Below are 53,926 nucleotides of genomic sequence, written 5' to 3'. Positions count from 1 at the left end.
CGGATGCCACCCCGCTGATCCTGACGCACGGCTGGCCGGGCAGCATCGCCGAATTCGTCGATGTAATAGACGATTTGGCGAATCCGGAAGATTCGGACGCGCCGGCGTTCCACGTCGTGGCTCCGTCCCTACCGGGCTTCGGCTACAGCGATAAGCCCGCCACCACCGGGTGGGGAACCGAAAAGATCGCTGCCGCATGGGTACAACTCATGGGAAGGCTCGGCTACGACAGGTTCGCCGCGCACGGTGGCGACTGGGGTGGCAATATCACCACGGTTCTCGCCGGTAGATTCCCGGACCACGTGCTCGGTATCCACACCACCTTCGCCGAAGCGCCGCCGGGGCTGACGACCGACGGGCTGACAGCGATCGAGCGCGAATGGACCGAGGAAACCCACGACTTCTGGCATCACCGTGCGGCGTACGCGAAGCAGCAGGCCACCAGGCCGCAGACCATCGGCTATTCGCTCGTCGACTCACCGGTCGGACTTCTCGCCTGGATCCTGGACAAGTTCGCCGAGTGGTCCGACACCTCGGACAGCCCGTTCGAGACGATCTCCCGGGACAGAATTCTCGACGATGTCACCCTGTACTGGCTGACGCGAACCGGTGCGTCCGCGGCCCGCATCTACTACGAGAGCCATAACTCCCTCGACCCCGACCTGCGGGTCGACGTTCCGTCCGCGATCACCATCTACCCCCGCGACATCGAGAAGTATCCACGTCCCTGGGCGCAGCAGCGGTATCGCCGGATAGTCCGATGGGGATCCCCCGAAACCGGTGGGCATTTCCCGTCATTGGAGGTCCCCGACTACTTTGTCCAGGATCTGCGAGAAGGCCTCTCGGCGGTATTGGCCGCCGACTGATGAACCTGGCGATCGAGCTGGCGCCGATCAATCGGAGCGGGCTAGTAGCGCCAGTGCTTCACGACGGTGCGATGGCATCAGCATGGCCAGCTGCTCACGCAGTTCCCGCGGCCAATTCGGATCCGTGATCTGTGCGAGCAGCCAGGCCGGGTCGTGGACATCCAATCTGGATACGGCGAGCATCAGCATGTCATCTCGGAAGACTGCGGGATCATCGACCGGCGTGACATTTTCTCTGAGAAAGTCGAGCGCCAAATCACGATCCTGCTGGGAATGGTCCATCTTCAGGTTCCTCCTCGGGGTATTCCATGTTCAGTTAGTACCTGTTCCGATGCGGCTGAGAAGAATCGACGCCATTTCGATGGAAGGCACGTTCGACCGCTGCTTTGAAATCGTCGAAATTCCGAGCGGAACCGAGTTGTTCCTCGATTATGCTTGCCCGGACCGAGCCGAAACTTTGCCCGCGGCCCATATTTCTTTGCGGCTCGGCGCCGATGGAAATACCTGCGGCTTCCTGATTGGTCATTGCCGGGACGGTCCATTGGAACGCTTCGGGATTGGATCGCTGGTAGGCCTTCAGCCAATCGACCACGCGGCCTGCCGCTTCCACGTCGCTCACGTATACGACGATGCCATCGGTGCGCATTCTGCCCGGACCTGCCACTTTGGCGGAAGAGACACCGGGAAACCGGTCGGCGTCATGCAAGACCTCGTTCACCAACCCGCGCATCAATCCGGGCGCCGACATGTGCTCCGCGTTCACGTAGACACGATACTGGACGTCTATCGAATCGCGGCCTGCTCGTTCATAGTGAACGAATCCGACGGAGTCCGGATCGACACTGTGCCAGTTATTTTCATCCAACAGGATATATCCCTTGCGGGACTGCACGAGTGCACTCCGCGGGAGTCCGTCGGCGCGTTCGGGCATCAAGTCCACCAGCTCGCGAATATATCCCCGCGGATCCGGCACAGACCCGCTGTCTGCGCCGCTGTACATGCGATAGATATGGAGATCCGGATCATTGCGCCGGTTCCACACCTCGCCGAGGAAAGAATCCAGATTCTCTTTGGACAATGCCGGCGGTTCCATCCCGTTACGGCGATAGGACTGCTCGCGAACAGCCATCAAATCGTCGAAGCTGACGTCCGGAGGCAGCCTGCGGCGCAAGGTCTCCAGAGTTCTGGGCTGGTCGAATACCGAGGGGAAGTCCTCGACCGCGCGGGCGACCGGGTACTCGACACCGTGGTGCTCGGGTTCCACCCGTGTACCGGTCTTCAGCGAGTCGCCGAAATTGATCCGATCACCGTGATCGAAGGGCACCTTCTCGCCAGGGCGGACCTTTCGATCGCCGACCGAAAGTCCGTTCGTGGAGCCGTCGTCTCGAATCCACAACCTTCCATGCTCATCCATGCCGATCGTGGCGTGGTTGCGCGAAATCTTGCCGATCACTTTCGGATCGGAGACCAGTGCACCGAGATTGCTGCGGCCGACTCCGATCTCCTGGCCCGGTGCCAGCCGAAGTGGCAATGAGCCGTCCGGGCCGGATAGGTGCACAACGGCCGGATGCGCTGCGGGGGCGGAAATCGGTGTGGGCGGAGGTGCGGGCTTGGGCGCGGTGTGTGCGATGTCGACTCTCGACTCATAGTCCACGCCGAGACGTACCCGATCGCCCGGATTCAGCCTGACCTGCTCGCCCGGATCGATGCGCTTGCCGTTGACGTATGTCCCGTATGTCGATCCATCATCCCGGATCCACACCCGCCCGTGTTCGTCTGTGCCGAGTGTCGCATGCCTGCGAGAGACCGAGGGATGCGCCGAGAAGTGTTCGGACAGTGGCGAATTGCTGCGGCCGAGGCGCACCTCGCCGCCCGGGGGCACGTGTACCGAGGCGTTCCCGAATCGGACGTCGGCGCCATGACCGTGGCCACCCCCGGCGCCCGGCCCGTCGAAGCCGCGACCGCCGCGGTGGAAGTCATCACCCGCACCGCCTCGACCGGGCGGACCACCGGCAGGGGGCTGAGCCGGCGGCCGATGGCCACCTTCCGCGGCTATCGGCCGATTGTGATCGGGCGGTCGCCCAGCGGCCATCTCGGGCGCCAGTCCCGGACCACGCTCGCCCCGACCGCGGTTGAACACCGACTCCACGCGTCCCGTCGGCGCGATATCGCCCGGCCGGTGCGGACCACCCGGGCGCCGGGTATCGCCGATCGGTGATTGCCGGCGCAGACCGCGAGTGCCAGGTGCGACATCAGGACTGCGGACGGGTTCACCGCCGTGCTCGATATGCCGAATCGGTTGTGCGGGCCTGACTGCGGGCTTCCAGTCGTCACCAGGTGCTGATCGCGGGGTGATCGGATCCGAGGGCCGTTCGGCTGCGGCCGGTGGGTGCTCGACCGCCCCTGGGGGCCGTTCGGAGAGCGGCACATGCTCGGGGCGATGCGGTGCGGGCGGCGGTTCGGCTGCGGCCGCGGGCCGATTGGGCGTCGGCGGGGTGTCGCTGGGCCCGCGCGGAGCGGGCTGATCGCGCGCGGCATCGACGGACACCCGTCGTTCGGGTGGCTCAACCGGGCTCCGATTCGCACGTCCGGGGGACTCGACCGGGCTCCGATCAGCCCGCGGGCGCACGGGTTCGGGTCGCCTGGCCTCGGGCTGAGCTGTCGGCTCGGGAGTCGCTGCGCGGGGCTGCCTGGCTGCGGCTTCCGGCGCGGCGGAACCCGGTCGCGGAACCTGATCTGCGGAGCGCGACCCTGGCTCGGCCGGTCGCGGAGACGCTTCGGGGTGAACCGGTCCGGCCGCGCGCGCGGGTGCCGGATCGACCGGGCGCGCGGCCGCCGGCACATCCCGGTCCATGGGTGCTTGGCTGCGGGGTGCAGGCTCCTGGACTCGAACCGGTCGATTATCGGAGGGCGCCACGACCGGATGCCTCGATCCGGGCGCCTCGTCGCGCCGCGGCGGTCCCGCTTCCAGATCTCTGCTCGACGGCTCCGCATGCTTACCCGATCCCGGCGTCGGGTCCGCTTCAATTCGATTCCGGTCGTTCGACACTCGCACATCGGTGTCCCGGATCGCGGATCGCCGCGGCGGTTGCCCGGGGGGCTCTGCGGGCATTGCACGCATACCCCCGCGCCCGGGTCGGCTGGTGCGCAATGCCGCGGAGGCGCCGCCGAGCAATCCGCCGCCCAGACCCGCAGTTGCGCCCTGAATGAGGGTATTCCGGCCCAGTCCGTCGAACAGATTCACCGATTCGCCGTGTGCGGCGGCGATTGCGTTCTGCGCGACAACCGACACCGCACCGCCCGCCAGACCACCGCCGATGCCGCCGCCGACAGCGCCGAGCACACCGACTCCGAGGTGCTTGAAGTATTGGCTGGATCGGGACCCACCGCCGCCCACCACCCGGCCGAGTCCCTGCCCGACTTTGATGCCGATGAAGGCACCGACGACACCGCCCGCGATACCGGCCAGTGTCGCCACCCCGACGTCGGTCCAGTTGATTCCGTCCCCGTGATGGTCCGCGGCCATCCACACACCCGCCGCGAGCACCGGCGCGCCACCCCAAATCGCTCCCATGCCAACGGTATTCACGATTGTGCGAATGGCTGATCGCTCCGCCACGCCGGCGACGGCACGTTCGGCGACCGCTGTGGTCGCCGCGCGAGCGGCTGCCCTGATCTCGACTTCCGCGGCCACCCGTTCGACCGGGGCCGCGGCGGCGCCCCCGACGAAGAATGTCAGTGCGTCCCAAGCTAGTTGGGCGGTGAGCATCACGAGGGTCACGATGATCACCTTCTTGGCGTACTCGATCGAGTTCGCGGCATCGTCGCACTGTTTCGCCAGACTGGTGCAGTACTCGGCCAAGCTGTGCAGGTTCGCGGTATTGGTTGTACCCAGCTCCGCCAGCGTCGCACCGGCCTTGCCGGTCGCCACGCTCCCGAGTTCCGAGACCGCCACAGCATGCCGGTCCGCCAGTTCCGAGCACACTTTCGCGACGTCGCGCAGGGCCGCCGCACGCCGCCGCAACGCATCTTCGTCACCGACCGGAAAGGGCCCGGCCAGCAGCGTTACCAGCGAGCGTGGCACCTCCGGCGGAATCGTCAGCGTCATCGGCGCCACCCGATTCCGATTGACGAAGCGCGCACCGTCAACGGGGTTCTATCGACCGTCGAGCACTGTCGGCGGCGTCCAGCAGGACTCGATACAGCGCTCTCGACCGCGGTCCGGCCGCGGCTGCGGTCAACTCGACCTCGGCGAATGCAGCCGCCACCACTGCGGCCGGATCACCGGGCACCCCTGACTGGTCGGGAATCTCCATCTCGCGCACGGCAACACGTGCCCGGTAGCCGCCGACGGCATCCATGGCGTATCCGAGTTCACGGATCACCAGTGCGTACACGGGTGGCAAATCCACTGTGCCAGGCCATTGCCCCGCTGAACGTTCCGCCGCGATCCGTTCGTCGGCTGGGCCTAGGCTGCGGGCCGCAATCGGGCTCAGCACCAAATGACTTCCCGATACGCCGTCCGCGGACTCGTCGGTGGAACTCCGGATCAGTTCTCCCTCCGGCAGTTCGGCGATCGACAGCGTGATCAGTACGAGGGGCGGATGCCGGGTGAGGGTGTCGTCGATCGCGGCGGCGAACTGGGTCACCACCGCATCGTCGATTCCCGGGCTGTCGAAGCCGTACGTTTCCAGGCCGTATTCTTCCGCCAGCTGTCGAGCCAGACGCATTGCCAGCGTCTCCTCGGATATCGGATCCGGTTGCGCAATAACTTTTTTCGTCGATTTCGGAGTGTTCGGCCGGGCCGCCGGTCGCGGCGGGGCGCCTCGGCCGGCGCCGTGCGGTGCGGAGACCCCGCGTCCACTGGGACGTTGGCCTGACCAAGGCGTAGTCCCTGAGCTGGAACCGGATTGCCCACCCGCGCGGTTCGCGCGCGTGTTTTCGCGACCGTTGCCGGTGACAGCCGCGGGAGTCGGTCGTCCGGTTTGCGATGTATTCGTGGCTGCGGTTCCGGGTGCCGCCGCTGTCGCGTCGGGCAGTGCTCGATTCGGGGACCCGACCGGACCCGATGGCTGAAAGGGATTCTCCGACCGGGCCAGGTTCGATGGCTGATCGGCGGGTTGAACCGGCGCGGCGGGCTGGGCCGAATTGGAAAGCGTGCTCGCCGGCACCGACTGCGGCATCGGATCGACTGCGGGGTTGCCCACGCCGGGGCCGCCGGGCGTGACGCGGGACGCAGAACCGCCGTCGTTCGCCGCACCCGAATCGGTTCGCGCGGTTGGCGGGGCCGCCTGCGTCGCCGGCGAATCAGGTTGAGCCGGGGCAATGTTGGACTGCGCACCGGCGGGAACAACAGCCGAAGGTGAAACCGGAGCGACCGGGAGAGGATTGGTCGGCCGTGCCGCCGCCAGCATTCGGCTCGCGATCTGATCGTGCTGCTGCAGGGATTCGAGCAGTCCGAGAAGATTGGCGCCTTCGGTTCCCAAGCCTTTGGCAACTCGCTCGGAGTTGCTCAGTGTCTGCTGTTCATCGGGCACATACGTTTTCGCGAACGACTTGCCGATGTCGTCATTTCCCCAGGGCTGACCGTTCTCCATGAGCACGGATCGCAGTTGTGCCAGTGCGGCGTCCGCATCGGCGGCGATGGCCCTGAATTTGGACGCCAGCGCGCGCAGTGGATCCTCGTCTACCCTAAGCGAATCGCCCACGGCACCCCCAGATGTCGGATCTCGCTCAGCTCCCGGGGGCCGACGGATGGATCAGTTCAATGATCGTCAGTATGGCGTCCAGGACCAATTTCCCACGGTTGGGAATAGCCGAGAATCCTGCGTGCAGGTAATCGACCGCGGCGCGGGTCAGTGCAGGATCAATGCCGATAGGACGCGGTGGGCGCGAGCGCTCATTTGGGCGGCGGTTTGGTCGGGGTTGTCGAGCCACCAGGAGACGATGGCGGTGACGCTGTTCATCCAGACTCGGGTCAGAACGGCCAGGTCGCCGGGGTCCGATAGGGAAGCGGTGGAGAAGGCGGCGACTACGCCGGAGGCGGCTTGGGTGGCGATGAGCGCGCGGAAACGGTTTGCGGTGGTGGCGGTTTCGGTGTCCGGCGGGGCAGTGCGGTCGTAGAGGACGTGCCAGTCGTGGGGGCGGGGTTCCAAGGCGGTGAAGATCGCGTCCAGGACTGTCGAGGCGGCGGTGACGAAGGTGGGGCCGGGTGATTTCATGGCTTCGGCGATGCCGGTGGACAGGGCTGTGCCCGCGCGTTCCACGCAGGCGGCGCAGAGGCCGTCTTTGGATGAGAAGTATTGGTAGATCAGTGGTTTGGAGACTCCGGCGCGGGTGGCGACGTCTGTGACCAGGACGGCGGCGTAGCCGTGGGTGCCGAACTCTATCGCGGCCGCGTCCAGGATCTGGGCCTCGCGTTCGCCGCGGGGCATGCCCCGGCTGCCTGATCGATGCGCCATCGCCTCTACCTCCCGATTCTTAATGATGATACATCAAGTGACTCGAAGGTCATATCTGTCTGATACCGTCAGTTACGCATACATTGACGTTTGCGAGAGGACAGTCAGGTGAGCTTGAAAGATGTCGTATTCCATGCCGCCCAGCGCGGGGTGTCTGGTTCATATGCGTTGCGCGGCAAGCCGTTCGATCCTGCGACCGCGTTCCATCCGCCGCAGGGACGTTATGGGACAGTGCATTATGGGCTGATGCTGCCCGGGCTTCCCGCGCCGTTGAACTTCATCGACGTGATCGCCGTCATCGGCCAGCCTCGAATCACGCTGTGGCGCAACGATCACCTCATCGAAACCACGGCCGCCGATACCGCCAATCTGCTCATCGGTGCGGGCGTCGAGTTTCCCGGTCAGTTCCGCGGGTATCAGGTCGATCGCGATCTGGAGATGGCGGCGGACTCCAGCATGGTCCGGTTCGGTGACGAATTCCTTTTCGAGGGAACCTATCCCGACTTCACCGTCGCCTACCGCAATCCCGCCTTCGACCTCTATCTGCGCGTACGCGCCACCGATAAGGTCTCGCATTTCGCCAAGGTGCGCGGCGGGCTCTACGACCATTGGTCGCTGCTGTGCCAGTACGAGGGAGCCGTCACCTATGACGGGCGGACCACCGAGCTGTCCGGGCTCAACACCCTCGAGTACGCGCGCGGAGCCGATGTGGCACTGCCGTTTTCGTTCTTCACCTATCAGATCATCAATATCGATGACACCACCCAGGTGCTGATGACCGAGGTGCTCGGGCCACTCGGCGTCCCCGTGCAGCAGGCGGTGTACGTGCGCTCACTGCATGATCACGGCGGCACCTACGAGGACAACTTCGCGTTCGATGTCCGCCGTCTCGAGCCCGCGGCTCGCCGCACACCCAATGGGCTGTCGATGCGGCTGGCGACGGAGTTCACCTGGCGCGTCGATGATGAGCACGGCAATGAACTCATCGAGATCCAGGCCGTCACCAATGACGATTACGTGTACGGCATGGCGGGCGGCTATGTCGGCAGCTACCGGTACACCGGGCGCTTCCGTGGCGCGCCGATCGACGGGACCGGTTATATCGAGTACATCGGCACGCGCTGACTTACCCGAGCCGTTTCGCTTCGAGACCGCCCGGTACGGGATTACGCTGGCAAACACTTCGTAACCACAATCCAGCGGACCCGGAGACAGCCATGGGATACCGACGGGGTTTAGGGGTGTTAGTCGCGACCGTGGGGTTGACGGTCGCGGTGGGGTGCGGATCCTCCACCGATTCCAGCGGATCGGCCGAACCCGCGTATGCCGCGACATTGCGGCCGATCATCGAGAAGTTGATGCGGGACAACGTTATTCCCGGCGCGGTCGTGGTGGTTCGATCACCCAAGGACGGTGATTGGACCGCCACCTTCGGGACCGGAACCATCGGCAAGGACGTCCCGATGACGGTGGACGATCACTTCCGGATCGGTAGCAATACCAAGACCATGACGGTCACGGTGCTGCTGCAACTGGCGCAGGAGGGCAAACTCTCGCTCGACGATCCGATCGCCAAGTATTGGCCGGGTGTACCGAACGGGGATCGAATCACGCTGGCTCAGCTCGCCGAAATGCGCAGCGGCCTGTTCAGCTACACCTTCGACGAGCAGTTCAACGCCTACCTGGACAATGAGCCGCAGAAGATCTGGACGCCGGAACAACTGCTCGATATCGCCTTCGCGCATCCGGTGAACTTCGCCCCGGGCGAGAAGTTCGAGTACTCGAACACCAACACCATCCTGCTCGGCCTGGTCATCGAGAAGGTCACCGGAAAATCGGTCGCCACCACCTTCCAGGACCGCATCTTCACTCCGCTCGGCTTGAAGCACACCTCTTTCCCCGCCCCTGCGGACTCGTCCATCCCGGATCCGCACCCGCAGGGCTACGCCTTCGGCACCAACGTCTCCACCATCGAAACCTTCGCGCTCCCACCGGATCAGCAGGCCGCGGCTCTCGCGGGCACCCTGCAACCGAGCAACCAGACCACCTCCAGTCCATCGTGGACCTGGACCGCGGGCGCGGTGATCTCGACGGTCGACGATATGACCACCTACGTCAAAGCCCTCGCCGACGGTGGCCTGCTCGATAAGCAGATGCAGCAGCAGCGAATAGCAAGCATCCAGCCTATCGATCCGGCTAACCCAGCCATGGCCGGATATGGCCTGGGCATCGTGCGTTTCGGCACTCACCTGCTCGGTCACGACGGCCAAATCCCCGGCTATATGACCTTCATGGGATCGGACCCCGACTCTGGCCTCACCATCGTCGTCGCTACCAACCTGGCCACCGTCCCCTCCGGCGAAGGCTCCGCGCTGGTTCTGGTCAAAGGGATGCTGCCAACGTTCTACGGCGCCAACGCAATCCCTGACCACGACCCGGCACAACCCGCGCCGACCTCGAATTCACCCGCCCCGACCGGCTGAACGATGGTGTGGCACAGCATCGGCGAAGTCATGGCGCGGCAATTCCGGGCGCCGCGATCATCTCGGGGAAGGGTTTGTCCCGGACTTCGCCGGTGGATGTGCCCGCGAGCAGGCGTTGGCGCGAGATCTGGGAATCGATGACCGCTCCCAGTAGCAGCGCGAAATTCGACAGCCACATCCACACGAGCACTATGACCGCGGCCGCGAGCGATCCGTACAGTCGATTGAACGAATCGAAATGATCGGCGTAGAAGGCCAGGCCCGCCGAACTCGCGATCCATATCGCCACCGCGAGCAGACTGCCCGGGGTCACCCACCGTATCCGCTGACCGGCGACATTCGGAGCGATCCAATACAGCAGTGCCAGAGCCACGCTGGCGATGAGCGCCAGCACCGGCCATCGCAGGATTCGCCAGGTGGTGAGCACGGTGGTCGTGAGATGGAGTGAACCGTCGATTCGAGTGGCCACACCCCCGGTGAGGGCCAGCCCTACGACAATGCCGACGATCGAACTGACCAGCAGCACACTCAAGAGCAGTCGGAGCCCGATTGTTCTTGCCACCGAACGATTTTCGGAAACGCCGTAGAGCGAATTGGCCGCGCGTATGAAGGCGCCGATATAGCTCGAGACCGTCCAGATCGCGGAAACGAAGCCGATGATAGCGACCGGACCCGACCAGTTGGCGGACGGTTGCAGGTGCTGGATGGACTCGACCAATGCCGCGCGGCCGTCGCCCGGGCCGAGGTGGCGGGCCGCGTCGGCGATCGAATCGGCGGATCGCGGTTCGAGCAACCCCAAGACCGCCATGGCTATCAGCAGGGCGGGAAACAGCGACAGCATGCTGTGATAGGTGAGTGTCGCGGCTCTGTCCGACAACTCATCCGACCACGCGGCCCTGATCGTGTGAATACCCACGCGGATCGATGGAATGCGCATGATCGAATAGCGTCGCGCCCACGGCGATTTCAAGCTCATACCCGCACCTCCCCGAAGGTCATTGACACCGCCGTCTGTCTTCAAACCTGGGCGGGAGACGCGTCGGATCAATTGGAGTGGATCTCGGTGAGTTCCGATCCGGCGGGGAAGGGCAGCACGAACTCCTCGCCGACGTCGCCGATGGCGTCGGTGATCGCGGTGGTGACGATGATGCGGTCGTCGTAGAGATGGCGGATGCGGACGGTGTGGCCGCGGTAGTCGAATCGGTTCATCAGAAAGCGCAGGCCGTGCTCCTCGAGTGCCTCCTCGGCGGCCACCCAGTTCGAGACCGCGGTGAGGGATCGGCCCAGGCGATCGATCGGGATCAGCTCGGGGGCGTGGGATTCCAGATCGATCCAGCCGATGACTTCACCGTCCTCGCGACGGTGCGGAATCCAGTGGGCGGGAATGGCGCTCATGATCAACAGGCTAGCGGTGCCTACCCGGTGCTCTGCGCGCGTATTGCCTGCTCGGTCCGTCCATAGGGGTCGTGATCAGCCCCTCGGAGTGTTCGCTAGTGTCGTGTTGCAGGGTCCGATCGGGTTCGTTCTATCCGTGGAGGTATCCCATGTGGACAAAGTGTGTGGCCGCCGCCGCAACGGCGGTGTACATCGTCAGCGCGATCGCTCTCGGCGGTATCGCCGCCGCCGATCCGGACGATCCGGGCACAGATCCCAATTCGCAGCTGTGCCCATACCCGGACGTCAGCAATCCGTACTGCACCCAATACCCCGATGACCACGATCAAGAGGGCGACCTCGGGAACAACCACGACGGCGGGCACGGCCGGCGCTGAACCGACCTCCCTACATCGGGGTGACCGCCCGGACCACGAGCATGCGCTGCGGGCTCGGGCAGATCAGGCTGTCCCAGGGCAGCCACTGGGATTCGGTGTTATCGGGCGGATAGACGCGCAGGGTATTGGTGCGCAGCGCGTCGCAGTCGTTGACCTGCTTGGGATAGGTGATGAATTGGAATTGGGCTGCGGCACCCGGGGCCAGGACGACCGGGGCGGGTTTGGGGGTGTCCGCGCCCTGATCTCGTTCGGCGGGCTCGCCCACGGGGTCACCGCTGGGGCCGTTGGTCTGTGAGATGCCCGGGAAGCCTTGCATGACACAGGTTTTGGAGCTGGTGTTGTAGAACCGCAGATACCATTGGCCGCCGATCGGGGCCCCTACGCCCTTGTCCAGGCGGAGTTGGGCGGTCACGCATTTCGGGATCGCGTTATCGGCGGTGGTCGTCGGGTCCGAGACCGGGCTCCCGGTCGGCGGCGCGGTGACGGTTTCGGTGACCGTGCCGCCGGGATCGGTCGCGGTGCCCGGTTGCGTGGGCTGGCCGGGGCGGGTGGTTTGTGCCGGTGGCGCGGTGGTTTGGGCTCCCGGGGTCGTGGGCTGGGCTCCGGTCGTTGAGGTCGGGTCGCACGCGCTGGTGGAGACGGCGATACCCGCCGCGACGGCGGCGATAATCAATGATTTGAATCGCATGGGATCCCCCTCGGGTTCGGTGGTGCGAGCGTTCCTTCGCACGCAGCACATCGAGCAGCGGGAATGCCCGTTACGCGACAGCGACGGCGGTGAGCTGTGTAATCAACTGCGGTTCAACGCAGTTCGCCGCACCGCCGCCCAAAACTCGCTGCTCCGGATACCTTCGGGCAAAACGTTAACGCGTACTGTGCCCCAGGAAGTGGGGGCCGGTTCGCATGCTCAGTGTGATCCGTTCGAGACAACGTTCTCGTTGCGGAGGATGAACTTGCCGGGGACGCCGTTCTCCTTGTCGGAGAACGCTTTCTGGGCCTCGGTCAGCGGATAGAGCACGGGAGTGGGCATCACGAGTTCACCGGCGGCGACGCCGCGCGCCAATTCGGCGAGTTGGGCGCGGTTGGGCTCGACGATGAAGTAGACCGCGCGCCCGGTGGGAGGCTGCACCGCGGGCGGAGCGGCGATGGAGACCAGCGTGCCGCCGGGAGCGATCAGCGCGGTGGAGCGGGCCAGGATATCGCCGCCGATCATGTCGAAGACCAGATCGGCTGTGCCATCGAGAGGTTCGAGCGAGTCGCCGGTGAGATCGAGGAAGGTCGTCGCACCCGCCCCCAGAACGGCGTCGCGGTCACGGGTGCGGCCGGTGCCGATCACCTCCGCGCCGATATTGCGGGCGAGCTGAACGGCGAACTGGCCCACCGCGCCGCCCGCACCGTGGATCACCACCCGCTGCCCGGCAACGAGGCCGCCATGCACGAACAGCGCCTGCCACGCGGTGAGACCCGACATGGGCAGCGAGGCGGCCTGGACATGGTCGACCTCGGGCGGCAGCAGCGCCAGATCGCGGCCTTCCACCGCGACGTACTCGGCGGCGGCCCCGTCGCGGTAGCGGTCGATCATGCCGAAGACGCGGTCGCCGACCCGCAGATCGCTCGGATTGGTACCGAACCCGAGTTCGACCACCACCCCCGACACGTCCCGCGCCGGAATCGCCGGGGTGCGGTCCCGGCCGGTGCGGTCCACATAGGTTGGCTCCCAATCCAATTCACCGGGGGTGAAGGCGGCGGCATGCACCTGGACAATCACGTCGCCGACCGCGGCGCGCGGGTAGGGCGCGGGCTCGACGACGAGTTCGGCGGCACGGCCCGCCTTGGGCATGCGGGCCGCGGTCATGGTGGTGCGAGTCATGATTACTCCAGATCGGTGGTAGGCCGGTGGTGCGGGACAGTCGTTGCCCCGCACCACCGAGAAGTCAGTCCTGAACGGGGAAGTTCGCGCGAATAACGTTGTGCGGGTCGCGATTTCGCTTGATCTCGCGCAGCCGCGCCAGTGTCTCCGGATCGAAGGCCGCGGCGGCGGACTCACCGGGGGCGAGGAAGGTGTACGGCTTGGCCCCGGTGATGTGCGAGCCCAGGGCGTCCACGATCTCCCCGAATCGTTCGCCGACCGCGTCGATCAGCTGCGGCAGGCCGAGCCCGAGCAGGTAGAGCGCGTACGGTTCGGTGACCGCGCCGCGCGCGCCGCGCCCGGGTGCGTCCTGGGCGAGCGCGCCGCCCAGATTGCGGATCTGGATATTGAGCAGCGGGGCGACCGGAGCGTCGATGAGGGTCTTGATCACCGCGTCATCGAGATCGGTGAGCAGCTCGCCACGCGAGAGCGAGGGGCTCGGATCGGTCGGCTCGGCGGTAATGGTGCCAATCTGTGCCGGGGTGAGCGCGCCACGGGTATCGACCGCCGCGTCGCCCAGGGAATCGAGCGCGCCGGTCAGCTCCCGCCCCTGCGCCGGATCGCCGAGGTAGGCGAAGTCGAGGGCGATCATCGGTGCCGCACCCGGAATCTGGAAGCGCTGCAACCACACCGACAGCTCGTCCGGCGCATCGGTGGTGAGCTCGGTGAACACGTCGAACACCTCTCGCGCGCGCTCGGCCGACCACATCACCCGTCCGCCGTAAAGCTCGGGCAGCGTGACCAATTCGAACTCCAGCCCGGTGACGATCGCGAAATCGCCACCGCCACCGCGCAATGCCCAGAACAGTTCCGGATCGGATTCGGCGGTGACCCGCTGCGGACGTCCCGCGGCATCGACGATCTCCAGTGCGCGTACCGCATTCGCGGCCCAGCCGTATTTCCTTGCGAACCAACCGAATCCGCCACCGAGCGTGTACCCCGTCACGCCCACCACCGGATTGCTGCCCGACAGCCCGGCGAGCCCGTGCGCGGCGGCCGCGGCCTGCACCCGACCCCACGCCACGCCGCTGCCGACCCGCGCCACCCGCTGCTCAGCATCGATCTCGACGCGGTCGAATCGCTTGGTGCGCACCAGAATCGCCCCATCGATATCCCCGGTCGCCCCGTGCCCGGTCGGCTGCGTCACCACCACCCGCCCCGATCCACCGGCGTACTCCAGCACCGCCGCCACATCCTGCGCGTCGGCCACCTCGACCACCGCCGCCACCGACTGCCGCACCGCGGAGTTCCACGGCTGTGACGCCCGCTCGAAGTCAGCGTCGCCCGGCAGCAGCACACCACCGCGAAGGTTCGTGCGCAGGTTCTCGATACCCATTCTCTTCCCTCATCCACTCTTGTTTGCCGGGTTACTGCCTGATTGACGACACAGCATCCGGATGTGTGACATCAACCCGCCGGAGCACCGCGCGCCCCGGCCACCAGTCACGGCGCTGCACCCATTCCCGCAGTCCGATCCCGGCCACCGACCGTACGAAGCGGGCACACTCCGGCGCATCGGTCATGTGCCCTAATGTGTCGCCTGATTTGCCCGGGGATTGCGCGCGATCGCGGACGGCTCCGCGCGGGTGGCCGATGAAATCGATTGGGAACAGTGCGCTTTGCGATCGCGGTACCGCGACATCGCGGCGGGTAGCCTCGAACGCGGATCGATCATGCGAAAGGGCGACTATGTCCGGCGAGAATATGTTCAGCGTCTACGGGCGCATGACCGCGCTACCTGGTCGGCGGGATGAGCTGATCGCCGTGCTCCTGGCGGGATTGCGCGCGGGTGATCAGGATGGCGGGCTGATCTCCTTCAGTATCAATGCAGCCGTCGATGATCCGGACACGGTGTGGCTGACACAGCTGTGGGTCGATAAAGCGGCACATGACGCGACCACGCGGTCCGAGCCGGTCGCGGCGGTGAGCCGTCAGGTTCCCGCGCTGCTGGCTGGGCAGCCCGAAGGGCATTACGGCCATACCGTGCACTTTCACGGCGGAATCGCCTAATAACCCACCGGTCACCGGCTGAGGAGGCCCGAGGTCGTGGCCTGGGCGTTCTTCGCGCGCCATTGCAATTGAACCGCGAGTAAATTACCTTGCAGTCAATTGCCTGACGGGTCGAGAGGAGACGGCTGTGACGCGGTCGTGGTGGGGCTGGGGGAATGTCGAGGACGCGGTCGGTGAGGCGGAGCGAGCCACGCTGACCAAGCGGGTCGCGAATCTGCTTCCGGGAGCGGACCTGTCGGTGCACGAGCCGCCGGCGCTCGATGCGCTGGCGGTACCCGAGTCACGGATTCAGCTCCCGGATGCGCTGGCGGAGTTGGGCTCTCGGGATCTGCGGGATCGTGTCGCGCACAGTCATGGGCAGGCATTCCGGGATGTGGTGCGAATGCTGCTCGGTCAGGTCGAGCAGGTGCCGGATCTGGTGGTGCGGCCGCGCACCGAACGCGATGTCGTCGATGTGCTGGACTGGTGCGCCCAGGCAGGGGTCGCGGTGATCCCATTCGGCGGCGGCACGTCGGTGGTGGGCGGGGTGGAGCCGCGCGGTATCGCCGACTTCGCCGGGGTGGTGTCCCTGGACCTCGGCCGATTGAACCGGGTCGTGGAGATCGATCGGGTCAGCCGGGCGGCGCGGATCCAAGCCGGAATGCTCGGACCCGATCTCGAACAGGCATTGCGCCCCGAGGGGCTGACGCTGCGGCATTTCCCGCAATCGTTCGAATTCTCCACTCTCGGTGGATGGTTGGCGACGCGGGCGGGTGGGCATTTCGCGACCGTCTACACCCATATCGATGACATGGTCGAATCGATGCGGGTGGTGACACCGGTCGGGATCAGCGAATCCCGCCGGCTGCCTGGTTCGGGCGCGGGACCGTCACCGGATCGCATGTTCCTCGGATCCGAGGGGATCCTGGGCGTCATCACCGAAGCGTGGATGCGATTGCAGACGCGCCCGCGCTGGCGAGCGGGCGCATCGGTGATCTTCGACGACTATGCCGCCGCCGTGACCGCGACCCGCGAGATCGCGCAGTCGGGGCTGTTCCCGGCGAACTGCCGACTGCTGGATCCGGTGGAGGCGTTCCTCAACGCGGGTACGCCCACCTCCGGCGGGGTGCTCGTGCTGGGCTTCGAATCCGCGGATCACCCTGTGGACGAGTCGATCTCGCGCGCATTGCAGATCTGCCGCGACCACGGCGGGCAGGCCCCCGAGGGCGTGCGCTCGGCCGATTCCGAACAGGAACAGGCGCGCACCGGGGCGGCGGACACCTGGCGGTCCTCATTCCTGCGCATGCCGTATCAGCGTGATGCGCTGGCCGCGCAGTCGATGATCGTGGAAACCTTCGAAACCGCCTGCACCTGGGACCGTTTCGACGAATTGCGAGACGCGGTGCATGCCGCGGCGGCGAAAGCGTTCGAATCCCTCGGCATCGCCGGCGTGGTGACCTGCCGGTTCACCCACGTCTACCCCGACGGGCCCGCACCGTATTTCGGGATCTACGCCGCCGGTCGCTGGGGCCGGACGGTCGAACAGTGGGATGAGATCAAAGCCGCTGTGTCGCAGGCACTCTCGAGCGCCGGTGGCACCATCACCCATCATCACGCCGTCGGACGCGACCACCGGCCCTGGTACGACCTGCAGCGCCCCGAACCGTTCGCTGTCGCCCTGCGCGCGTCGAAATCGGCACTGGACCCGGCCGGAATCCTCAACCCCGGCGTGCTGATCGACCCCGTGGCACGACGATGACCGCGAGCCGGGCGGGAACCAAAGGCGTACCGCGCGAACAGCGCGAACAGCAGATCCTCGATATCGCCACGGCCGAATTCGGCGCGCGCGGCTACACCCATGCCTCGCTCGCCGAAATCGCCCGTGCGGCAGGGGTTTCCAAACCGCTGATCTACACCTACTTCGGTTCCCGCGACGGCTTGCACGCCGCATGCGTACGCAACGCGGGCGAGAGCCTGGTCGAGGCGGTCGCCCGCGCCCAGGTCGTACACGGTGCACAGGGCAAAGCCCTCGCCACCCTCACCGGCATCTTCCACGCCCTCGACGGACGCACCCAGAACTGGCGAATCATCTACGACAGCACCCTGCCCCGCCCGAGCGCGGCCCACGATCTCGCCCGGACCTACCAGGACGCGCTCAACACCATGGGCTCCGAAGGCGTCGCCGAGGTCCTCTCCGGCGCGGGAATCACCGCCGCAGAAGACCATTCACTCCTGCTCACCTGGTGGTTCAGCATCGTATCGAGCACCATCGCCTGGTGGACCGACCATCCCGACCACACCCCCGCCGATATGACCGAACGCTGCCTGCGCGTATTCACCGCCATCCGGCAACCCGCACGGGAATGATCACCGAATCTGCACGAGAACACCGAAAACCCCGCACGCCCAACCGATAACGTCAGACCTCGCGCCGGTACCCGGCGATGGGGGAGGGAACGTCATGGACAGGTCACGTGCGCGCCGACTACTCGGCGCCACGATGTGGGTGCTGGCAGGCATGCTGGTCGCCTGTGTGATCCTGGTGGGCGGGCTGTGGTGGCTGGGGAACCGGCTCGACACGGCCCTCGGGGGATCGACCTGGGATGGTGAGGTGCCCTTCATCGCCTATTGCCCGCCCGCACTGCCGTGCACCATTACCAGCGTGCCCGAGCGCACACCGCGCCTGGCCATCGACAGAGGTCATGACACCATCTCGGCGTCCCCGCAGCCCCAGATCGCGGGCCTGCGTACCGGTAATCAGGTGATGTGCACCGTCCACGTGGAGATCTTCGCGTGGGGGCAGGCCGCCAACGACCCACAGCTGACCTCGACCGTCACCAACTGCCGCCGCGCATAGACCCGGTGGATCGGCCTTGGCCTGCGGGAATCCGCACGAAATCTCCCCAATTCTGCCGAAAACGCCACACGCCCAACCGATAACGTCAGACCTCACGCCGGAATCCGGCGGCGGGGAAGGGAACGTTATGGACTGGTCGCGGGTGCGGCGGATACTCGACGATGCGATGTGGGTGCTGGTGGGGATGGTGTGCGCCGTCGTGATCGCGGTGGGCGGGATTTGGTTGCTCCTGGTCAATCTGAATACGACCCTGGGGAATCCGCGGTGGGATGGTGAGTTGGCCTTCATCGCCAATTGTTCGCCCGGGATCTCCTGCGTGATCAAGAGTGTGCCGGAGCAGACACCGGCCCTGGCCATCCGCGGCAGTGGGCTGCCCACCATTACGCTGGTGCCGCAGCCCGCGATCGCGGAGCTGCGCACGGGTGATCGGGTGCTGTGCACGGTCCATGTGGAGCTGGCCGATTCCGATATCAATGACAACGCGACGATATCGACCGCCAGCGACTGCCGCCGCGCATAGTTATTGCGGCCCAGCCGCTTTCGGCTCGCGATGGCGGGTCGGGAGTGGCGAATGTCCCCGGTAGGTCACCGCCGATCCGATGCATGCGATCGCCATCAGTACCGCCACGACGGTGAATCCCTTCCAGTACTGTGTCGGCAGCAGCACTCCCAGCGCGCCGCCGGTGACCCAGGCGAGCTGCAGGACCGTCTCGCTGCGCCCGAACCCCGACGCGATCGATTCCGGCGGCAGCGCGTCCTGAATTGTGGCATCGAGCGAAACCTTCGCCAGCGCAGTGGAAGCCGATGCGACCAATGCCGCCAGCACCGCGCCCACCAGGTTGTCCAGCAGTGCTGCCGCCACCGCGATCGCGACACAGCTCAGTGCGCACGCCACGATGACCGTTCTCGGCTTGCCGAGTTCGGTGCGCGCGCCGACAAAATTGCCGGTGAAGTTTCCGATTCCGGCCGCGGCACCGGCGGCGGCCAGCATGACCGCCTGCCGCAGGGCCGATTCGCCACTGCTTTTGGCCACGAACGCGACATAGAAGGTCAGGAAACCGGTCAGTACCCGAATCGCGCCATTGGCCCACAGGCCCGCGATTACCGTGCGTCCCAAGGGTTGTCGCGCCGGTAGTACGGAGTGGTGATCGCTCCCCTGCTCTCGCGAGTGTCCGAGGGTGGCGGGCACTTCGCCTTCGGTGACCTCCACCCAGCTCGGAATGCGAAGGCTCAGTACGGCTCCGGCTCCGGCCAACAGTGCGGCCACGACCAGCGCGCCGGTGGAATGGAACAGCAACGCCACCCCCGCCGCGATACCGCCCGCGATGATCGAACCACCCACCAATCCGAACACCGTGAGCCGGGAGTTGGTGCGCACCAGGTCGATTCCGGGCGGCAGGACGCGCGGGGTGATCGCGCTCTTGAGTACCGAGAATGATTTGCTCAACACCATCGTGGTCAATGCCAGCGGGTACAGCGCCCATCCGTCGAGATTGAAGATCAGCAGCACGATGACCACGACCCGCAAGGCGAACGTCGCGGCCAATGCCACCCGCCGTCCGCGCTGCACCCGATCCAGCAGCGGCCCGATGACCGGGGCGATCACTGCGAACGGTGCGACCGTCATCAGCAGGTAGAGCGCCACATTCACCCGGGACTGGGTGGCCGGACTGGCGAAGAACAGCGTATTCGCGAGGGCGACCGCGATGGCGGCGTCCGTCGCGAAATTGGCGACCGTCGCCCGCAGGAGAGCGGTCAGCCCGGACTCCAGTGCTCCATTGGCTCGCGCGGCGTGCTTCACCAGCTCGACGCCGTGCTCCGTCGCGCGAGTAGTATTGTGCCGCAACCGATTCAGTGCGTCATGCTGGTGCGGTCGGTCGCCGCCGTCCTGCGATGTCATCGGCGGTCAGTTGGCGCGCAGCAGAGGCTGGGTCGAGCAGCGGAACGCGCCGCCGAACAGCCGTGACACCGAGAAATCGATGTATTCGACCGTGATCCCGCGCGCCTGCAATTCGCTTCCGACGCGGTCGAATTCGGGGTCGGTGATGTAGGTGCTCGAATCGATGGGCAGGCCGTTGGTGGCCATCGCGGCCGCCTCGTCCTCACTCACCTCGATGACCTCCCATTCGCGCAGCGGTGCGGGCAACCCGTCAGGCAGCCGGTCGCGGCAGGCGATCAGCAGCCCCTCGCGAACCAGGCCGATCGCACAATCCAGGTGCAGCACATGCGAGGGGAGTCGCACCGGGAGCACGGTGAAACCGAAGGGCTCGAGGTATTTCGCGAGCCAGCGGTGGCCGATCTCATTGGTGGCCATACCCGAACATCCCACCAGGATCTGGGTGCCGAGCACCAGCACATCGCCGCCCTCCAGGAACGGTCCCGGCCCCGGATCGCCCAGCGGTGCGATGCCGGGCTGCAGCAATGAGACATAGTGCGCGGGGGAGGGCATGACGCGTTCGAGCAGCAGATCCCGGCTCGGCAGTACCTCCATGCGTCGGTGCGGGAATTGCAGCACGCCTTCGATGACGTGGTCGCCCACGGTGAACCACGGATCACGGACGAAGAAATTGGCATAGCCGGTTGGACCCGCGGCGGCCTTCTCGTCCGCGGTGAACAGCCGGGGGCGCAGCACTTGCACACCGTGCCGTCCCAGCACCGCGGCAAGCTCATCACGCTCGGCCTCCCACGCACGCTGCTTATCGGGATACACCGCCCCGAAGTCCCGACCCCACACCGCCTCCAGGATTTCCACGGCGCTCGCCTCAACCGGCATCGAATGCCCGAGGACCTCCGGGGCGTCGGGTGCTCGGAATTCGCTCTGAGAGACGACCACGGTGCGCAGCGGCGCAAATTCACTGTCTACACGTACTCGAGGATCGCTATCGGGCATAACGAGTGACGATATCGGGAGTATGGGTCGCGGTTCCATCGGCGCGCCACGCCACACTCCGAGGAGAAATATGGACCCACCATAGGTTTTCCTCGACTGCGCCATCAGCACTCGTATGAAACGCGACCGTATGGAAACCTCCGGTATTCGAGATCGTTATCGCCGCGGTGGCCGTCCTCACGTGACGCGGCGCACGATTCACGCGCGTTATGTTCCTGATTGCCAATCATGATCGCGAGACGATCGCTGAGCGGTCGTACCCGTAGCAACCGCCACGACCGCTTCCTGCATCAAGCCAGGGCGGGAACGAACTTGGTGACCCTCGGGCGAGCCTATGGCGCAACCGAACAGCGCCAAGTGTTGCTGATACAGCACGTCCCACAGTGGATTCCAGATCGATTGTTCGATTCGGTGCCGAAGGTGTTGGGGTGGATAGTATTTGGGTGTGTTTGCGCAGTTACTCGGGACGTTGAGCGGGGTGGTGATCGGTGGAGCGATTACGTTTCTCGCGTCGTATGTCAATGAACGGTCGAAATGGAATCGGACTCAGGGGGCGCGGTGGGATGAGCGGCGATTGCAGGTGTATTCGGAGTATTTGATCGTCACCCGGGGGATGCATACCTTGGCGGCGCGGCTGGTGCGGATACGGGCGGGGGTGAGTGATGTGGAGGGGATGTCGTTGCAGGAGGGGATTGTTCGGTTGGGGGAGTTGGAGCGGGAGCGGATTCAGCGGTGGCAGGAGGTGCAGTTGCTGGGGAGTCCGAAGGCGGTGGCGGTGGGGGATGAGCTCAACAGGTGTACGTGGACCATGGAGTGGTTCGCGCAGGGGGAGATGAACGGGGACGATGACTGGCTGCTGATCATTCGGGAGGCATACCGGCTGCGCAAAGAGTTCAGCGTCGCGGCGCGCGCCGACCTCGAAGTTGCTGACGCCGAGCTCGAGGCACCGGTGTGGGTGGACGCGTGGACTCCGCGTGAGCACATGATCGCGGTGCGGCAGCGTGCGTTGCCGCCCGCCTAACCAGGGCGATCGGGAATGAGTAGTGCGCGCGGGCCGGTGTCGGGCGTTGAATGATTCGTATGGGAACGCGAGTGAATCGGCAGACCGTGGATTTGTCCGGCTATCCCGATCTGATCGTCATCTACCTGGGCATGCGGGTCAATCGACTGTACGGGTTGCGGACCCTGCTGGGGTTCGGGCCCAAAATCGCGGCATCGGCGCAGGATCAGCCGGATGGGCTGCTGCTGCACGAAACGGTTGTCTACTCGCTGTTTCCGGCGAATGTCGGGATGCGGCAATACTGGCGGGATATGGAATCACTGCTGGCGTTCGCGCGATCGGAGCCCCATCGGGTGTGGTGGCGAGACTTCTTGCGCGACAGCGGGGGAACGGGCTTCTGGCACGAAACCTATTCCATGACAGGGGGTATGGAGGCGGTCTACGTCGATGTGCCCGAGGCCATCGGGTTCATGCGATTCGCGCCGAATGTGCCTGCGCGCGGGCCGATGTTCGGGTCGGCGGCGCGGATGGGGCGCGCCGAGTCCGCTGATGCGGCCGTCTCCGAAGCCGACCTGTATGGGTCGTCCACTGACGGACGAGAATGACTACGTCGCTGCTACGCGTTCGCTCCCAGCACGGTGGCGGCGAGATCGGCGATCACCGGGACCGCGTCGAACAGGTCGTCGTCCGATCCGATCATGGTGTCGAATGTTTCGAAGCTGGTGAGGGCCAGCAGGATTCGAACCTGATGGTCGGTGGCTCCCGCGGTTTCGTCGGTGAAGCGTTTGGCCAGCACCGTCAAACCTTCACGGCGGCGCTCATCGCGGGCGCTGATGACCGCATGGACATCGGCGTCGAGGGCGGCCAGCGCGCGTAGCCGGCGCATGGCGGGGCGATCGGCCTGCCAGAAGCGCGCGAAGCAGGCGATGAATTCGGTGAGCGCTGCGGGTGGTTCAGGGTTGGTGAAGGCTTTGACCAGTTCGGGCAGGCCCCCCTCCGCGGCGAGGTCGTCGCAGACCGCTTCCAGCAGACCGGTCTTGGATTTGAACTGGTAGTAGACGGTTGCGCGGGCCACATCCGCGCGCTTGGCAATCGCGTCCAGGGTGAATCCGGTGTAGTTATCGGCCCCGCCCAGCACTTCCCGAGCGGCGTCGAGAACCTGTCGGCGGCTCTGCTCGATCTGCGCGGTGCGCTTCCCCAGATTGTATTGACGCGGGCTCATGGCCTTGACAGTACCTGGTGAACCTGATTCATTCATACAGTCCGTCTAATTAATTAAATGAGGGCGAAAGGACAGTGGCGTGACTACTTCAGGGGTTGTGGTGCTGGGCAACCACCCGGATCTGGCGGGCAGGACCGCCGTGGTGACCGGCGGCTCGCGGGGCATCGGCGCTGCCACCGCAATCGCGTTGGCCCGCAACGGAGTTGACGTCGCGGTGGTGGGCCGCGATCAAGCCGCGCTGGACGGCGTCGCGGCCGCGATCACCGACACCGGCGGCCGGGCGCTGGCGGCGGTGGCCGATTGCACTTCCGCAACTGACCTGGACCGGCTACATGCCCAGGTCCTGGCTCGATTCGGCAAGGTAGACATCGTGATCGCCTTCGCCGGTGGTTACGGCCAGCCGGTGCCCTCGGTCAAGGAGACGCCCGACCATTGGCGGCACGTGGTGGATTCCGATCTCACCGCGACCTTCCTGACCATCTCGGCTTTCCTGCCGGAATTGACCGCACACGGCGGCGCGGTCGTCACGATGGCCTCCTCCGCGGGCCGGCAGGCCAGTCGCGCCGCGGCCGCCTACTCCGCGGCGAAGGCGGGAGTGGTCGGAATGACTCGCCATCTGGCCAATGAGCTTGCACCGCAGGGGGTTCGAGTCAACTGCGTGGCGCCCGCCGCGGTCGAGAACGATCGCATGCGGAGCTTCATGTCCGAGGAACAGCGAGAGCAATTGGGGCGCGGCTACCCGTTGGGACGGCTCGGCACACCCGACGATATCGCCGCCGCGACGCTATTCCTGGTCTCGGCCGCATCGTCCTGGATCACTGGCATCACGCTCGATATCGCCGGTGGTTCGGTCATGCCGTGACCGCGTGCCCGAGCCCCTGACACACCCAAAAGAGTTGAACGAGAACGGTTGACGAGAATGCTGAACGACCACAGGCCGACAACGACCATCGATTTCTTCGGAATGTATCTGGCTCACGACGCGTGCATGCGCGATCTGATCCGCCTATCGGCCGCCGTCGCCGAGGACCGCCTCGGGCAGCGATCGGTGCGCGTCGGATGGGAGACCTTCCTGCGCCAGCTCGACCGGCATCACAGCACCGAGGATGCGGCGCTGTGGCCATTGGTGCGCGCCGCGGCCGATGATCCGGCGGATCTGGCGATCCTGGACGAGATGGAAGCCGAGCACGAGGGCATCGTGGACCTGCTGTCCAAGGTGGAATACGGTGTCGCCAATTCCGTTGGCGCCCAGCGCTTGCGAGCCGATGTGGACGCACTGGCCGCGGCGCTCGACACCCATTTCACGCATGAGGAACAGGTGGCCCTGCCGCTGATCGACCGCACCGTCGGCGGCCGCGGATGGGCCGCGTTCGGTGAGGAGATGCGCAAGCGCAACGGCACCCGCGCCATCACCGAATATCTGCCGTGGGCGCTGGATGACGCGCCCGCCGAATCCAGGGCCAAAATGCTCGGTTTCATGCCGGGCGCCGTGCGCGGCCTGTACCGCTATGTGCTCGAGCCGCGCTATGTCAGTCGGCGTCGCGGTTGGGTGTAACCGATTGGTGCGCGGTCATTCTCGCGCGGATGCGGTCACGGGGTGCGGGAGAACACCGCCACCAGGAAGTCCGAATCGTCGGTGAAGGGGCGCAGATCCCAGGTGGCGAGCTGCAAATCCAGTGTGAGACCGGACTTTTCGGCGTCGGCGCGGAATTCGGGGAAGTCGTAGCCGCGATCGGCGCCGAAGCCGGTGACCACCCGGCCGGTCGGGGCGAGATGCCCGGCAAAACCGGAGAGCACCGCTGCGCGCGTGGACGGCGCGAGGAAGGTCATCACGTTGCCCGCGCACACGATGACATCGAAGTCGGCGGCCACACCGCGTCCCGGCAGGTCCAGTTCGGCGAGATCGCCGACCAGCCAGGTCGGGCCGGGGTAGTCCTGTTCGGCGGCGGCGATAAGGACGGGATCGATATCGACGCCGACCACGGTGTGCCCGGCACCGTGCAGATATCCGCCCACGCGGCCCGGACCGCACCCCGCGTCGAGCACCCGGCTGCCCCGGTCGAGCATGGCATCGACCATGCGCGCTTCCCCGGCGATATCGGTGCCCTCGGCCGCCAATGTCCGGAACCGCTCCACGTACCAGGTCGAATGCGCGGGATCGGCAGCGATGAGCTCCTCCCAATGGCTGGGGGTACGACCGCTCATCGGCTGCTCCTCGTGGTTCGGACGGTGTCGGGTCCACTGTGCCACCACCGGCTTCGAGGGTTCGCGCCCGGTGGGAGGTGAGCAGGGTTCGGCATCAGGACACAGCCTGTTCGAAAGCCGGATCCAGTCCGGCGGCCGATCCGGTGGAGCGGAACCGCTGCTGATACTTGCGCGGCGAAATACCCAGGCGCGCAATGAAAGCCCGGCGCAATGCCTCGCTGGTGCCGAATCCGGCCGCCATGGCGGCCTCGGTCACGCTCTGCCCGGCGTGCAACATGTCCCGCGCCAGGCAGAAGCGGATATAGGCGACGTACTCGGCAGGGGAGCGCTCCACCTCGGTGCGGAACAGGCGGGTGAGATGGCGGACGCTGACCTGACCGTGCGCGGCCAGGGTTTGCACAGTGTGCGGGTACGCCGGATCCGCACAGATCAGGTCGATCACCCTGCGCACCAGCGGACTTCGGGCGGCAGGCCCGCTCAGCGATGCCGAGAACTGCGATTGCCCGCCCGCGCGCTGCATGTAGACCACCAGTGATTGCGCCACGCGCCGCGCGACGTCGGCACCGTGATCCTCCTCCACCAGCGCCAGCGCCAGATCGACCCCGGCCACCACTCCGGCTGAGCTGTAGAGGTTTCCATCGCGCACGAAGATCGCGTCGGGATCCACCGCGATCTTGGGAAAGCGAGCCGCCAGATCCCTGGTGAACTTCCAATGCGTGGTGGCATTGCGACCGTCGAGCATGCCGAGATCGGCGAGTACGAAGGTGCCGCTGCACACCGACGCCAGTCGGCGGGTATTCCAGGACAGATACCTGGTTGCGGCCAGCACTTCGGGCGTTACGAACTTGGACGGATGCTGTTCACTGCCCGGAATCACCACGGTATCGAACGATCCGGAGTCCGCCGCCGCGCCGCTGACCTGGATTCGCGCCCCGATCGAAGTCTGCACGTCGGACCCGTCGGGCGAGACCAGCACAACCTCGTACCCATCGACCGATTGGTTGGCCTCGACGAATACCTCCGCAGGACCGGCGAAGTCGAGCATTTTGACACCGTCGAAAACCAGGATCCCGACTCTGCGGCGTAACGGCGCGGTGCGATTGGAGGACATGACAACCATTATTCTGGAGTCATGCCTCCAGAACAAGGCGCGGGAGCAGCCCGGACGAACCGATTGGTACGGTGAGGCATGGCACGGCCGCGGCAATTCAATGAATCGGACCTGCTCGACGCCGCGACGGAGCTGTTCTGGGCCAAGGGCTTCGATGCCACGTCTGTGGAAGATGTCTCACTCGCGACGGGTGTCGGCAACGGCAGCATCTACTCCGCCTACGGCAGCAAACGCGGGCTGTTCCTGGCGGCCTTCGAACGGTACTGCGCTCGCCGCGCCCGATTCATTCGCGATGTCATCGTCACCGCGCCCGGCACGCCCCGCGCGGCGGTACGCGCGCTGCTGGAGGCTGTGGTGAATGATTGCGCCGCGCATCCGGATCGCCGCGGCTGCCTGATGATCAACTCCATCGCCTTGTTCGGTGACCGTTTTCCGGAGGTCGCCGCCATCGGCACCCGCACGACCACCGCCATGGAACACGGTGTCGCCGAACGTCTTCGGCCCGCCATCGCAACGGCAGGCGAGGTGGACGAAGCGACCCTGTCCGCACTCAGCGCGCATATCGTCATGGTCGCGCAGGGCCTGATTCAGTTGAGCCGCTTGGGAACTCCCACACCTCGGCTACGCGAGTTAGCCGAGGTCTCGTGTGCCGCGCTGCCGCGCGACTGGGCCGATCGACTCGTGCCCGCGGCCCCAGATCACTGATCGTGCTGACGACCGCCTCAGCGGACGTATTGGAAAACCTGCGGATTCGGCATGGGGGAGGGCTCGCCCGGTCCGGGCGGTTCCGGGAATGGTGCGGGCTGGCCCGGCGAGGGCGGTTCCGGGAATGGTGCGGGCTGGCCCGGCGAGGGTGGCTCCGGGAATGGTGCGGGCTCGCCAGGGGCTGGCGGTTCCGGGAAGGGCCGCGACGGTTCGGGCACGGGCGGAACCGGGGCAGGTGACGGCGGTGTCGGCACGGGCGACGGTGGTGCGGGCACCGGCTCGATGGGCGGCTCGGTCGGGATGGGCTCGGGGGGATCCACGGGCGGGTTCGGGAGCGTGTCCGCGTGCCAATTCAGGTCTTTCATGACCGCGTTGAGGCGCAGCAGCGTGGAGTGTGCGCTCGGGGTCTCATCGGTGAACTGCGTGCTCGGTGTCTCACCGTAGGATTCGTCAAAATTCATCACAGGCTCCTCGAAGAATTGCAGGACATCGCGGGATAGCCACCGGGTGCGCGGTTATCGAATATCGCGATGCCGGGTCGGTGGGGTGCGCTACTTACCGAGCGCCGTGGCGAGCTGGGCCTTCGTCATGGTGGAGCGGCCCTTGATATTTCGCTGGCGAGCCTCGTTGTAGAGCTGGTCGCGGGTCAGACCTTTGGGACCTTTGCGGCCCGACCGCTGCCCACCGCGCTGCTGCGGTGATTTGCCCTCCAATGAGGTTCGGCTGGCGGTTTTCGTCTGCCCTGCCCGGGCGCGGTTCTTATTAACCGTGCGCGCAGCGATTTCCTCGGCGCGTTTCTCACTCTGACCGCGATCCTCGGCCGAATCCCGGATGTGTTCGTATTGCCGTTCCTGCTTGTCGGTCCATTCCTTCGGCATGGCGTCCTCCTGATCGGTGACACCATCGCCGTTCCCGGAACGCCCGCGCCCAAACGTGCGGGACGGAATTGCCGTATCGCGAATCGTGCTTTCAGCTGTCGTGCTCAGGTGCGCGCTGTGCGGTGTGATTCGGTACGCGTGTGTGCATCGTCAGCAGAATGTGGTCGAATGCCGCGATTGTGGCGGGTGGCGCCTGCGGTACCTGCGGCAGTTCGAACAGCAGTTGCGCGGCCAGCACTCGCAGTTTTGTGTTGGTCTCCTGCGAACGCCAGGTCAAGACCTTGAATGCCTGTTCGGCGTTGATGCGGTACATGCGCATGAGCACGCCCTTGGCCTGTTCGATCTCCGCGCGGGCCTCGATCACCTCGGGCAGGGTGGCGTGCAGTGTTTCGTGTTCGATCTCCGCCAGCATCTCGCCGAGGTCGATATAGAAGCCCGCGGTGCCGACCGGTATTCCCTCGTCGTCGACGATGCGGTCGGCGACCACCATCACGGTGTGCTCGGCCCCGGTGACATCGATGAAGCGGTGGCGACTCGAGAACGGCGTGCCCTGATCGATCGATCGCGCGATGGCTTCGGCGACATGTTCGCGATCCTCGGGATGCTTGTGCGCCAACAGCAGATCGGTGGTCGGTTCGATCTCGCCCGGGGTATAGCCGTGCATCCGATACACCTCGGGGGACCACTCCCACCGCTGCGTCGCGAACCAGAACCGGAAACTGCCCGCACCGGGACGACTCACGCGCGCGTCACCACCCGCAAGGGCTGCGGCAACGGTCTGGTCCAGTGGTTCGTTCACCGTCCAATTATCGCCCCCACCAGCCCTTTCATCCGGTAAGTCGGCTGTCCGGTCTTGATTGAGATCGCATCGTCACAGTCATGGCCGGTCGGGCGCGCCCGAGCGCGTGTCCTCCGGCGAAATCCGCAGTCCGCCTTCGACGATCGCGTGGGCTACCGCGCGCAGGTGCAACTGATTCGTGCGGGCATACCGGCGGATGAGCTGGAACGCTTCGTCCATGGGGATGTCATTGCGGGTGGCGATCATGCCTTTGGCCTGTTCGATGATCACCCGGGAATCGAGCGCGTGTTGCAGTTGGGCGCTGAGCTGATGGAGCTGAGTGAGTTTGTCGGCGTTGACCAGGTACCCGGTTGCCATATCCGCCAGCACGCAGGCGGCTTCGAGCTCGGTTCGATGCCAGGCGCGGACTTTGCTGTCATAGAGGTTGACCGCGCCGATGCTGTTCTCGCCCAATCGCATCGGGATACCGGCGGCCGCGCGAAGTCCGTGCCGGGCGGCGACGGCGGTGTACTCGGGCCACTGCGGCACCCGCTCGGCCAGATCGGTGATCGGTGCCGGCCTGCCGCTGCGGAACGCGGCCACACACGGCCCCTGCTGGGTCGTTTCCTGACACTGTTCGATCGCGGCGATCGCGGGGTTCGGCGCTGTCACGAACCGCAATGATCCCGCTGATTCGAGGGATACCCCGGCCCCCGCGAGCTCGAGCACATTCATCACCGCGTCGACGAGTTCATCGAGCGCCGTGGCCATGTCGTAGTCGGTCGGCAGCAGACGTGCGAAGCGGGACAGCGCCCGCAGGAACGCTTCACTGTCGTAGGGCATACGCACCTCCGTTCGTTATTCGCCATAACGGGTACCCCTGCCCGCGCGATCGACACCCGTTTCCTGTTCAACGGGGTCGCGGCCTGACGTTCAGAGCTCCCGGACGCCCTGATCGCTTGGGGTGAGGCCGAGTTCGGTGAGCAGATCGCGGATGTGGGTGGCGATTTGGTCGCGGATGGCGCGGACCTGGTCGATGCCCTGACCGGCGGGATCGTCGAGTTTCCAGTCGCGGTAGGAGACGCCGGGGAAGTAGGGGCAGGTGTCGCCGCAGCCCATGGTGATCACGATCGTGGAGGTTTCGACGGTGTCGGGGGTGAGGATTCGCGGGGTTTGGTCGATGATGTCTATGCCCAGTTCGGCCATGGCCGCGACGGCTACGGGGTTGAGGGTGTCGGCGGGTGCTGTTCCGGCGGAGCGGACTTCGACGCGCTCGCCCGCGAGGTGGGTGAGCAGGCCCTGGGCCATTTGTGAGCGGCCGGCGTTGTGGACGCATACGAACAGCACACTTGGTTTGATGGATGTCATTGCGAGATAGTGCCTTTCACTTCACGGTGCCGGAAGGGACGACGACATCGTCGGCAGCCGTGGATGGTGCGGGGTAGAAGTAGGCAATCGCACCGAGTCCCGCCAACGCGCCCAGCACTTGGGCGGTGATGAACGTCGGGGCCGAGGTGGGGGCGATTCCGGCGAAAGTGTCGGTGAAGATCCGGCCGATGGTGACCGCGGGGTTGGCGAAGCTGGTGGAGCTGGTGAACCAGTAGGCCGCGCCGATCCAGGCGGCGACCGCCGCCGGGGCCAGCGCGGAGCGGCCGGTGCGGGCGAGGGCGAAGATGAGCGCGATAAGTCCTGCGGTGGCGACGATTTCGCCGATGAAGTGGCCGGTGTCGGCGCGGGTGTGTGTCGAGATCTGGGCGGCGGACTGGTTGAACATGACGTTCGCCAGCACCGCGCCGGTGATCGCGCCGCCGGTTTGCGCGAGGCAATACGCGCCCGCGTGCGATGCTGTCAGGCCGCTGCCGGTGCGGCGGCCCGCGAGCCAATCAGCCAGGGAGACAGCGGGATTGAAGTGCGCTCCCGAGACCGGACCGAAGAGCAGGATCAACACCGCGAGACCGAAGACCGTCGCGGTGGAATTCTCCAGCAACTGCAATCCGACCTGATTCGGTGAGAGTTGCTGTGCGGCAATGCCGGAGCCGACGACGATCGCGACCAGGGCGGCGGTGCCGATGGCTTCGGCCGCCAGCCGCCGCGCCAACGGCGGGGTGCCGGAGTCGCTCATGCGCGCGAGAGGGTGGAAGCGGCGGGCGCGAGGATGTCGGAAAGACGTTGCAGCGCTTGCGGAACAACCCGGTAGTACACCCAGGTGCCGCGCCGCTGCGAGGTCAGCAGGCCCGCCTCGCGCAGCACTTTGAGGTGATGGGAGATGGTGGGCTGGGTCAGCTCGAACGCGGGAGTCAGCTCGCACACGCAGACTTCCTCGCCGCCCGCGGCGGCGATCAGCGACAGCAGGCGCAGCCGGATCGGATCGCCGAGCGCCTTGAACGCACTCGCCAGGTCCACCGCGGTCTCGGGGTCCAGCGGCGACGACAGCGTAGTGGTGCAGCAGTCCGCCGAGGCGATCAACGGGAGTTCTTGTTTCGACACTCGTCAATATTGACAGATATCGATACAGTGCGCCACACTTGCATCGATAGATATCAATACAACCCGGTGAACGTGGTGATTGACTTGCTCCCGGGTGCGTCGAAAGGACGTGAGTCCCATGCCGGAGCCCATCGATCAGCTGCGTGAGACCGTGCGTGAGCGCTATGCGGCAGCCGCCCTCGCGGTCGGTCACGGTGAGACTGCCCAGGACTGTTGCGGTAGCGAATGTTGCGCGACCGGGGCGATCGACCTCGATGAGAACTTCGGTGCCAGCCTGTACGCGGCGGGCGACCGCGATCAACTGCCGATCGCCGCGGTGGCCGCCTCGCTCGGATGCGGGAATCCCACCGCCGTGGCCGACCTGCGTGCGGGGGAGACGGTGCTGGACTTGGGGTCCGGCGGTGGGATCGATGTGCTGCTCTCCGCGCGCCGAGTCGGGCCGACGGGTAAGGCGTATGGCCTGGATATGACCACCGAGATGCTGGCCCTGGCGCGGGCCAACGCGGCCAAGGCCGGAGCGGCCAACGTCGAGTTCCTCTACGGCACGATGGAGTCGATCCCCTTGCCGGACAACGCTATTGACGTGGTGATCTCCAACTGCGTGATCAACCTCTCGACCGACAAACCGGCGGTATTCGCCGAAATGGCGCGAGTCCTGGTCCCGGGCGGCCGGATCGGGATCAGCGACGTCGTAGCCGAAGACACGCTGAGCCCCGCTCAGCGCGCCGAGCGCGGAGACTACGTCGGCTGCATCGCGGGCGCGCTGTCGTTCACCGAATACCGAGATAACCTCGCCGCAGCCGGATTCGGCGAAATCGAAATCACCCCAACCCATTCCGTGGCGGACGGCATGGTCTCGGCGATCGTCAAGGCGGTGAAGCCCGCGCCCGAAACCCCTTGCTGCGGGCCGAGTTGCTGCGAGTGATACCCACTATTGGTGGGTGGGGTCCGGCCAGGATCCGATCGAGCGGGAGCGGACCGGTTCGATGAAACGCGGTGCGAGGGTTTGCTCGTAGCCGGGGCCCCAGTTCGTGGGTGTGCCGGACATGGTGACGGTGGCATCGTCGGTGTACCAGTCGACCAGGTCCGAGTCGGAGCGGACCAGCCACGTGCAGCCCTGGTCGGCATCGGCGGTGAAATCGCCGTGCCGAATGAGCGCGGGACGCCAGAAGTACGTGCCGGGCCACATTTTGCCGAAGTTGTAGTCGAACCCGCCGTCGAGGCAGTACGCCTCCTCCGAACAGGGGTGGTGCGCCAGGGGCGCTTCACGCCAACCCGGTTTGGCTTTGATGAGACGGCTGTAGAACCCGGTCTGTTCGTCGCGGTGCAGCATTTTGATGTACAGGCCGGGGACTGGAGTGCCACCCAGGTCGAAACGCATTGGGCTGCCGTCTTTCACATCGATCCACGGCATGTCGGCGGAGTTCAGGATGACGAGTTTCTGGTCCGGGCGGACGAATTCGCGATCGCTGTCGGCGAGATCGAAGTGCCAGTCACCGTATTCGCGGAACAGCAGGATCTCGGTGCCCGCGGTGACCGAGATCGGCGGTGTGAGTACGCCGGTGGGGGCCATCCAAAACCCTTCGGCGCCGAGCACGGTATCGCCGATGGTGACCTGACCGGACAGGACGTACCACTCGGTCTCCGCGTGGTGCACGCCCGCCGGGCGTGACCAGTCGGTGTCGAAACGCACCTTGAGAGAGGCTGATCCGTCTTCCTCGTCATAGCTGAGGTGGCGTTGGGTGGCGTTGCCGGTGGCGTGTTCGAACTCGGCGAAGTGGTCGATGAGGTCGCGGTCGTCGATGAGCTCTACGTGTGGACGCATCGGTCCTCCTGGGTGGAGCGGTATTTACGATACAAAATGTAGTTGTTATCAATAACCAAAACAAGATGTATCGTAAATTTCATGACCGGACCCGGACGCCCCTCGGGGCCAGCCGCCGATACCGAGGCCCTGGTGCTGACCGCCGCGCTGGAACTGCTGCTGAGTGAGGGCGCGACAGCGCTGACTCCGCAACGGCTGCACACGATTACGGGTGTGGCCCGCACAACGATCTACCGGCACTGGCCGACCCCGCTCGAGGTGCTGGCGGCATTGATCGCGGTGGCTCCCCATCAGCGGTCCGCGCCCAGCGGGGATCTGGCGGCGGATCTGCACGCCGAGGTCGACCTGCTGTGTGATCGTCTGCGGGACAAGCCCGTTGCCGCGTTCCTGCGCGCGCTGATGACGGCCTCGTCCGCAGACTCCGGCTACGTCGAATTGCGGCGGCGCTATGTCATGGATCTGCTCGAACCGTTTCGAGCGGCCGTGCGCGCGCTGGACGCGGGTGATGAGACCTACGCCGAGGATGCCGCCGCGTCGATCGCCTCCCCGCTGCTGGTGGATGTGCTGCTGCTCGATCGCCCCGTGGCGCGCGAGCGCGCGCACCGCGCGGTGGACGATCTGCTGGCCAAAACCACCGCCCCCTGACCTTTCGCCGAAACCACAGCGCCGCAAGGACTTCGCCATGACCAATGCCGTCGGGCACCGTGCCGTATTCGGTGTCATCGTTCCCAGTACGAACACCGTTGTGGAGCACGATTATTGGCGTGCCGCCATACCGGGTATCGCCTATCGCGCGGGGTCGATGTACATCCCGAACCCGGTCATGGGCGATGACAAGGATTTTCAGGGACTGCTCGGGCAGATCCGCGCCTCCATCGATACCGCCGTGCGAGATGCGCTGACCGCCGAACCCGATCGCATGGTGATGGGGATGTCCGCCGAAACCTTCTGGGGCGGAGTGCAAGGCAACGCCACCTTCGAACAACGACTGCGGGATCGCACCGGACTGCCCGTCACCACCGGTGCGAGCTCCTGCCGTGCCGCGCTGCGGGAACTCGGCTGCCGGCGCATCGCGGTCTTCTCGCCCTATCAGCCGATCGCGGACAGGGAGGTCGGCCGCTACTTCACCGAGGCCGGTTTCGAGGTCACCGCCATTACCGGCCTGCGCTGTCCGACCGCGATGGATATCGCTCGGGTACCCGATGATCGGCTGCGCGAGATGGTCGCCGACATCGACAGCGCCGACGCGGAAGCCATCGTCCAGGTCGGCACCAATCTGTCCTTCGTGGCGCTCGCGGATCGGCTCGAGGCCGAACTCGGCAAACCCGTCATCGCGATCAACAGCGCCACCCTGTGGCATGCGTTGCGCGAGCACGGGATCGACGATCGGATCGAGGGAGCCGGGCAGCTCCTCCGCGAGCACTGACCATCGCCGACGGTCTTACGACCCGGGCAGCAGATCGGCGGCGAGCCCGTTCGATACCAGGTCGCGGGCCTGGAGTTCGGTGGAACCCGCTGTCCCGGTAACGAAGTCGTCCGACCAGTCGAGTGCCAGCGTGCGCAGCGCGGCGGAATTGACCGGTGCCGGGGTACCGCAGAACAGGGTGCCGAGCAGATCGCTGCTGTCACCTTCGGCATCGGTGTGCGCGCCGCCGTGCAGTCGGACGCCGACGAATGGCCGGTGCAGCTGGGATTGGACGGCGGCGGTCCCCAGGCCGAAGCTGTTGCACAGCGCGGGCGGCGCGGAGATCGTGAGGATCGGCAGGCCGGTGGGATCGAGCCCGGACAGTGCGCGGGCAATATTGTCACCGACGAAGGATTTGACCGGATCGAGCAGAATTACCCCGCGCAGACCGCTCCAGGCGTCCGGATAGGTGCTGCGGATGCGATCGGCCACGAAGGTGACGGCTTCACCGCCTGCGGAATGCCCGAGGAAGATCAGATCGCGGGGCAATGCCGGGGCGGGCAGCCCCGCCCGGCTCGCCGCGGTCGCCAAACTGGCCGCCAGTGCGCCACCGGGATCGTGTGCGGTGCCGAACAATTCGGCGACATGGTTCAGGAATCCGGAGTTGTCGCCGAGGTTCTGTAGCGTGCATCCGGAGATCTGGACGAACGGCAGGCTGGGCGTGAAGACCAGATAGCCCGCATCCGCGAAACTCCGGGCCAGTGCGCCGACCTGGGCGTCACTGCGGGCAAAACCGTGCTGAACCCATACCAGCGCACGCGGCGTTCCGGTGGGCAGATACCAGTCGGCGGTCTGGTGCAGTGTGTCTGCGGCACAGCCGATATCGACGCTGCCGGGCAGCTGGGTCGCGGCGGTGGCGGGTGCCGCGGCGGCGACGGCGAGGAGGGCGGTGGCGACGGTGGTCAAGACCGGGCGTCGAAGAATCATGGTGACTCCCGCGGAGCGTGCCGTTTCCTGTGGCGAAATGGCGTTTCGATGATGCGAGATCATTAGCACCCACCGGAAGAGCGCTGTCAAGCGGTGCGCTGAAGTGTGGACACCTTCGTGATTGATCGCTATGTTTCCATGTGTGAAACGCCGTTTCATTTTTGAACGGGGGTGGTGATGAGATCCGCGCTGTACGTACCGGGTAATCGTCCGGAACTCTTCGAGAAGGCGCTGACCGGACCGGCGGATGTCATCCTGCTGGACCTCGAGGACGCGGTTCCGCTGTGCGACAAGGACTTCGCGCGAGCCGAGGTCGCGGCCTGGCTGCGCACGCTCATGGATGTCCGGCGGCGGATCTGGGTGCGGGTCAATACCGGTGACATCGGTGCGGCCGATCTGCGCGCGGTGGCGCAACCCGCTGTCGCCGCGATCTGTCTGGCGAAAACCGAATCGGCGCAGCAGGTCAGGGACGTCGACGTGGCATTGGGTGCACTCGAGGTTCGTCCCGGTTCGATCGCGATCTGTGCCCTGCTCGAAACCGCCGCCGCGATCCTGGCCGCACCCGAGATCGCCGCCGCCCCACGGGTGTCCCGTCTCCAGATCGGCGAAGCGGACCTGCGCGCCCAACTCGGAATCACTCCCGGTGCCGACGACCGTGAGCTGCTTGCCCTGCGAACCCAGGTGGTACTTGCCAGCGCCGCCGCCGATATCGCGCCGCCGCTGGCACCGGTGAGCACCGACTTCGGGAACCTGGACGCGTTCCGCGAGTCCACCCGAGCACTGTGGCGCTTGGGATTTCGTGGCCGAGCCTGCATTCATCCCGCACAACTGCCGATCGCCAACGAGATCTTCACACCGAGTCCCGATGCCGTCCAGCGCGCCCACGCCCTGATCCTCCGCTTCGAAAACGCTTCCGGCGGAGTAGTTCTGGACGATGCGGGCCGCATGGTCGATCAGGCCGTCATCCGCCAGGCGCGACGCGTACTCGACGACGCCGGGTGATCGGAAACCCTGCCGGGTGCGCTCAGCTCCGCAGTTCGTGCTTGGGCGAATTCCCGTAGGTCTGTTTGTAGAGCTGCGCGAAACGGCCGGGATTGGTGAATCCCCAGCGGGCGGCGATGAGCGCCACGGTATATCCGTCGCTGGGCTCGGCCGCGATCAAATCCCCGCGTGCGCGTTCCAATCGGACACGTCGCAGATACTCCAGGGGAGTCATATCGTGCTGCACCCGAAACGCGTTCTGCAACGCCCGGACGCTGCTACCGGCCTGCGTGGCCAATTCGGCAACGGTGATCGGTCGGGCGGGATTGGCATGGATATAGTCCACCGCCCGCTGTACCGCCGAACTCGGCACCGCGCCCGGACCCGGTTGCAGGTGCAGGTCCATCGTGGTGTTGGGAAAGACCGCCAGGGCCGCCGCCGCCAGCGTGCGGGTGAGGTTCTGCACCACCAATTCGGTCAGCACCGGAGAGCTCGGATCGGTGAGTTCATGGTGGGTGAGATCGAACAACCGGCCCCAGAATCGTTCACTGCGTGCGTCTCTGGGCTCGAGCGAGGTGAATTGGAAAGCGGTGGGCTCGATTCCCGACTGCGCCGCCAATTCGGTGAGCAGGGCATGGGGGATATGCAGCAGATTCACATCGTGGCTGTCGCAGTCCGCGATGATCGGCACTCCGAACGGAAAAACCACGAGATCATTGCGATGCTGCTGAAAGTCGCTTCCGCCGCCGCGTAATCGGGCCCGTCCACGCAGTGACCGTTCGAAGTAGACGTGGTCCTGCAGTGGCGCGATATGGCAGCTGTAGCCGATGGTGCTGCGAATCTCGGTGGCGATGACCTCACCCCAGATCATCGCGCTGGTGCGGACGCGGCATTGCGGTGGGGCATTCCAAAAGCGCAGTGCGTTATCGGAGTACATCTGGGTCACGAAGGCGACGGTCTCCTCCGCATCGCGCGACAGAAGCTCCTCCCGACGCGCCTCGATCATCCGATGCATGGTCATTGCTGAACCTCATTCCGGTGGAAGCTCGCGACTCGCAAGCAGTATCCGCCGGGTTGCTCGTGCGGGTGCGGGATTCGGTCCTGTCCGGAAAACGATGCGCGATTCGAGTAGTTCTGGCCAGTTCGCGCACAACGGTTGAGCGCACCGAATTCGGTTCCTATCGTCAACCTCATGCATCCGGTTGGCGATGACGGTTTCCCCTGCGAGCAGGGATTTCGGCGATGACCACCATCAATGAGGGGCGGGTGCTCGCATCCCTGAACGCTGGAACAACACCATTGAGTCTGCGCGGCCTGGAGACCGAAACACAGCTCAGTACGCCGGTGATCCGCAGATCGCTTGCCACGCTGATTCGTTCGGGCCTGGTCGAACAGGCAGACGGCCCGCCGCAGCGAAGCTGGCAGCTCAGCGCCCGCGCCCGTCGCTGGCTGGACACCACGATAGGCCGTGCGGCGCTGGATGTTCCGGCCATCTCCCCGTAGCGCGTCAACCCCTTCGGACTGTGAACCGCGGGGTGTCGCAGATTACTGATCTTGCTGGACCCCAAGGGAATTCGCCAGGAATATGGCCATTGCCTCCGCATCTTGATGGGAAAGTGCTGGTAGAGAGTGCGAGTTGAGATATGGGCGGCGACCGCCGGTTCGGCGACGCCAGGTGTGTTATTGCCCTTACGGCGACAGGGTGCACACCCTCGACGTTCGTGGAATGCCAGGCCCGACTACTCGACCCGATCGGATTCGCCGCAGTGCAAAGAACCAGACGTGATCGTGACGTGGAAGCCAGCCGGATCCTGGATGCGATCGACGCGCTCATCAGCGGCTCGTCACAGCGCACACGTGCGGCGCGATTGACGGTGGCGGAGCTCATCGCCGAGTCCGGCCTGCGCCGCGATGTCGTGTACGAGCACGCTCCGCTCCTCGAATACTTCCGCGTACAGGCGCGTGCCCGGGAGGACGGTCCGTCGGTCGCGCGGGAACTGCTGGATCGACACCAGGCCCTGGCCCGGGAGTACGCGGCACTCGAAGCGGAACTGGATGCCGAGCGCAGAGCCAACGCACGACTGCGAACCTTGTTGGCGGAGATGGTGGTTGAACTTCGGGCCAACGTATGACGGGGCCGCGCTCAATGGTCTCGTAGCAGCGCACCCGCGTTCTCGATACGGTCGTTGATGTTGTTGTCGCGCAGTGCCATCCACCAGGTGGCGGCATTGATGGCGATGACCGGTTTGCCGAGCCAGCGTTCGGCCTCGTCGGCCAGGCTGACCATCGACAGGTTGGTGCCGCATTGGATCAGGGCGTCGATATCGTCGGAGTCGACTTCCCGCAGCGCGGTACGCAACTCGTGCTCGGTCACGTGGGCTATGGAAACAGCTGTGGGGCAGCGCAATCCCTTGATGGCCGCTACTTCGAAGCCGAGTTCGCCGAAGAAGCGGATGACGTTTTCGTCGCCGATGGGCTGATAGGGGGTCACGACGCCGATTCGTTTGGCGCCGAACAGTTCCAGGGCTCGGCGGCAAGCTTCGGCGCCGGTGGCCACCTCGAGGCCGGTGACGTCGTGGATCTGTTTCACGAATTGGCGGTTGCCTTCGATTCCGCCCCAGAAGGTTTCGGCCGACATGCCCATGACCATGTAGTCGGGTTCGCAGGTGAGAACGCGTTCGCAGGCGGACACGATCTCGGTGCGGATCTGCTCCAACAGGCGATCCATGCCGGCGTCATCGCTCATGTTCTGATCGCGGATGTGGATGCGGGCGAAATGCGAGGTCACGCCGGGCACGGTCATGCGGTAGAAATCGGGCTCGACGATGGTGTTGGTGGAGGGGGCGATGACGCCGAATTTGCGTCTCCAGCCCAGGGCGTCGGTCAATGGATCATCTCCTGGTCTTTGGGTGCGGCGTGCGTGGCCGAGAGTCGCCAGGCGGCGGCCAGGAACGCCACTTGCGCGGCGGTATTGCAGAGCTGTTCGATCCACTGCAATGCCACCGTCTGATCGGGGCGTGAGGCGAGCGGGCCGAGCAGGAAGAACACCAGTAGCTGGATGCCGAGCAAGGCGGCCGAGACCGTGTCGCCGCGCGCACGGGCCAGGCCGATCAGGTGAATGCTGGCGATGGTGGCGAAGACCGTGGTGCTCACCAGCATGGGCAGGGTGTCGCGCGCCAGGATCGCGCCGAGCGCGCACGCGGCGATCAGGCTCGGGACCAGAATCGCCAGCCAGCGCGGAACCCGGCCCGACCCGTCCCGCAGCAATGCCACTGCCAGCAGGCCGAATCCGAGGGTCAGGAATGGGAAGAGCATGCCGCGCAACCAGATCAGCTCCGGACCACCGGCCGCCGCGATGAGTTTCGCAGTGGCCTTGGCGATTCCGCCCACTCCGAGCAGTGCTGCCGCAACGCGGACGGCCGGACCGTTCGGTGCTATCCGATGCAGCAGCAATACGCCGTACGCGGTGCACAGGACCGGTACGTAGTCCTCGATCGCCAGGGAGATCGGATAGTCCACCGTGCTCATGCGTCGAACAGTTCGCGTCGGCGTATCGGAGCCAGGGCGAACCGGCCGATCACCTTCGAGGTGGTCAGCCAGCGCACGTGAGCGCCGTTGCGGGTTTGCGTGACCGCCTGCTCGGCCAGCCAGGGTGCGACGGTGTCGACCGTATCGGCGAGGATATTGAAGACCCTGCGCGCCTTGGCCAATTCGGCCGGATCGTCGTACCCGTGGGTGAGTAGATCGGTGACGACCATGCCGGGGCTGAGCAGTCCAACCGAGACGCCCGGAGGAGTTTCCGCCGCGAGGGCTTTGGTCAGATAGGTAACCGCGCGTTTGGTCGCACCATAGGCGGTCAGGCCGGGGACGGTGCGCCCGTCGCTGCCGAGCCCTTCCATATTCCAGACGTGACCCCCACCCGCGGCGGCCATACCGTTCATCGCCACCGCCGAACCGTGCAGCACGCCCAGCAGATTGGTGTCGACCACCGCGCGCGCTGTCTCGACCGGCAACTGCCACAGCGGCTTTCGCTCGTGCGAGATTCCGGCGTTGTTCACCCACACGTCGACTCGGCCGAACTCGCAGACCGCCGCGTCCCAGAACCGTTGCAGCTGTTCATGATCGGTGACATCGGCGACGGCCGCGAGCACATCGCCGCCGAGTTCCGCTCGGACCTTGTCCACTCGTTCGGGATCGACGCCGCACAGTGCAACCCGATGTCCGTTGCGCAGCAGCGCCTTTGCCATGCCCAGCCCGATACCGCGGGTGCCGCCGGTGATCGCGACGGTACTCATGAGCGCTCCACTACGCCGTGCAGGATCGCGGTCAGGGTGTTGTGCTCGAACACCTGGTACACCACCGCGAGCGTATTCCCCGAACCCATTCCGGGTTCGGCGTCGATCATGTATTCCCGCCCGCTCACGCGGCGTCCGTCGGAGGTGTGCCAGCGCACGAAATTGGCTCGGCCGTAAGAGTTTCCATTGCCCCATAGGTCGGGGCCTTCGTGGAACGAGCGCACGCCGTCCCTGCGCACGGTGGCACGCCAGTTCGCGTCCATTGCGCCCGAGATGATCACCCGATGGTCGGCCGCGAGCAGATTGGTCGGCTCGATCTCGAGTGCCATGCGCACCGTGCCGAGGGACTGTTGCGCCGCGCTCCAGAGCTCGAGCTCACCCGCGTAGCGGCTCTTATCCTTGGTAGGGACGGTGAACACGACCGGACCGCAGCGGGTTTCGGACTCCAGACGCTGATCGGTCAGATCCGGATCACGGGTGTAGACGCCATTGAACACCCCCACCATCGCCGGACCCTGATACAGCACCGACGAATACACCTGTGTGTCGCCGAGCGTGTGGTTCCAGGTGTTGAGCGATACCTGCCAACCCGGCCCGTAATAGTTCGCGTCCACGAATCCGCCATAGGGTTGCCCGGATCCGAAGAAATCGGGTCCGGTGTAGAGACGATCCTGGTCCGAGTCGCGCACCCCGAACGCGAACGGTGCGCCGAGCGCGAATCTGCCCGCCAGCTCACCGCCGCCGGTGAGTCCGCCATCCATGTAGTAGGTGGTGTTCCCGTTCTCGAAGACCGAGGAGCGTCGAATATCCTCGAACCCGCGCCAGCTGCCCTGCGCGTCGAAAAGCGAAGGGCGGCCTACCCATTCGCCCTGGATCCGCTTCTGGAACTCGCTGGGTGACAGCGTGGCCGACTCATTCATGAGACCAGCTCCCCGCGCACCCGCTCGGCCTGTTCCTCGCCGAGCAGGGCACTCACTCGCGCCCACACCGGATCGACCTCGGGACTGAACAGATTGGCGCGATTCGCCAGATCTCGGGCCGCGAGATCCGCGACCACGTCGGGAACTCCCTTGTGCACCAAGCTGAGCCAATGATCCAGGTAGCGTTCCACGGTGCCGTCCAGTGCGCGGAACGCGTCCTCGGACGCGCGGCACACCACCATCCACGGCGACATCATGGCCCGCTGCCGGGGGCCGATGGCGGCCTGGGACATCCCGTCGATATCCCACGCCTGGTCCAGCAGTGGACTCAATGGTGCGAAAACCTCGTCGAGATACTCGAGGTTGACCGCCAGATCGACCCGCGGGATCAAATCCAGGTGCATGGCGAAGTATTCGCCGCCGTGCACCGAGTCGAGGGTGAAATGCGGTACCGCACTGTCACTTTCGGTGAAAGCGAAGATCATATGGCTGTCCAGGCCGAGCTGCGGCACCACCAGATCGACCGTCACCACCTTGTCGATCGGTCCGCCGCGCAGTACACGCAGCCGTCCGACGGGTTCGGGGGATATGGGACTGGTCAGCGCCAGATCCTCGCAATCGCGAAGCTCGAAAGAGGAGATCAGGGTGTCCAGGGTGCGCTCGCTGAGCGCGGCGGGCAGACTCATTGCGGATTACCTCCGGTGCGGGCCTTGTGCACCCAGGCACTGGCCAGTTCGGGATTGTCGCGGCGGGCGGGCGAGGCGATCACCGTCGCGGTGCGGCGCGGGGAGTCGCCGGTGATGATGTCGTCACCACCGACCCACCACCCCTGTTTGATCAGCTCCAGCCGCCGACGCCGGTAGGCGACCTGGAGACTGTCGCTGCGCACATGCAGCTCATCGGACAGGTCGAACGGCAGCAGCTCCGGGCGCTGCGATTCCACCACGGGCCGATCCTGGAGCAGAATCTTCTCGATTCGTTTGCGCGCGTTGGCATCGGCCCACGCGCCGGTGAAGAAGTTGCGATAGCCCAGGATCTTGATGAGCGTGCGGTCCTGCGAGAGCGGGATATTGAAGTCGTACAGCAGCAGATCCCCGATCGGCAGCCGCACATGCAGTTTCACGATGTTCGGCAGATACCAGGCATTGGTGACGGTGACGTACTCCGCGCGCTCGCGCCGCCGGGCCAGCAGCCCCCACAAACCCTTGGGCAGCGGCGGACTCAGCTGGATATCGGCCTCGGCCGACCAATCCGTCTGCTGGATACGGAAATCCGGGATCTCGGGCTTATCCGGATTCCCGAATGAGGTGCCGTGCACGAACGGTGTGTGCGCCGCGTCGACGACATTCTCGAAGGCCCGTTCGTAATTGGCCTCGATCTCCATCTCGAACTGGACCATGCGGAACGAGGGGTCCTCGTGCTCGGGAATGACCGGAATGGGAGGCCGCTCGTCCTCGGGGAGATCGCCCAGGAACGCCCACACCATCCCATACCGTTCGGTGGTGGGGTAGGCGTCCACCCGCGCCTTGCGTGGAATCTTGCGCTCCTCGGCATTGGCCGGGATCTTCACGCACACGCCGTCGGAATCGTACTGCCACCCGTGATACGGGCACGCGATGCAGTCCCCGGTCACCGTGCCCATCGACAACGCGCCGCCGCGATGCACACACAGGTCCGAAAGGCACACCGCCGCACCGGATTCGGTGCGATACAGCACGAAATCCTGGCCCAGGCAGGTCACTTTCCGGGGCGTTCTGCTCACCCTGTCCGCGAATTCCAGTGCGTACCAGAAGTTCTTCAGCATCGTCTCGCTCCTATCGCCGCGTCAGGCGCACGACGTCGTCGCCGAACTCGGCCAGCTCGGCCGCGGCGTCCGCGCCGCGCAGATGTGTCCGCAGGAAAGCCGAGGTCAGGCGCGCGAACGGGTCGAGCGCCTCGGTGTCGGCCGGGCCGTCCAGAAAAGCGCGCGCCGCGGTGGGATCGGCATCGGCGATGCCGAAATGATTGGCCCCCGGTATGACCGCCAGCAGGTGATCGCCCGGCGGCAGGGCCTCGGTGAAGGTGCGCCGCACCGGATCCGGCCGATCCGCGCCGTCTTCGCCGTAGCGGTCGGCGCTGCCCTGGATGACGCCGTCATTGCTCCCCACGCCCAACAGGACCGGGCAGTTCACCTGTGCGGGCAGGACCGTACCCGGGTCCCAGCCCAGCATCGTCGCCACCATGGTGTGCGCGCCCCAGGCGAAAACCGCTGCCACGGAAGGGAAGTAGCACGCGGACTGCAAGACCACGGTGCCACCGGCGGAGTGTCCGCCCAGTGCGATGCGATCCAGGTCGAGCGCTCCGCGCAGCGGGGGCTGATCGTTCAGTTCGGCCAGTGCGCCCAGGATCTCGCCGATGGCCGGGCAGGTGGGCCGGGTGCCGTAGGCGTCGGGCCGGGCGGCGTCCAAGTCCACGCCGGGGGTCAATCCCATTTGGCCGCCGAACAATTCGGCGACGCGATCCATGGTGACCACCACGAAGCCGCTCTCGGCGACGGCGGTGGCGAACCGCCGATAGGAGTCCTGCCCGACATTGACCCCGGACAGGAACACCACCACCGGATACGGGGCGGCGGCCGGGTCGGGTTCGAAGACGCCGGTGAGCCGTTCGGCGTCATCGCCCGAGGCGATGGCCGGGTAGTAGACCTTGAGATGCGCGGTATCGAACGGCGCTTTGCCATCGGTCCGTACGGACCACCACAGTGAACGAATCATGCTGTGGGCCTGGGTAGTTCGCGATCCCCGCCCCAGAGCGCGCGGACCAGCCGCCGGGTCAGATCCGGGCCGAACATGCGCTCGCCCATCACATTGGCCGGATCGCGCTCGGCGATATTGCGTCGCACGGTCAGATCCCGCTCCGCCAGCGCCGCCCGGTCACCGACGGGCACGGATTCGGCCTCATCGACCCATCCCAGCCACTGTTCGACCCGCGCGGTCAGCAGATCGCGTACCAGATCGAGGTTGGGCCGGGTCGGCGGGAAGGAGTAGCAGTAGGCGGTGGGGGAGAGGCTGGCGCGAATGAACCCGGTCCGGCTGGTGAACCAGGTGAAGTCCGGATGCTCCTGTTTGAAGGCCAGCCACGGCGCGTCCGCGTCCGCGTAGTAGCGGTCGAAGTACGCACCGTCCCCGACCAGATCGCCGCGCGGAATGGCATCGACGTAGAACCAGCCCTCGGGCCACAGCAGCAGCGCCGACCCCAGGTGCGGTACCCGCACCTGGGGCCCGAGCCAGGCGGTGAGATGCAGATTGACGAAACCCGTGCGCGGATCGCCGATCCATGAATGCACCAGCCAGTCGATCTCGGGACCGGAATAGGCCGCGAGGCTGCCCGCGGGACCGGTCGCCGCGTCACCGTAGGACTCCAGCGATTCGGTGGACGGATCGCGGGTCAGGGTGAAGCGCTCGGCGAGACGGGATTTCAGATCGGTGGTGAGGTCGCGCCACTCCCGGAAGGTTTCGGTCACATCGACCCGGGGAGTCTCATCGACCATTTGCTCGACGTGCCGCAGGGTTTCACTCATGGCTGCTCCGATGGTGTTCTCATATGGCTGCTTTCGTCAGTGCGTTCGGGAGGTCAGGGTGTCCAGCGGCCGGAGCGGGCGGCCCGCGACCAGATCGGTGCCCCGGGAGACGGTGCGATTCACGGCCTGCGCCGGTCGAATGGTGGCTCGGACCGCGAGCGCGCCCGGCGGCAGGGCCGTCACCTCGGGATGGCTGATGACGCCGGTGAACGGGCCGCTCCAGGCGGTCCACAGCGTGAAATCCGGACTCAGTGCATAGATTTCGCCGGTCAGGCCGTGCGGTGCGGATCCGGCGGCCACGATATTGAGCCGGTTCTCCGCAGCGCGCTCGGGCAGGCCCAGGCGCAGTTCCCAGGATTCGGCCGGTGTGAACGGAACGGCGACTACGTCGACGTCGGCGACGGCCGCCAGACGGAAGGTCTCCGGGAAGATCGAGTCGTCACCGATCACCAGGGCCATTCGGCCCCAAGGTAATTCGAAGACGGTGAGTTCATCGCCCAGCAGCGTCAACCACGGGTGCCGGGCGGTGCGATGCAGCTGCCGCTGGCGTCCGACGATGCCGGAGGCATGAAGTAACAGACCCTCGTGCACCGCGCCATCGCGCACGGTTGTGACGACATAGCCGCTCGTGCCCGTGAGCGCGTGCAGCACCTCGGGAATCGGGATCTCGGCCAGTTCGGGCAGCACAATGAGATCGACACCGGCGGTGGCCAATTCGCGAATCTCACGGCCGGACGCGGTGGCAATGGCGGCGGAGATCGCCGGCGCACCGGGTCCGGCCAGCCGCTCGCGGGGGCCGGTGTCGAGCTTTTCGTAGAGCTCGGGCCGACGCGCGGCGATGATATCGGTGCCGTCCTCGCGGAATTTGTCATCGGCACTGCTGATATCGATATCGGCGATGACGATCGCCTCCCCTGTTGCCGGACCCATGGCTACGCAGGTGCCGTCCGGTGCGACGATCTGACTCTCGCCCGCCCCGTGCAATCGGTCCGGCGGCACTCCCAAGCGTTCGGCGATGGCCGGAAGCTGTGCGTCCGGGAGCAGTGGCCCGACCTTGTTGGCCGCCACGACCCACACCCTGTTCTCTGCGGCCCGGACCGGAATATGCAGGCTCGCTTCGTCTGTGGCGAACGAATTGAGGCTGTTGAGCAGCAGTTGCGCGCCACGCAGCGTCAGGGATCGGGTGACCTCGTTGATGACGCCCTCCATGCAGGCGTACATGCCGATCCGGCCCAGCGGCGTATCGATGACGGGTGAATCGTCGACCCCGCGATCGAGATGGTCGTTCTCCGCACCCATCAGGATCTGCTTATCGGACTCACCGAGCAGGTCCCCGTCGGGACCGAAGAGCAGGCTGGTGGCGGTGGTGCGCCCGTCCTCGCGGGCCAGGGTGACACCGATCTTGACATAGATCTCGTGCGCGGCGGCCCGCTCGGCGATGGCGGTGAGAAAGGAATCGCCGGGCGTGCAGGCCATTCGCCGCGCATGAGCCCGATCGTCGTACCAGGATAGGTGATTACAGAACTCCGGCAGGACCACGAGTTCGGCCCCTGCCTCGGCAGCGGTGTCGATCATGCGCAGGCAGGCGTCGAGATTCTCGGCGACGTCGGTCCCGGCGGCGAGCTGTGCGGCCGCGACTCGTGTCATGCGTCGCACCCTTCTACTCGGTGCTGTGTTTCGGACATCGAAACACTGTTTCCAATATTCCTGATTCTGTACCGGCGTCGATGATCTGTCCAGGGGTGGTTCCGGATTTCACGACCCGGTAATTCGGCGCAACCGAATCGTCTTGTTTCCCTCAGGGTTACGCCGTTGCTCGCCTTGACACCCGCTCCCACCACGGGTTCAATATGGCAATTCCGAAACTGCGTTTCCCTCAGAGAAACGGACGCAGGAGGGTAGGTATGGCGACCTGCGGTTCATCCTCGAAAAGTGTTGCGGCGCTGGTACTCGGCGGCACGCTGGCCGGCCCGGTCGCGGGCGGGCAGCTGGTGTTGCTGGCCAAACCGCTGGGCGGCGTACTGGGCATCCCGGGCACGGTGGTGGGCTACATAGCGCTCACGGTGCTCACCGTGGGTGGTGCGACGGCGCTGCTCACCGTGCGGCGGCGCCTGTCGTTTCCGATAGCCGGTGTGTGCGCGATGGTCACGGGCGCGGGGTTCGCGGTGGCCGGATCGGTATCCGCGCCATGGCTGTTCGTCACGGCCGCGGTGGTCGCCGGTGCGGCGGCGGGGCCGCTGGTCGTGACGGGCCGGGCGATGGCATTCGACTCGAACGGTGCGCTGACCGGATGGCAGGTCGCGATGACAACAGGGGTCGCCGTGACGGCGGGCACGGCATCGCTATGTTACGAAAGGCCCGGGCTCGGGCTCATTCTCGCGGGCGCGGCCCTGATTGTGCTGGGGCTGGGCATCGCTCTTGCGAACCGGAACGCATCGCAACCCGGTTCGCTGATCGTCGCGCGTGGGGCGCTCCCGCATCGGTACCTGCTCGGATACGCCGCCGTCGGCTGGATCGTGGGCGGCACCGTATTGCCTTCGCTGCACCTGCTGCTGTTCCGCTGGAATGCGCTCGGAGCCGAACAGACGAATCTGCTCGTGCTCGCGTCGATTCCGGCGATTGCCGCGCTGGTGCTGCCCGCACCTCGACTCGGTGCCGTTGTCCCACTGCTGATTCTGGCTGCCGGGGGATCGGTGCTGGTGGCCACCGCGCCCGGTCGGGCGACCCTGACCATCGGGATCGGGGTGGCGCTGACCGCCGCCGCTCGCGCCGCGCGGGCGCTGGATGTCGCGGTTCGGGTCGAAACGTCGGGTTCGCATCGCGCGGCGACGCTCACCACGTTGGTGGTGGTCGGCGCTGGTTCGGCGGGACTCGCCACGGTCACCGCACTGGGCGAATTGTTCGGCACCGGTTCGGGTTTGACCGTGCTGGCGCTGCCGGCGCTGGCTCTCGCGCCGCGGTGCGTACCGCGTGCACCGGTGCGGGCATCCCGATCGCCCCTGATCGCCCAGGTCCTCGAAGGAGAAGCCCCGTGATCCGCACTATCGCCCCCTGTCTGCTGATTGTCGCGGCGGCTTTGCCCCTCGGGATCGCTCCGGGGCACGCCGCACCCGATGCCGGAGCCGCCATCGAAGTCAGTGCCTCCGCTGATCTGACCGAAGGGCAGCGAATCACCGTTAATGGCAGCGGATTTCGAGCTGGGCTCGCTGCCGTCGCGGTCGGGCTGTGCAAACAGGGCTTCACCAATGGGCTGAAGGATTGCGATCTCGAGGGCGGCGCGACCTTCGTCAATATCTCCGGCGATGGAACGCTTCCTACCGTCACCCTCACCGCGCGCCCGCGTTTCCACGATATCGATTGCACCCGCAGGCAGTGCGTGATCGCCGCCGCGCCGCTGCCCGGCGCGGAACCGCAGGCTGTGATCGCCGCGAATTCGGCTGAAGTCGCAATAGGTTTCGCCGGATCGCCCACTCCCGCTCCCACCTCGGTCCCCAAGGTCGCGGCGGTCCGTACCGAGTCCGACACCAACGGCCCGTCGACGCTGCTCTGGGGCGTCACCGCCGCGCTGATGCTCATCGTCGCCGTCCTGGCCCTCGCCGACCGGCGACGGCTCTGAACCCTCCTGGAGGAATCATGAAATCCGTTCGAGCCCGAATCGCGCTGGTCGCACTGGGATCCACCGCCGCGATACTGTGCGCGGGCAACCCGGCGGCCACCGCCGACCCCGCCCTGAAACTCAGCGTGAACTCGGGTCTCGCGGCGGGACAGGTGATTACGGTATCGCTGGCCGGACTGCCTGCGAATCTGCCCACCGTGGCGGTGGGACAGTGCAAGCCGGCGGTGGTCAGTCCGGCGGACTGCAACCTCGGCGGATCGCTGATGGGCCGTGCCGACGCACAGGGGGAGTGGCAGCCCAACGGCGGCAATCGGTCGATCACATTGGTCGGCGCGGTCGGCGGAACCGATTGCACCGCAACGCCGGGAGCCTGCACCGTCGCGGTGACGAGCCTGACCGACCCCACACACATCCTGGCGTCGGTGCCCCTCACCTTCGGTGCCGAGCGGACCCCGGCTCCCACCACGTCGACGGCCGCAGCCGCGGATTCGGACGATGACAGCGGCAATACCGGTGTGGTGGTGGGCGTCGCCGCCGCCGTCGTCGTGGTAATCGCCGCGGTGGGATTCATCGTGGTGCGTCGGCGCGGCCGGACTTCCCACTGACCCCAAGTGATGCGCCGACGGCGTGCGCGGCGACCGCGCCCGGCACCGTCGGCGCTTCGCCATGTGCGTGGGGCAGATGGCTTGTGCGCCGATAGAGTCCGTCACGGAGGCAGCGGTACCCCAGACCGCCTCGCGATCGAGCTCAAGGCCGGGGATAGGCGCGGGCGGAGAGGCCGGAACCACCGGCGCGGAAAGCGGCAGGTGCATGCCGCACCGTGGTCTGAACGTATTCGCGCAGACCCTCCTCGGCGTATTCGCGCCCGAAGCCACTCTGTTTGGTGCCGCCGAAGGGGGCGCGCAGTGACATACCGGTCCGGTTGTGCGTGTTGATGAAGGTGAACCCGGCTTCGATTCGCGCGGCGAAGGCGAAGGCGCGGTCCTCATCGGCGGACCACACCGAGGCTCCCAGTCCGAGTTCGCAATCGTTGGCGCGGACCAGCACCTCGCGCTCGTCAGTGTAGGTCAGCACCGGTACCGCCGGGCCGAACTGTTCGCGCCGGACCAGCCAGGCCGCATCGGGCAGATCCAGGGCCAGGGTGGGCGCGACGTAGTAACCGTCGGCGTCGGACGGGATTTCGGCGAGAGGCACCAGCCAGCCGCCACGGCTCCAGGCATCGGCCAGCAGGTCGGTCATGCGCTGGGTGGCGGCGCGGCTCACGACCGGTCCCATGCTCACCAGCTCGTCCAGCGGGTCTCCCACGATCAGAATCCGATGTGCCGCAGCCAGATACGACTCCAGGAATTCGTCCAAGCGCCGCGCGGGCACGTACAGTCGTTTGGCGGCCATGCACACCTGCCCCGCCGTGGCGAACGATGCGAGGACGAGGCGCTCGTAATCGGCGGGGGAGAGGGCGAAGTCGTCGAGGAAGACCGCCGGATCATTGCCGCCGAGTTCGAGCACCACCGGTGTGAGGGCTTGACCGGCGGCTGCGGCGATACTGCGCCCGGCCTCTTCGCCGCCCGTGAAGGCCACCTTGCGAATCAGCGGATGGGCGATGAGCGCTCGCACCGTATCCGGTCCGCCATGGATGACCCGGACTCCGGGCAGGAGCGCGGCCACCTCGGTGACCGCGAGCGGCGCGAGCGGAGAAGGTTTGAGCACGACGGTATTTCCGGCCGCCAGCGCGGGACCGAGCTTGAGTACCGACAGAATGATCGGCGCGTTCCACGGCGTGATCGCCGCGACCACTCCGAACGGTGCGGGGGTGAGCGCCAGTCGCCCGTACGCGTCATCGATCACCGATGCGCTGAGCGCGGCGGCGGCATTGTCCCGCACCCAGCGCAGATACGTTGCGGCGAAACCGATCTCACCGCGACAGTCGGCGATGGGCTTACCGCTCTCACGGGCCAGCAATTCGGCCAGATCGCCCGCGCGGGCATCGAGTGACTCCGCCGCCGCGCCGAGTGCGGCCAGGCGCTGCTCGATGGGCCGTGCCCGCCGGTCCAGGAACTCCCGGTGTGCCTGCCGCACAACGGATTCCACGGCCTCGGGCGGTGTCATCGGCACCGATCCGACAAGCTCGTGCGGATGCGCCGGATTCTCCCGATCGATCTTCATGATCAACTCCTGACCGGTGTGGTCGCCGGATTTCGCCCGGCCTCGTGTCGGCCGGGCGACCGGCATCTCAACGTGGGGCCGCCAGCGAATCGAGCAGACAGGCTCTGCGCAGATAGGCGCGCGCCGCCACCGGATCCGCTGCCAGGGCACGCAATTGGTCGCGATGGGCCGCGTCGTTACCGCGCAACCGCTGCCAGTTGTCATGGCTGGTGCGCTGCACATGGTCGATGGCTACGGCCCGCCGCAGTGCGGCGGCATCATCGAGCCCGGCTTCCGAACCTCCGGCGAGCACATCGGCCAGGGCGTCGCCCAGCCGCACGGCATCGTGGATACCGCTGTTCATTCCCATGCCGCCGAGCGGATTGTTGACATGCGCGGCATCGCCCGCCAGCAGCACCCGGCCGATCCGGAAGGATTCGGTGACGCGCTGATGCACGCGATACAGCGACCCGTGCAGCACCCGCCACGGCCTGCCCAGGTCCGCGACCGCGGCCAAACGTGCCGGGAGCCGATCCATTTCGAGGTCGTCTGCGGTATCGGCGGGTGTGGGCAGCAGTACCCGCCAGTGCTGCGGGGTGCGCAACAGCACCAGCCATTCGTGCGGATCGAAGACGTAATTGATCGGTGCGATGCCCGGCAGCGCCGTCGCGAGATCCTCATCGACCGAGGCGACCAGGAAGCGTTCGGGATAGGTACGGCCGTCGAATCCGGCGTGTACACCATTGCGCACGATCGAATGCGCACCGTCCGCGCCGATCACCCAATCCGCGCGCACCGGCCCGTGCGAGGTATGCAGAATGACCCCGTCGGGTCCGGCGTGCAGGCCGTGCACCTCGTGGCCGAAACGCACCCGGGCGTGATCGGGTAAGGCGTCCAACAGGATTGGAGTCAGCTTGCTCTGTTCGCATTGCACGCGAAACGGATAGGGGGTGTCGCGCGCGAGCACGCCGAGGTCGAGCGTGGCGATCTCCCCGCCGCCGCGTTCTCGATACTGGAACGTCGTGGCGATGATTCCTTGGGCGAGCAGTGGTTTCAGCACCCCGAGCGTTTCGAGCATTTCGAGTGTCGGCGGATGGAAGGTGGAGGCGCGCGATTCGGTGGCGAGCTCCTCGCCGCGCTCCAGCACGGTCACCGCGATACCGCGCCGGGCCAGGGTCAGCGCGGCGGTGAGTCCCACCGGCCCCGCGCCGACCACGACCACGGTGCTCATGAGGTGTGCAGGGCGAAGCGGCCCTCCACGCCCACGACGCGCGCGCCGGTGAAGAATCGCAGCGTCTCGCCGGTGCCCTCCTCACCGAGTCCGGACCAGCCCCAGGCCGGGCGCGGTGTCATCAGGTGCAGGCTCATCACCGAGGAGCCGTTCACCTTGACTTCCCCGGCCCGAATCCGCTGTGCCACAGCCAGTGCCGATTCCTCATCGGTGCCGCAGACGTAGCCTTCCAGGCCGTAGGGCAGCGCGTTGGCCAGGTGAACCGCCTCATCGACGGATTCATAGGTGAGGGTTCCCGCGACCGGGCCGAAGACCTCCTCGGTGAGATCGCCTTCCACGAGTGCGGGCGGAAAGTAGTTTCCCTCCTGCGGCGGCGTGCCATAGGTCTGGAATCCGCGGCCGGACAACGCGTCTCGTACGGTTCGCAGATGCCGTGAGTGCACCAGCGGGCCGAACTCTGTCCCGGGATCCAGCGGCGGCCCGAAGCGCAGGTCCCCGAGCCGTTTTCCGATGGCGTCGAGCAATTCACCGGCCCGGTCCGCAGGCAGAATCAAACGCCCGAGCGCCCGGCACCACTGCCCGTTGAGGGTGGTGAGCAGTTCCGCCGCGATGCGCGCCGCGGTCTCGGTATCGGCATCGGGCAGCACGATCAGCGGATTGTTGCCGCCCAATTCCAACTGGCACGGCCGCAAAAGCGGAGCCGAGGCAGTCGCGACCGAACGCCCGCCCGCCAATCCGCCGGTGAAGGACACCGCCTTGACGCGCGGATCGGCCACCAGCTGTGCTCCAGTCTCGGCCCCGCCCTGCACCAGCTGGAACATCCCGGCCGGGACGTGTTCGGCGATCGCCTGCGCCAGCGGAATCGCACTGTACGGGGCGAGCTCGCTGACCTTCAGCAGCACCGGACAGCCCGCCGCGAGGGCGTTGGCCACCTTATGGGCGGCCATGGGGGCCGGGGCATTCCACGGCACCAGGCACAGCGCCGGTCCGAGCGGCAGGCGGCGCACGCGGATGCCTTCGCGGTCCTCGCGCAGTATTCCGGCGCGCACCTGCGCGGCGGCCAGCCGGAACGCCCCGGCGACGATGACACCGAACAACTCGGTCTGTCGGATCGGCACACCTGTTGCGTGCGAATCCAGTTCGGCAATGTATGGCAGTCGTGGTTCGAGATCGTCCGCGATGGCATCGAGGACTTCGGGGGTGATGATCCCGGTCGCGCCGTCGGCGACGGCGAGGGCGCGGTCGACCCGCCCCGGCGCACTGGCCAGCGCTCGGGCCACCGGGGTACCGGTGGCCGGATCCTCCAGTGCCACACCGAGATCCACGCCGGGGGTCGCCCACTCGCCATCGAT

The 53,926-nt window shown here is 66.2% G+C and carries 62 protein-coding genes (2 of these 62 only partly in view); 26 read left to right on the top strand and 36 right to left on the bottom strand.

Annotation, left to right across the window (positions count from 1 at the left end):
* Positions 1–866 carry the 3' portion of an epoxide hydrolase family protein gene (locus ACFC4D_RS26060; RefSeq protein ID WP_376067291.1) on the top strand. The gene continues 304 nt to the left of window position 1, outside the view, so 866 of the gene's 1,170 nt are visible here — the last part of the coding sequence; its start codon lies beyond the left edge, outside the window; the stop codon is at positions 864–866.
* Between the two features lie 27 nt (positions 867–893).
* On the opposite strand, the gene ACFC4D_RS26055 is transcribed toward ACFC4D_RS26060, so the two are convergent.
* Both ACFC4D_RS26055 and ACFC4D_RS26050 read right to left on the bottom strand, forming a co-directional pair.
* Positions 894–1,148 (bottom strand): hypothetical protein, encoded by a 255-nt coding sequence (locus tag ACFC4D_RS26055; RefSeq protein ID WP_376067289.1) that lies wholly within the window; start codon positions 1,146–1,148, stop codon positions 894–896.
* Positions 1,149–1,182: 34 nt separating this feature from the next.
* On the bottom strand, positions 1,183–2,730 hold the full coding sequence (locus ACFC4D_RS26050) for an FHA domain-containing protein (RefSeq protein WP_376067288.1): 1,548 nt from the start codon (positions 2,728–2,730) through the stop codon (positions 1,183–1,185).
* Here ACFC4D_RS26050 and ACFC4D_RS26045 point away from each other — a divergent pair.
* Together ACFC4D_RS26045 and ACFC4D_RS26040 are read left to right on the top strand one after the other, a co-directional pair.
* Positions 2,680–3,084 (top strand): hypothetical protein, encoded by a 405-nt coding sequence (locus ACFC4D_RS26045; RefSeq protein ID WP_376067835.1) that lies wholly within the window; start codon positions 2,680–2,682, stop codon positions 3,082–3,084. The two genes, ACFC4D_RS26050 and ACFC4D_RS26045, sit on opposite strands and share 51 nt — an antisense overlap.
* Positions 3,085–4,119: 1,035 nt before the next feature.
* On the top strand, positions 4,120–4,473 hold the full coding sequence (locus ACFC4D_RS26040) for a hypothetical protein (RefSeq protein ID WP_376067286.1): 354 nt from the start codon (positions 4,120–4,122) through the stop codon (positions 4,471–4,473).
* A gap of 538 nt (positions 4,474–5,011) precedes the next feature.
* Here ACFC4D_RS26040 and ACFC4D_RS26035 read toward each other — a convergent pair.
* Positions 5,012–5,596 carry a hypothetical protein gene (locus ACFC4D_RS26035; protein ID WP_376067285.1) on the bottom strand — a complete coding sequence of 195 codons (585 nt, stop codon included), beginning with the start codon at positions 5,594–5,596 and terminating at the stop codon, positions 5,012–5,014.
* 702 nt (positions 5,597–6,298) lie between these two features.
* Between ACFC4D_RS26035 and ACFC4D_RS26030 the strand changes: the two genes are divergently transcribed.
* Complete coding sequence (locus tag ACFC4D_RS26030) at positions 6,299–6,637, top strand: hypothetical protein (protein ID WP_376067283.1); 339 nt, start codon at positions 6,299–6,301, stop codon at positions 6,635–6,637.
* Between the two features lie 84 nt (positions 6,638–6,721).
* Here ACFC4D_RS26030 and ACFC4D_RS26025 read toward each other — a convergent pair whose 3' ends face one another.
* A complete protein-coding gene (locus ACFC4D_RS26025) occupies positions 6,722–7,327 on the bottom strand; it encodes a TetR/AcrR family transcriptional regulator (protein WP_376067281.1) in 606 nt (201 codons plus the stop codon).
* Positions 7,328–7,435: 108 nt separating this feature from the next.
* Here ACFC4D_RS26025 and ACFC4D_RS26020 point away from each other — a divergent pair, with 108 nt between their 5' ends.
* The gene (locus ACFC4D_RS26020) at positions 7,436–8,452 is read left to right on the top strand and encodes a DUF6670 family protein (RefSeq protein ID WP_376067280.1); all 1,017 of its coding nucleotides are present in this window, start codon (positions 7,436–7,438) and stop codon (positions 8,450–8,452) included.
* A gap of 116 nt (positions 8,453–8,568) precedes the next feature.
* A complete protein-coding gene (locus ACFC4D_RS26015; RefSeq protein ID WP_376067277.1) occupies positions 8,569–9,810 on the top strand; it encodes a serine hydrolase domain-containing protein in 1,242 nt (413 codons plus the stop codon).
* 28 nt (positions 9,811–9,838) lie between these two features.
* On the opposite strand, the gene ACFC4D_RS26010 is transcribed toward ACFC4D_RS26015, so the two are convergent.
* Together ACFC4D_RS26010 and ACFC4D_RS26005 are read right to left on the bottom strand one after the other, a co-directional pair.
* The gene (locus ACFC4D_RS26010) at positions 9,839–10,786 is read right to left on the bottom strand and encodes a YihY/virulence factor BrkB family protein (RefSeq protein WP_376067274.1); all 948 of its coding nucleotides are present in this window, start codon (positions 10,784–10,786) and stop codon (positions 9,839–9,841) included.
* 68 nt (positions 10,787–10,854) lie between these two features.
* Entirely contained in the window at positions 10,855–11,205 is a 351-nt protein-coding gene (locus ACFC4D_RS26005) for a hypothetical protein (RefSeq protein WP_376067272.1), read from the bottom strand.
* 149 nt (positions 11,206–11,354) lie between these two features.
* Here ACFC4D_RS26005 and ACFC4D_RS26000 point away from each other — a divergent pair, with 149 nt between their 5' ends.
* Complete coding sequence (locus ACFC4D_RS26000) at positions 11,355–11,582, top strand: hypothetical protein (protein WP_376067269.1); 228 nt, start codon at positions 11,355–11,357, stop codon at positions 11,580–11,582.
* A gap of 10 nt (positions 11,583–11,592) precedes the next feature.
* Here ACFC4D_RS26000 and ACFC4D_RS25995 read toward each other — a convergent pair whose 3' ends face one another.
* The 3 genes from ACFC4D_RS25995 to ACFC4D_RS25985 form a co-directional block, all read right to left on the bottom strand.
* Entirely contained in the window at positions 11,593–12,270 is a 678-nt protein-coding gene (locus ACFC4D_RS25995) for a DUF4232 domain-containing protein (RefSeq protein WP_376067267.1), read from the bottom strand.
* A gap of 219 nt (positions 12,271–12,489) precedes the next feature.
* Positions 12,490–13,437 carry an NADP-dependent oxidoreductase gene (locus ACFC4D_RS25990; RefSeq protein ID WP_376067825.1) on the bottom strand — a complete coding sequence of 316 codons (948 nt, stop codon included), beginning with the start codon at positions 13,435–13,437 and terminating at the stop codon, positions 12,490–12,492.
* A gap of 79 nt (positions 13,438–13,516) precedes the next feature.
* Positions 13,517–14,827, bottom strand: a complete 1,311-nt coding sequence (locus tag ACFC4D_RS25985; protein ID WP_376067264.1) for an FAD-binding oxidoreductase — start codon at positions 14,825–14,827, stop codon at positions 13,517–13,519.
* Between the two features lie 353 nt (positions 14,828–15,180).
* Between ACFC4D_RS25985 and ACFC4D_RS25980 the strand changes: the two genes are divergently transcribed.
* From ACFC4D_RS25980 to ACFC4D_RS25960, 5 genes are all read left to right on the top strand, one after another.
* The gene (locus ACFC4D_RS25980) at positions 15,181–15,501 is read left to right on the top strand and encodes a putative quinol monooxygenase (RefSeq protein WP_376067262.1); all 321 of its coding nucleotides are present in this window, start codon (positions 15,181–15,183) and stop codon (positions 15,499–15,501) included.
* A 127-nt stretch (positions 15,502–15,628) separates the two neighbouring features.
* A complete protein-coding gene (locus tag ACFC4D_RS25975; protein WP_376067260.1) occupies positions 15,629–17,239 on the top strand; it encodes an FAD-binding oxidoreductase in 1,611 nt (536 codons plus the stop codon).
* Positions 17,236–17,847: a TetR/AcrR family transcriptional regulator gene (locus ACFC4D_RS25970; RefSeq protein ID WP_375957883.1), complete on the top strand. Its 612-nt coding sequence runs from the start codon at positions 17,236–17,238 to the stop codon at positions 17,845–17,847. The genes ACFC4D_RS25975 and ACFC4D_RS25970 overlap by 4 nt, the downstream gene beginning before the upstream one ends.
* Positions 17,848–17,941: 94 nt before the next feature.
* Positions 17,942–18,337, top strand: coding sequence for a hypothetical protein (locus ACFC4D_RS25965; RefSeq protein WP_376067257.1), 396 nt, complete (start codon positions 17,942–17,944; stop codon positions 18,335–18,337).
* A gap of 127 nt (positions 18,338–18,464) precedes the next feature.
* Complete coding sequence (locus tag ACFC4D_RS25960; protein WP_376067255.1) at positions 18,465–18,857, top strand: hypothetical protein; 393 nt, start codon at positions 18,465–18,467, stop codon at positions 18,855–18,857.
* Here the strand turns inward: ACFC4D_RS25960 and ACFC4D_RS25955 are convergent, their stop codons facing one another.
* Positions 18,858–20,237: an MFS transporter gene (locus ACFC4D_RS25955; RefSeq protein ID WP_376067252.1), complete on the bottom strand. Its 1,380-nt coding sequence runs from the start codon at positions 20,235–20,237 to the stop codon at positions 18,858–18,860. It lies immediately after the preceding gene.
* A 6-nt stretch (positions 20,238–20,243) separates the two neighbouring features.
* Positions 20,244–21,110 carry a dimethylarginine dimethylaminohydrolase family protein gene (locus ACFC4D_RS25950; RefSeq protein WP_376067250.1) on the bottom strand — a complete coding sequence of 289 codons (867 nt, stop codon included), beginning with the start codon at positions 21,108–21,110 and terminating at the stop codon, positions 20,244–20,246.
* A gap of 562 nt (positions 21,111–21,672) precedes the next feature.
* On the opposite strand from ACFC4D_RS25950, the gene ACFC4D_RS25945 reads away from it, so the two are divergent.
* Together ACFC4D_RS25945 and ACFC4D_RS25940 are read left to right on the top strand one after the other, a co-directional pair.
* On the top strand, positions 21,673–22,248 hold the full coding sequence (locus ACFC4D_RS25945) for a hypothetical protein (protein ID WP_376067249.1): 576 nt from the start codon (positions 21,673–21,675) through the stop codon (positions 22,246–22,248).
* A 59-nt stretch (positions 22,249–22,307) separates the two neighbouring features.
* Positions 22,308–22,832, top strand: coding sequence for a DUF4188 domain-containing protein (locus ACFC4D_RS25940; RefSeq protein ID WP_376067247.1), 525 nt, complete (start codon positions 22,308–22,310; stop codon positions 22,830–22,832).
* A gap of 11 nt (positions 22,833–22,843) precedes the next feature.
* On the opposite strand, the gene ACFC4D_RS25935 is transcribed toward ACFC4D_RS25940, so the two are convergent.
* Entirely contained in the window at positions 22,844–23,449 is a 606-nt protein-coding gene (locus tag ACFC4D_RS25935) for a TetR/AcrR family transcriptional regulator (RefSeq protein ID WP_376067245.1), read from the bottom strand.
* Positions 23,450–23,528: 79 nt separating this feature from the next.
* Here ACFC4D_RS25935 and ACFC4D_RS25930 point away from each other — a divergent pair, with 79 nt between their 5' ends.
* Complete coding sequence (locus ACFC4D_RS25930; protein WP_376067242.1) at positions 23,529–24,311, top strand: SDR family NAD(P)-dependent oxidoreductase; 783 nt, start codon at positions 23,529–23,531, stop codon at positions 24,309–24,311.
* 57 nt (positions 24,312–24,368) lie between these two features.
* On the top strand, positions 24,369–25,004 hold the full coding sequence (locus tag ACFC4D_RS25925; protein WP_376067239.1) for a hemerythrin domain-containing protein: 636 nt from the start codon (positions 24,369–24,371) through the stop codon (positions 25,002–25,004).
* Positions 25,005–25,039: 35 nt separating this feature from the next.
* Here ACFC4D_RS25925 and ACFC4D_RS25920 read toward each other — a convergent pair whose 3' ends face one another.
* Both ACFC4D_RS25920 and ACFC4D_RS25915 read right to left on the bottom strand, forming a co-directional pair.
* Positions 25,040–25,654, bottom strand: a complete 615-nt coding sequence (locus ACFC4D_RS25920; RefSeq protein ID WP_376067237.1) for a class I SAM-dependent methyltransferase — start codon at positions 25,652–25,654, stop codon at positions 25,040–25,042.
* 94 nt (positions 25,655–25,748) lie between these two features.
* Positions 25,749–26,765: a GlxA family transcriptional regulator gene (locus tag ACFC4D_RS25915; RefSeq protein WP_376067234.1), complete on the bottom strand. Its 1,017-nt coding sequence runs from the start codon at positions 26,763–26,765 to the stop codon at positions 25,749–25,751.
* Positions 26,766–26,843: 78 nt separating this feature from the next.
* Between ACFC4D_RS25915 and ACFC4D_RS25910 the strand changes: the two genes are divergently transcribed.
* Positions 26,844–27,470 (top strand): TetR/AcrR family transcriptional regulator, encoded by a 627-nt coding sequence (locus ACFC4D_RS25910; RefSeq protein WP_376067231.1) that lies wholly within the window; start codon positions 26,844–26,846, stop codon positions 27,468–27,470.
* Positions 27,471–27,487: 17 nt separating this feature from the next.
* On the opposite strand, the gene ACFC4D_RS25905 is transcribed toward ACFC4D_RS25910, so the two are convergent.
* The 7 genes from ACFC4D_RS25905 to ACFC4D_RS25875 all read right to left on the bottom strand — a co-directional run bounded on the left by ACFC4D_RS25905 (position 27,488) and on the right by ACFC4D_RS25875 (position 31,613).
* Complete coding sequence (locus ACFC4D_RS25905; RefSeq protein ID WP_376067229.1) at positions 27,488–27,931, bottom strand: hypothetical protein; 444 nt, start codon at positions 27,929–27,931, stop codon at positions 27,488–27,490.
* A gap of 90 nt (positions 27,932–28,021) precedes the next feature.
* Complete coding sequence (locus tag ACFC4D_RS25900) at positions 28,022–28,348, bottom strand: plasmid stabilization protein (protein ID WP_376067226.1); 327 nt, start codon at positions 28,346–28,348, stop codon at positions 28,022–28,024.
* 91 nt (positions 28,349–28,439) lie between these two features.
* Positions 28,440–29,147 carry a PAS and ANTAR domain-containing protein gene (locus ACFC4D_RS25895; protein WP_376067223.1) on the bottom strand — a complete coding sequence of 236 codons (708 nt, stop codon included), beginning with the start codon at positions 29,145–29,147 and terminating at the stop codon, positions 28,440–28,442.
* A 78-nt stretch (positions 29,148–29,225) separates the two neighbouring features.
* Entirely contained in the window at positions 29,226–29,969 is a 744-nt protein-coding gene (locus ACFC4D_RS25890; RefSeq protein WP_376067221.1) for a GAF and ANTAR domain-containing protein, read from the bottom strand.
* A gap of 90 nt (positions 29,970–30,059) precedes the next feature.
* Positions 30,060–30,494 (bottom strand): arsenate reductase ArsC, encoded by a 435-nt coding sequence (locus tag ACFC4D_RS25885; RefSeq protein ID WP_376067218.1) that lies wholly within the window; start codon positions 30,492–30,494, stop codon positions 30,060–30,062.
* Between the two features lie 16 nt (positions 30,495–30,510).
* Entirely contained in the window at positions 30,511–31,248 is a 738-nt protein-coding gene (locus tag ACFC4D_RS25880; protein ID WP_376067215.1) for an aquaporin, read from the bottom strand.
* Entirely contained in the window at positions 31,245–31,613 is a 369-nt protein-coding gene (locus tag ACFC4D_RS25875; protein ID WP_376067214.1) for an ArsR/SmtB family transcription factor, read from the bottom strand. The genes ACFC4D_RS25880 and ACFC4D_RS25875 overlap by 4 nt, the downstream gene beginning before the upstream one ends.
* A gap of 118 nt (positions 31,614–31,731) precedes the next feature.
* Between ACFC4D_RS25875 and arsM the strand changes: the two genes are divergently transcribed.
* A complete protein-coding gene (gene arsM / locus ACFC4D_RS25870) occupies positions 31,732–32,538 on the top strand; it encodes an arsenite methyltransferase (RefSeq protein ID WP_376067213.1) in 807 nt (268 codons plus the stop codon).
* Between the two features lie 6 nt (positions 32,539–32,544).
* On the opposite strand, the gene ACFC4D_RS25865 is transcribed toward arsM, so the two are convergent.
* Positions 32,545–33,438, bottom strand: a complete 894-nt coding sequence (locus ACFC4D_RS25865) for a DUF4437 domain-containing protein (RefSeq protein ID WP_376067211.1) — start codon at positions 33,436–33,438, stop codon at positions 32,545–32,547.
* A gap of 81 nt (positions 33,439–33,519) precedes the next feature.
* Here ACFC4D_RS25865 and ACFC4D_RS25860 point away from each other — a divergent pair, with 81 nt between their 5' ends.
* Both ACFC4D_RS25860 and ACFC4D_RS25855 read left to right on the top strand, forming a co-directional pair.
* Positions 33,520–34,083 (top strand): TetR/AcrR family transcriptional regulator, encoded by a 564-nt coding sequence (locus tag ACFC4D_RS25860; RefSeq protein ID WP_376067209.1) that lies wholly within the window; start codon positions 33,520–33,522, stop codon positions 34,081–34,083.
* Between the two features lie 37 nt (positions 34,084–34,120).
* Positions 34,121–34,864: an arylmalonate decarboxylase gene (locus tag ACFC4D_RS25855; RefSeq protein WP_376067208.1), complete on the top strand. Its 744-nt coding sequence runs from the start codon at positions 34,121–34,123 to the stop codon at positions 34,862–34,864.
* A 15-nt stretch (positions 34,865–34,879) separates the two neighbouring features.
* On the opposite strand, the gene ACFC4D_RS25850 is transcribed toward ACFC4D_RS25855, so the two are convergent.
* A complete protein-coding gene (locus ACFC4D_RS25850) occupies positions 34,880–35,830 on the bottom strand; it encodes an alpha/beta hydrolase (protein ID WP_376067207.1) in 951 nt (316 codons plus the stop codon).
* Between the two features lie 177 nt (positions 35,831–36,007).
* Between ACFC4D_RS25850 and ACFC4D_RS25845 the strand changes: the two genes are divergently transcribed.
* Positions 36,008–36,832: an HpcH/HpaI aldolase/citrate lyase family protein gene (locus ACFC4D_RS25845; RefSeq protein WP_376067206.1), complete on the top strand. Its 825-nt coding sequence runs from the start codon at positions 36,008–36,010 to the stop codon at positions 36,830–36,832.
* A 22-nt stretch (positions 36,833–36,854) separates the two neighbouring features.
* Here the strand turns inward: ACFC4D_RS25845 and ACFC4D_RS25840 are convergent, their stop codons facing one another.
* Entirely contained in the window at positions 36,855–37,832 is a 978-nt protein-coding gene (locus tag ACFC4D_RS25840) for a helix-turn-helix domain-containing protein (protein ID WP_376067204.1), read from the bottom strand.
* Positions 37,833–38,053: 221 nt separating this feature from the next.
* Between ACFC4D_RS25840 and ACFC4D_RS25835 the strand changes: the two genes are divergently transcribed.
* Together ACFC4D_RS25835 and ACFC4D_RS25830 are read left to right on the top strand one after the other, a co-directional pair.
* Positions 38,054–38,314 (top strand): helix-turn-helix domain-containing protein, encoded by a 261-nt coding sequence (locus ACFC4D_RS25835; protein WP_376067203.1) that lies wholly within the window; start codon positions 38,054–38,056, stop codon positions 38,312–38,314.
* Positions 38,315–38,604: 290 nt separating this feature from the next.
* The gene (locus ACFC4D_RS25830; RefSeq protein ID WP_376067201.1) at positions 38,605–38,943 is read left to right on the top strand and encodes a hypothetical protein; all 339 of its coding nucleotides are present in this window, start codon (positions 38,605–38,607) and stop codon (positions 38,941–38,943) included.
* A gap of 11 nt (positions 38,944–38,954) precedes the next feature.
* Here ACFC4D_RS25830 and ACFC4D_RS25825 read toward each other — a convergent pair whose 3' ends face one another.
* Genes ACFC4D_RS25825 through ACFC4D_RS25785 form a run of 9 tightly spaced genes read right to left on the bottom strand, consistent with a single transcriptional unit; the run spans position 38,955 to position 47,232 of the window.
* Positions 38,955–39,698 carry an arylmalonate decarboxylase gene (locus ACFC4D_RS25825; protein ID WP_376067199.1) on the bottom strand — a complete coding sequence of 248 codons (744 nt, stop codon included), beginning with the start codon at positions 39,696–39,698 and terminating at the stop codon, positions 38,955–38,957.
* Positions 39,695–40,339, bottom strand: a complete 645-nt coding sequence (locus tag ACFC4D_RS25820) for a hypothetical protein (RefSeq protein ID WP_376067197.1) — start codon at positions 40,337–40,339, stop codon at positions 39,695–39,697. The genes ACFC4D_RS25825 and ACFC4D_RS25820 overlap by 4 nt, the downstream gene beginning before the upstream one ends.
* Positions 40,336–41,106, bottom strand: coding sequence for an SDR family oxidoreductase (locus tag ACFC4D_RS25815; protein WP_376067194.1), 771 nt, complete (start codon positions 41,104–41,106; stop codon positions 40,336–40,338). Before ACFC4D_RS25815 ends, ACFC4D_RS25820 begins: the two co-directional genes overlap by 4 nt.
* On the bottom strand, positions 41,103–42,026 hold the full coding sequence (locus ACFC4D_RS25810) for a hypothetical protein (protein WP_376067191.1): 924 nt from the start codon (positions 42,024–42,026) through the stop codon (positions 41,103–41,105). Before ACFC4D_RS25810 ends, ACFC4D_RS25815 begins: the two co-directional genes overlap by 4 nt.
* A complete protein-coding gene (locus ACFC4D_RS25805) occupies positions 42,023–42,712 on the bottom strand; it encodes a hypothetical protein (RefSeq protein WP_376067189.1) in 690 nt (229 codons plus the stop codon). Before ACFC4D_RS25805 ends, ACFC4D_RS25810 begins: the two co-directional genes overlap by 4 nt.
* Positions 42,709–43,830 (bottom strand): Rieske 2Fe-2S domain-containing protein, encoded by a 1,122-nt coding sequence (locus tag ACFC4D_RS25800; protein WP_376067187.1) that lies wholly within the window; start codon positions 43,828–43,830, stop codon positions 42,709–42,711. Before ACFC4D_RS25800 ends, ACFC4D_RS25805 begins: the two co-directional genes overlap by 4 nt.
* Before the next feature lie 10 nt (positions 43,831–43,840).
* Positions 43,841–44,779: an alpha/beta hydrolase family protein gene (locus tag ACFC4D_RS25795; protein ID WP_376067186.1), complete on the bottom strand. Its 939-nt coding sequence runs from the start codon at positions 44,777–44,779 to the stop codon at positions 43,841–43,843.
* The gene (locus ACFC4D_RS25790; protein WP_376067184.1) at positions 44,776–45,585 is read right to left on the bottom strand and encodes an oxidoreductase; all 810 of its coding nucleotides are present in this window, start codon (positions 45,583–45,585) and stop codon (positions 44,776–44,778) included. The genes ACFC4D_RS25795 and ACFC4D_RS25790 overlap by 4 nt, the downstream gene beginning before the upstream one ends.
* A 36-nt stretch (positions 45,586–45,621) precedes the next feature.
* Positions 45,622–47,232 (bottom strand): nitrilase-related carbon-nitrogen hydrolase, encoded by a 1,611-nt coding sequence (locus ACFC4D_RS25785; protein WP_376067181.1) that lies wholly within the window; start codon positions 47,230–47,232, stop codon positions 45,622–45,624.
* A 257-nt stretch (positions 47,233–47,489) separates the two neighbouring features.
* On the opposite strand from ACFC4D_RS25785, the gene ACFC4D_RS25780 reads away from it, so the two are divergent.
* The 3 genes from ACFC4D_RS25780 to ACFC4D_RS25770 are packed head-to-tail and all read left to right on the top strand — an operon-like array spanning position 47,490 to position 49,806.
* Entirely contained in the window at positions 47,490–48,620 is a 1,131-nt protein-coding gene (locus ACFC4D_RS25780; protein WP_376067179.1) for a hypothetical protein, read from the top strand.
* Positions 48,617–49,201: a neocarzinostatin apoprotein domain-containing protein gene (locus ACFC4D_RS25775; RefSeq protein WP_376067178.1), complete on the top strand. Its 585-nt coding sequence runs from the start codon at positions 48,617–48,619 to the stop codon at positions 49,199–49,201. Before ACFC4D_RS25780 ends, ACFC4D_RS25775 begins: the two co-directional genes overlap by 4 nt.
* A 17-nt stretch (positions 49,202–49,218) precedes the next feature.
* Entirely contained in the window at positions 49,219–49,806 is a 588-nt protein-coding gene (locus ACFC4D_RS25770; protein ID WP_376067176.1) for a neocarzinostatin apoprotein domain-containing protein, read from the top strand.
* 142 nt (positions 49,807–49,948) lie between these two features.
* On the opposite strand, the gene ACFC4D_RS25765 is transcribed toward ACFC4D_RS25770, so the two are convergent.
* From ACFC4D_RS25765 to ACFC4D_RS25755, 3 genes are all read right to left on the bottom strand, one after another.
* Positions 49,949–51,364, bottom strand: a complete 1,416-nt coding sequence (locus ACFC4D_RS25765) for an aldehyde dehydrogenase family protein (protein ID WP_376067173.1) — start codon at positions 51,362–51,364, stop codon at positions 49,949–49,951.
* A gap of 67 nt (positions 51,365–51,431) precedes the next feature.
* Entirely contained in the window at positions 51,432–52,574 is a 1,143-nt protein-coding gene (locus ACFC4D_RS25760; RefSeq protein ID WP_376067171.1) for an FAD-dependent oxidoreductase, read from the bottom strand.
* A protein-coding gene (locus ACFC4D_RS25755; RefSeq protein ID WP_376067170.1) for an aldehyde dehydrogenase family protein crosses the window boundary here: on the bottom strand, positions 52,571–53,926 show its 3' portion. The gene runs 33 nt beyond the window's last position; the window shows 1,356 of its 1,389 coding nt (coding positions 34–1,389); its start codon lies beyond the right edge, outside the window; the stop codon is at positions 52,571–52,573. The genes ACFC4D_RS25760 and ACFC4D_RS25755 overlap by 4 nt, the downstream gene beginning before the upstream one ends.

This window comes from Nocardia sp. NPDC056000 (assembly GCF_042269265.1).
GTDB lineage: Bacteria > Actinomycetota > Actinomycetes > Mycobacteriales > Mycobacteriaceae > Nocardia.
Note: the sequence above shows the minus strand (reverse complement) of the source record. Positions and strands in the feature narration are given on the sequence as shown.

Bases quoted from the DNA above. Each gene is read 5' to 3' on its own strand.
- ACFC4D_RS26055 (WP_376067289.1), bottom strand. From the start codon at position 1,148: ATGGACCATTCCCAGCAGGATCGTGATTTGGCGCTCGACTTTCTCAGA.
- ACFC4D_RS26045 (WP_376067835.1), top strand. From the start codon at position 2,680: ATGCGCCGAGAAGTGTTCGGACAGTGGCGAATTGCTGCGGCCGAGGCG.
- ACFC4D_RS26035 (WP_376067285.1), bottom strand. From the start codon at position 5,596: ATGCGTCTGGCTCGACAGCTGGCGGAAGAATACGGCCTGGAAACGTAC.
- ACFC4D_RS26025 (WP_376067281.1), bottom strand. From the start codon at position 7,327: ATGGCGCATCGATCAGGCAGCCGGGGCATGCCCCGCGGCGAACGCGAG.
- ACFC4D_RS26010 (WP_376067274.1), bottom strand. From the start codon at position 10,786: ATGAGCTTGAAATCGCCGTGGGCGCGACGCTATTCGATCATGCGCATT.
- ACFC4D_RS26005 (WP_376067272.1), bottom strand. From the start codon at position 11,205: ATGAGCGCCATTCCCGCCCACTGGATTCCGCACCGTCGCGAGGACGGT.
- ACFC4D_RS26000 (WP_376067269.1), top strand. From the start codon at position 11,355: ATGTGGACAAAGTGTGTGGCCGCCGCCGCAACGGCGGTGTACATCGTC.
- ACFC4D_RS25995 (WP_376067267.1), bottom strand. From the start codon at position 12,270: ATGCGATTCAAATCATTGATTATCGCCGCCGTCGCGGCGGGTATCGCC.
- ACFC4D_RS25990 (WP_376067825.1), bottom strand. From the start codon at position 13,437: ATGACCGCGGCCCGCATGCCCAAGGCGGGCCGTGCCGCCGAACTCGTC.
- ACFC4D_RS25985 (WP_376067264.1), bottom strand. From the start codon at position 14,827: ATGGGTATCGAGAACCTGCGCACGAACCTTCGCGGTGGTGTGCTGCTG.
- ACFC4D_RS25980 (WP_376067262.1), top strand. From the start codon at position 15,181: ATGTCCGGCGAGAATATGTTCAGCGTCTACGGGCGCATGACCGCGCTA.
- ACFC4D_RS25970 (WP_375957883.1), top strand. From the start codon at position 17,236: ATGACCGCGAGCCGGGCGGGAACCAAAGGCGTACCGCGCGAACAGCGC.
- ACFC4D_RS25965 (WP_376067257.1), top strand. From the start codon at position 17,942: ATGGACAGGTCACGTGCGCGCCGACTACTCGGCGCCACGATGTGGGTG.
- ACFC4D_RS25960 (WP_376067255.1), top strand. From the start codon at position 18,465: ATGGACTGGTCGCGGGTGCGGCGGATACTCGACGATGCGATGTGGGTG.
- ACFC4D_RS25955 (WP_376067252.1), bottom strand. From the start codon at position 20,237: ATGACATCGCAGGACGGCGGCGACCGACCGCACCAGCATGACGCACTG.
- ACFC4D_RS25950 (WP_376067250.1), bottom strand. From the start codon at position 21,110: ATGCCGGTTGAGGCGAGCGCCGTGGAAATCCTGGAGGCGGTGTGGGGT.
- ACFC4D_RS25940 (WP_376067247.1), top strand. From the start codon at position 22,308: ATGGGAACGCGAGTGAATCGGCAGACCGTGGATTTGTCCGGCTATCCC.
- ACFC4D_RS25935 (WP_376067245.1), bottom strand. From the start codon at position 23,449: ATGAGCCCGCGTCAATACAATCTGGGGAAGCGCACCGCGCAGATCGAG.
- ACFC4D_RS25925 (WP_376067239.1), top strand. From the start codon at position 24,369: ATGCTGAACGACCACAGGCCGACAACGACCATCGATTTCTTCGGAATG.
- ACFC4D_RS25920 (WP_376067237.1), bottom strand. From the start codon at position 25,654: ATGAGCGGTCGTACCCCCAGCCATTGGGAGGAGCTCATCGCTGCCGAT.
- ACFC4D_RS25915 (WP_376067234.1), bottom strand. From the start codon at position 26,765: ATGTCCTCCAATCGCACCGCGCCGTTACGCCGCAGAGTCGGGATCCTG.
- ACFC4D_RS25910 (WP_376067231.1), top strand. From the start codon at position 26,844: ATGGCACGGCCGCGGCAATTCAATGAATCGGACCTGCTCGACGCCGCG.
- ACFC4D_RS25905 (WP_376067229.1), bottom strand. From the start codon at position 27,931: ATGAATTTTGACGAATCCTACGGTGAGACACCGAGCACGCAGTTCACC.
- ACFC4D_RS25900 (WP_376067226.1), bottom strand. From the start codon at position 28,348: ATGCCGAAGGAATGGACCGACAAGCAGGAACGGCAATACGAACACATC.
- ACFC4D_RS25890 (WP_376067221.1), bottom strand. From the start codon at position 29,969: ATGCCCTACGACAGTGAAGCGTTCCTGCGGGCGCTGTCCCGCTTCGCA.
- ACFC4D_RS25885 (WP_376067218.1), bottom strand. From the start codon at position 30,494: ATGACATCCATCAAACCAAGTGTGCTGTTCGTATGCGTCCACAACGCC.
- ACFC4D_RS25880 (WP_376067215.1), bottom strand. From the start codon at position 31,248: ATGAGCGACTCCGGCACCCCGCCGTTGGCGCGGCGGCTGGCGGCCGAA.
- arsM (WP_376067213.1), top strand. From the start codon at position 31,732: ATGCCGGAGCCCATCGATCAGCTGCGTGAGACCGTGCGTGAGCGCTAT.
- ACFC4D_RS25865 (WP_376067211.1), bottom strand. From the start codon at position 33,438: ATGCGTCCACACGTAGAGCTCATCGACGACCGCGACCTCATCGACCAC.
- ACFC4D_RS25860 (WP_376067209.1), top strand. From the start codon at position 33,520: ATGACCGGACCCGGACGCCCCTCGGGGCCAGCCGCCGATACCGAGGCC.
- ACFC4D_RS25855 (WP_376067208.1), top strand. From the start codon at position 34,121: ATGACCAATGCCGTCGGGCACCGTGCCGTATTCGGTGTCATCGTTCCC.
- ACFC4D_RS25850 (WP_376067207.1), bottom strand. From the start codon at position 35,830: ATGATTCTTCGACGCCCGGTCTTGACCACCGTCGCCACCGCCCTCCTC.
- ACFC4D_RS25845 (WP_376067206.1), top strand. From the start codon at position 36,008: ATGAGATCCGCGCTGTACGTACCGGGTAATCGTCCGGAACTCTTCGAG.
- ACFC4D_RS25840 (WP_376067204.1), bottom strand. From the start codon at position 37,832: ATGACCATGCATCGGATGATCGAGGCGCGTCGGGAGGAGCTTCTGTCG.
- ACFC4D_RS25835 (WP_376067203.1), top strand. From the start codon at position 38,054: ATGACCACCATCAATGAGGGGCGGGTGCTCGCATCCCTGAACGCTGGA.
- ACFC4D_RS25820 (WP_376067197.1), bottom strand. From the start codon at position 40,339: ATGAGCACGGTGGACTATCCGATCTCCCTGGCGATCGAGGACTACGTA.
- ACFC4D_RS25815 (WP_376067194.1), bottom strand. From the start codon at position 41,106: ATGAGTACCGTCGCGATCACCGGCGGCACCCGCGGTATCGGGCTGGGC.
- ACFC4D_RS25810 (WP_376067191.1), bottom strand. From the start codon at position 42,026: ATGAATGAGTCGGCCACGCTGTCACCCAGCGAGTTCCAGAAGCGGATC.
- ACFC4D_RS25805 (WP_376067189.1), bottom strand. From the start codon at position 42,712: ATGAGTCTGCCCGCCGCGCTCAGCGAGCGCACCCTGGACACCCTGATC.
- ACFC4D_RS25800 (WP_376067187.1), bottom strand. From the start codon at position 43,830: ATGCTGAAGAACTTCTGGTACGCACTGGAATTCGCGGACAGGGTGAGC.
- ACFC4D_RS25795 (WP_376067186.1), bottom strand. From the start codon at position 44,779: ATGATTCGTTCACTGTGGTGGTCCGTACGGACCGATGGCAAAGCGCCG.
- ACFC4D_RS25790 (WP_376067184.1), bottom strand. From the start codon at position 45,585: ATGAGTGAAACCCTGCGGCACGTCGAGCAAATGGTCGATGAGACTCCC.
- ACFC4D_RS25785 (WP_376067181.1), bottom strand. From the start codon at position 47,232: ATGACACGAGTCGCGGCCGCACAGCTCGCCGCCGGGACCGACGTCGCC.
- ACFC4D_RS25780 (WP_376067179.1), top strand. From the start codon at position 47,490: ATGGCGACCTGCGGTTCATCCTCGAAAAGTGTTGCGGCGCTGGTACTC.
- ACFC4D_RS25770 (WP_376067176.1), top strand. From the start codon at position 49,219: ATGAAATCCGTTCGAGCCCGAATCGCGCTGGTCGCACTGGGATCCACC.
- ACFC4D_RS25765 (WP_376067173.1), bottom strand. From the start codon at position 51,364: ATGAAGATCGATCGGGAGAATCCGGCGCATCCGCACGAGCTTGTCGGA.
- ACFC4D_RS25760 (WP_376067171.1), bottom strand. From the start codon at position 52,574: ATGAGCACCGTGGTCGTGGTCGGCGCGGGGCCGGTGGGACTCACCGCC.